This window comes from Paenibacillus helianthi, from assembly GCF_001909055.1.
GTDB lineage: Bacteria > Bacillota > Bacilli > Paenibacillales > Paenibacillaceae > Paenibacillus_AQ > Paenibacillus_AQ helianthi.
The window spans coordinates 346029-403699 of sequence record NZ_LVWI01000001.1 but is presented as its reverse complement, the minus strand read 5'-3'; the positions used below and the strand labels follow the sequence as shown (position 1 = coordinate 403699).

Here is a 57671-nt window from a genome sequence, read left to right as displayed (position 1 = left end):
TGAGTCATATTTTAACCATAACTCCTTTCCTCTTTCAATCTGTTTTGCAGTTTACTCCATTAAGAATATTCTGGGCGGGACACGAAGCTGTTATAGTTTTCTTTCTACTAAGTGGTTTTGTTCTTTCTTTACCTTTTTACAAAAAAAAGCCGTTTAGTTATAGGCAGTTTTTGATAAAAAGGGTTTTCCGAATTTATCTTCCCTATGTGGTAGCCCTTGGTTTTGTCCTTTTAATGAAGAAAGCTTTCTATAGTGGAGGTGTAGAGGGGTTTGAGGCTATAAATCGTTTATGGGCGATAAAGTTAGATAAAGAACTGATAATTAACCATTTCCTATTAATTACTAATTTCAATACGGATGCATTGAATCCGGTCTTTTGGTCTTTAGTTCATGAGATGAGGATATCTCTCATTTTCCCTATATTGATGGTTTTTATCTTGAGGTTTAACTGGAAGACTAATATTTTTATCGCTCTCGCACTGTCTTTAGTTAGTGGGACGAGTCTTGTTGATAGGTTTGATATATCGGAAGGATTTTTTACGAGTTACATTGACTCACTTCATTATGTATCAATATTTATGGTAGGTGCATTGCTAGCTAAAAATCGCCAGATTTTAATAAATTACTTTAAGCAGTTAAATCGATTACTTAAATATACAATATTGCTAATAGCATTATGCTTTTATACTCTGTCGTACGGAATACAGCATTTTATTTCGGGTGATTTTCAGTACATCGTTTCCGATTGGCTGATTCTAATTGCTGGAGTGATTTTCATCATTCTTTCTCTGAGTTCTAGTAAGGTTTCTTTTTTCCTTTCGCTTAAGCCAATAGCATATTCAGGGAAAATTTCTTATAGTTTATACCTATACCATCTTCCTATTTTGATGGCTACTCTTTATTTATTCATAGGTACTTTACCTATTTGGGGAATCTATTGTATTTCTCTACTTAGTATTTTTGTTGTATCTACCGCCTCTTGGTATTTAGTGGAGAATACGTCTATTGCCATTGGACAAAGTTTATCTTTGAGATATTCTAAAAAGTCCAATACAAGCTCGAAGGAGATATACCCGACGAATAATTTATAATCCTATTCACGTACAGAACTGAAAAATGCACAAAAACTCCAGATTATTCCGGTGTAGTTGTTCATCGTTTCTGAAAACTTGCTTGAATGAGTTTTAGAGTAGTCCCCATTTCTTTGGAAATAGTAAATAGGCGCGGTAAAAAAATCCAGATTTTTTTGTATTATACCCATGAAATGTTTTGACTTAATGCAAGCTTCAGATTAGGACCATACTGCGCAATAAATTTTTATTGAAATGAGACCAGTGTCCCTATACCGCCGTATTATTTTATTAGGATAAAATAATACAAAGGCGGGGGACATATGGACTTATTCGGACTTGGCAAAGTAACAGACAACGGACTTGAAGTAATGAAGATGGTATACCCAGATGTAGCACAACCAGGTTTACAAAAGGTCGGACAAGCTTTAGGAACAGTACTTGATTTAGGAAATACTATTCTACTACCATTAAAGCTGGCAAATGCCAATGCCTCAGTATTCTTCCAACATCATATGGACAAGTACCGGAAAAAGATGGAGGCTATTCCTGAAGAGCATATCGGTATTGTTCAACCTACTATTGGCTTGAAGATTCTCGATGAGCTGTTTACTGTTACAAACGAAGAAATTGCCGAACTATTCATAAATCTCTTAACAAATGCATCGATGATCGAAAGAGCTAAATATGCTCATCCTGGCTTTATTGATGTCATTAAGAACATAAGTGAAGATGAAGCGAAAATAATAAATATCTATTTTAACAATCATGAGATTATATTTGCTGAACTAGCTTTAGTAGATAATTCCTTTCCTATATATCTTGGTATTAAAGAAAGTGATATTTTAGAAGAAGTCGAACTTGTTTTTCCTGATAACTCAGATTTCTATTTAGATAATCTAGAGAAATGTGGAATTATTCGAAAAGAATATCATTATATCGATTATTTACTTCCAAAATATGAAGTTATTATCAACAGGTTAAATGCTGATAAAGTTAAGGCAGAACAAAGCCTAGCGTCTGGTCTTGTGATTAGAGAAAATGCATCAATAGAGATTTACAAGGGGAGATACTTAATCACTTCATACGGTAGAAAATTCATAGAAAGCATAAATTGTTGATGTCTATAATTTATTAAGTGCTACTGCTAATTCAGTAGCACTTTTTTATGAGTTTAATCGAAAGGAGTTTTCAACATGCAGAAGCACCTCAAATCCTTCGACCGCAATCTCATCCCAACCGGCCTGTTGATTCAATGTACCGACGTCCAGCGCCGCCGTCGGCTGAACAGTGACTATGAGATATCATTCACTGTTCCGATGACCAGCGACGATTACAAAGAGAAAATCATCCCCAAGGGCCACGTTCAAGACGAGCGTGGTCAATTTTATGTCATCCAGAGTCGTGCACGGGATCGAAGCAACAAGGTGATCAGCGCCCAAGTAATCTGCACGCATATTATGTTCAAGATGATCGACTTCAAGATTCCCTATGACGATTACATCGAAGAGGCCTATGGAGTCCACATCAGTGTACTTCTGAACAAGATCAGTGCAGTCACTGGCGGTGTATACACCTTCGTCACACATGACGCCTTCGACCTGCGGGACGTCAAGGACTGGGGAGCGACTACGGCTCTAGCCGCCATTCAAGAAACAGCGAACCTGTACGGATGCGAGATCGAACCAGATAACACGGTAATTCACTTGTATAAACGTATCGGAAGTGATGACGGTTTCGAATACCGGTTCCGAAAGAACATCATCAGCGATAGCTTTAAGGACGAATATTCAAACCTGACCACCCGGTTGTTCAGCCAGATGAAGGACGGCCGGACATTCATTGGCTTATCCGCCGACTACCTGACCGCCGAGGAACGCAGCCTACTGGAGTCCGTTCCCGGCGCCATCGTAGATAACAAACTGGCCGTAAATTATCTGATTTCGCCCTACGCACAGTACTGGACCAACAATGTCAATACCTTCTATGACGGGGAAATGATCGACCAGAACATCGAGGATCCTGTCGAACTGCTGATTGCCACCCGGGAGGCTCTTCATAAGAAGGAAATGCCCGAGTTCGAGATCGGAGTCAGTTCTGCGGACATTTACAAGATCGATCCTGATGAGCAGCAGCCCCGGCTGGGAGACACTGTCTATGCCTTCGATCCGGATATGGAGCTGCAACGTGTAAGCTGCAGGGTGATGGAGCTAACCGAGTATCCTTTTGCCATGGATAAGCACTCACAGGCTACTCTTTCCAATTACCAGATGCGGGATGATACGCAGGTAATGGCGGACATAGAGCGCAGCAAGCAGATACTGAATGACCTACTGTCCGGAGGCCGAGTGCGGGCAGCTGCCTTTGAGGAGTTTGCCAAGCAGGCCGTCTTAGACATCAACGCTTCCAAGAGCGAGATCATCTACGACAGCCGGGGTATCGTCCTGGAAGAAGTGGATCATCCGAATGTGCAGATGGTTATGACATCACGGGGGATCATCATAACAGAGGACGGCGGAGTCACGGCACGAACGGCCATGACGGGAAGGGGGATATCAGCTGAGGTTATTGCAGGAGTGCTCGGTAGCTTCGTTTCCATGGAAATCGGAAGCGGGAATAGCATCACCAAGATTAACACCAACGGAATCAGCGCAGGCCATGCGGATTGGGGGAGCGCGCCATTTCGTGTAAATATGCAGGGTGATGTAGTTGCGAGGTCGATTACACTGACTGGTCTGGTAGAGGAAAGTGAGATCTACGCTTCTGTGTTTCGAGCTGGTCAGATCATCACGGACACAGACATCAATGTTACGCGAGATGCTCGGATCGGTAATAACCTTTATATGGGACTGATAGGGGCGTTGAACGATCGTAAAATTGAGTTTGTTGACTCAGGAGGTTATTCAGCATATATCTCTTTCACTGATTCTACAAAAGAGTTGAAGTTGAGAGGGTCGAATGATATTAGGGTTGAAGCGGTTCTAGATCTTTTTCTAAAAGGATCCTATGTGACGTTGCAGCCCTCTTTTGGAGCATATATCGGAGCTCCAGGTGTAGCTGCAAACAAAATATTAACAGCTTCAGATCTGGATTACATTAACCTCAGACTCGATAATCTTGGGACATCGTTATTATTGCTGGCTGGAAGAGTACAGGCACTTGAAGACGCCTCTTAATCTATTCAAATAGTCGCCTTATGGATATAATTAGTAGATCATATATTCAGGAGGCTTGATATGAAAAAGAGAATTGTTGGAGCAGTTGCAGTAGTACTGTTGCTGGGGGGATCAATAGGATTTGCTGCGGGAACTTCCCTTATAGGGGCAAAAGTAACCGGAACCTATGAAATAGAACAGGGCGGCAAGAAAATTGCTGATGCAGCTATTATCAATGGAACTGCTTATGTTCCTGTCCGCATTATGTCTGAGGCGACAGGTACAACTTTGTCCGTCGATGGGAGGAAGATTACTTTGGAAAAGGGTAAGGACTTGACCACTATCATATCAGAATCGTTGCAGGATACAGTAGAAATGCAACTGGTGCAGAAAAAAAATCAGCTTGCTAAAAATGAAGATACATTGAAGATTTTAGCTAAGACACTGTCAGACGGTTATGAGGATGAGAAAAATTCAAATTACTATAAATTTGAATCTACTGAGGGATATGCAAGAACCACTGCCGAGATCAAGAGACTGACTGAAGAAAACGAGAAGCTGAAGGATGAAATCGCGGCACTTGAAGCTCAATGAAGAAGCCCGTCATCTACTTTATTGGAATCCTGCTGCTGATAGTGGCTTTCAGCCTGCTGATCTACCCTACGCCTTATAAATATCTTCAGTACATGAATGGTGGTTCAATTACACCGCTAAAAGTGAACATCATAACGGGACATACCCAACGTTATGTCCAAGATATTGGCTGGGTCGACGATAACATTTCACAGTGAGTCCTCTTTTGAGGGCTCTTTTATTTTGCCCGAAAGGAGGTGATTCCTCTGGCCAAAGTAACCAAGCTCGACGTATCCATAGATCTCGCACAGCCGGTGCAGGAAGTCATCGATGTCATATCTATTGTTACAAACGCTCATCCAGGCAGACAATACGAGCTGCTGCAGCAAATCGATATTCATATTTCCGAAGCTCTCGCATCCATACAAGAGGCCCAGCAGAAAGCAGTATACGATAAGGTCAAAGCAGATTTAAGCGAACCAGATAAATAGAGAGAGAAGGGAGCGCGGGGGAATGGAAGCTGAGCGTATATCAGACCTTGAAAGATTATTGCCGTTAGTGGAAAAATACGGACTGTCCGTAGTGCTTTTGTTCCTTTTTCTGATCTTTGCATACGTGCAGTGGCGGGCGGTGGCTACCGGTAAACTGGTTCCGCGTGAAATGCTAGATCGGGCCTTGCAGGATAATGATCACCTGCAGGAAATCCTGGACAGTGAGCGCAAGGCATTTATGCAGCCCACTCTTGAGGTGCTGCAGCGGCTGAAGATTGATCACAATGCCGTTAATCCAGAAAATACCGAGGACAGGGGAGGATAACCGTGATTATAAAGTGGATTCACCGTTTATTCCCCCGGCACGGCGAGTTAGAAAAAGAGATCAGCCAAGCATCAAGCCGGGTAGCGATATCTATCAACAGATACAAAAACATGTCACAAGAGATACAAGCTGAGATCGAGCGTAATCGATTTGCAAAGTATCTTGTGTACGATAAGGGGGATCACCATGGGGTTCATTGATGGTTTATTGTTGGTGCTGTACGTCATTGCGATTGTGACGGCGCTGTACATTTTGGTGAAGCATAGGGCATATTTTCATGAACGATTTCGAAAAGGCGTTGTCAGTGTCTTTATGCTGGCGATGCTTTTTTTCTTGGTAGCTTATACGTTCAAAATGATCATTGTGCTGCTGATCCGTGCCTCAGCCGTATTTGGTTTTGCGAGTCTGGAGTTGTCCGCGTGGCTGCTGGAGGGGTGGACCATTGCTCAGATCGGTACAACTGGCGGGTTGATTGTTCTGGCCTGGCTGACCTGGACTGGACGATATGACCAGTTTGTTAAGCTGCGTAATTTTGATAGAAAGATTGAGGAGGATGCAAAACAGGATGATCAAAAATAAATATCAAATCGAGCGGCACTATATCGATAAGCGCCAGAATGTTCGGCCCGGCACCCGGTTAGTATCCGGAACGCCGGGCTTTTTAGTTGCCCATGACACGGGTAATCCGGGAGCGACGGCGGATAATCACTTCGATTATTTTCAGACCCTTGTTAACCGTTCAGCCTCCGCGCATGTATTTGTGGACGATAAGAAGATCCTGGAGATTATCCCAACCGGCACTGGCTCTGACCCAGCAGAAAAAGCTTGGCATGTGCTGTACAACGTGACTACGGACAACAGGCTCTACGGTGACGATGCCAATGATATCGCCCTGGGTGTGGAGTTGTGCTACGGAGGCAGGATCAACACCCTTGAGGCCTACAAGCGTTTTGTATGGTATCTGGCGTATTGCTGCGACAAGTGGGGGCTTAATCCGCTGACACGCATCCCAAGCCATAAGCAGTTGGACCCCACTCGCAAAAGCGACGTTGACCAGGCGCTTAAGACGATCGGGAAGACGCTGATGGACCTGCTATATGATGTTGTGGCCGAGATGCAGGAGGAGCCGGCGGTTATTGTGGCCCCTGCTGCCGTGCAGATGCCAGCTAATGTGGCACAAGCACTCATTGATGATTATGTGTCTCCGGCGTGGTTTGCTACGCGGCAGGCCGGAGACTCGGTGGGTACGCTGCACCTACACAATCTAGCCAATAACCTGCGTCTGGCTGCTCTAATACCATTGCAACCAGGATCGACGGCACCGTTCACGCAGTTGCCGAAGAGCAATGTGCAGGAGTTGGTCTTTAGATGGTTGTCTCCCGGCTGGATGGCATCAAAGGTTAAAGGCGACAAGACGGAAATGGCTTACTACAATAACACGGCGAATCACCTGCGGCGTGCAGCAGGTATGCCTATCGAATAGGAGAGGTTTTTATGCAAACAATCATTGATCAAGCTCAACCCTACATTACGGCCATTATGTTGGCCGTTGTTGGTGTATTGGCTACGGTGATATTGCGGGCAGTAGCGCTGTTGCAGCAAAAGGCAGACTCCTGGTTTGATGCCCGGCTGTCGGTGTCTCAGCGGGAACTGCTGCATAAGATTGCTACAGAAGGCTTTGCTTACGCCCAAACGGTTTACAAGGAGCTTGGCGGGGAAGAGAAGCTGCAGCAGGCATTGGCTTATGCCTCTGATCAGTTGGAAGCGCGGGGTATCAAGGCTGCGCCAGAGGAGATCCGAGCAGCCGTCGAGAAAGCGTATCTTGCTTATAAAGCGACGGTGCTAACCAAGTAGTAATAATTGCCCACTGGCTTCGGTCGGTAGGATTTTTGTCGTTTACAAAATGATTCCAAATATAATATAATGATGCAAATCCGAAAGAATCGGTGAAGGGGTCCTGTTTTAGGGACTCCTTTTTTAATCTGGATGGGGGTGAAGCACTTGGCTTCAGGTGTTTGCGCATTATGTAAGCAAGACAGTGAACTTATGGAGAGCCATATTATCCCGAAATTTATAGGTAAGTGGCTTAAGGAAACGTCTGCCACAGGATATCTTAGAAGTGCTGTGAATGTAAATAGGCGTGCGCAGGATTTGAAAAAGACACCATTGTTATGCAATTCGTGCGAACAAATCTTCTCTGCTAACGAAAAACTGTTCGCAGAAAATATATTTAAACCATTTCAGGATGGGCATACAAAGTTTGACTACGATGAATGGCTCATACAATTTATTATTTCCTTAAGTTGGCGTGTCGGTACCATGGAGAGGATAGACCCCAAAAATGATATGTCTGATCAGTTGCGTCATGAACTCGACATAGCATTAGATACCTGGGGAGAATACTTGTTAGGTAGAAGTCGTGAATTTGGAAATTATAAGCATCATATGTTCTTTCTTGATAGACTTGAATCCGTGCCGGCAGGTGAACCAATACCTGACCACACAAATGCCTATTTTTTACGAACTGTAGATGCTACAGTGGTTAACAATGAGAATACGGTTTTCGTTTATTCTAAAATACCGGGGATATTTTTTGTTTCGCATATAATCCCTAATAACATGACCGGATGGAAAAGTACAAGAATACATCGTGGAGGAAGGGTCAAGATTCCCCAAAGTTGTGCGGCTCCAGGAGTAGGAGATTTTTTAAAGCATAGAGTAGAGTTTGTAAATAGTTTCGTTTCACATATGTCTGATGATCAACGACAGAAAATTGTAGATGCTGTTTCGAAAGATCCCGATAGGCTTGAGAGATCCAGATCATTAGACGTTCTTAAAGCTGATCAGCAATTAAGAGATCACAACAAAAATAATAAAGATAATTAATCCCCCTCTTAGGAGGGTTTTTTTGTGTGTTGAAATAAGAACTCATGTTTGGTTATAATACAAACAAATGTTCTTATTTTTGGAGGCGATCAATGATGCAAATGGCTATTGGTCAAACCGTCGAAATTATATATCAGGATAAAGCCGGGAAGATTACGCAGCGCAAAATTGAGGTTAATGGAATCCGCGAAGGCCGCATCCGGGCCACGTGCCTGACTACTGGAGCACCGCGTGTGTTTCTTGTATCCAGCATCCTCGCCTGGCAGCCGGCAGAGGTTAAACGCTATGCTTAGCGACACAGCGCGCAAGCTGCTGATGGTCATGAGGCACTCTTCTGTGCATCACAGGTACATGCCGACTCTCGCGCAGTTGGAGACAAAAAGCGGGCGGACGGCTGATAAAATAAAAGCTGGGCTGCAAGAGCTGGCAAACGAGGATTATATTCAATGGGAGCCTGGGAACCCGCCAGAAAGCGCAGTAGTCATAGAGGGCTGGGAGCGGACCAAAGATCAACCTGCAGCGATATCCTGGGGCATGGATGGAAGCCATATAGACTACTGGACAAATTACTAAGGAGGGCAGACAACATGGCGGATAAACTGGGCAGTATATTTGATTGCAGCAGAATGATGCTGCCGGAGCACAAGCGATGGATTATCAAAGATGAGCAGGAACAGCAGTTACGGGATCGAAAAAAACCGGCTCTGGACGCACAGGAGTGGGAGTTGATTGACCAGGTACTTGCCTATTCAAAGAGGTACGGCGAGCAGATAACGATTACTCAATTTGATCCAGTTCAGGATAAAAAGATCCGGGGAGTTGTGCTGGCTGTAGACAGGCAGCTGCGGCGGATTAAGCTGCAAATGGAGTATGATTGGATCAAGATAGACAATATAGTGGGTGTCTATACATAAATTAAAGTCCTGGTTTTCCAGGACTTATTTGAAAGAGGGGATTTTGTTTTCATTCGTTAATTAATTTACTTTCCAAATGATCAATATTTTCAATTTTAAGTTTTCGTAACTCTTCTACGATACTATGTAGATCAAAATGTAAAGTTCCTCCAATCGAAGGCATTCCTTCAGCAAATATGGTATAAGTGAAATTGAATATTTTTTCACTCATATTTAAACCGTACCAGAGAGAAGGATCAATTAAATTGGCGCTTGGTAAAAACATGCATACTTCAATTGAACTATTTGGATGGATTACATCGTTAATTCCCCCAGAAAGTAAGTATCCTCTTTCCTTAGTAATACTTGGATTCTGATAAATCAATTTGAGATTAAAATTGTTCCACCCATCAACACCATGTTCTGAGATTGTTAAGTTGTCGCTTGATTTTATTTGGAGTGCAGGATAAGTTGCGAGATATCTACCATTGTTTTTAATAAAAAAATGGATACGAAAAAATAACGAACGACTTAGAACATTTCCTGAAGCTGAGATTTGATAATCGAGTTGAAGATTTGGTCTTTGTCTCTTACCAAACATATCAGCAATATGTGTATGAGACATTTTTTTAAAGCTAGATTCAATGCGTGTATAATATTCGTTGTCAACCTGAGAACGATGAGGACCTAGGTCACTTTCAGGTACAAAAGTCACAACAAACCCTGAATCTTCCGTTTCATTGATGAATAGCGGTATATTTTGAACTTTATTGTTTATTGGATCAGTTGCTTGATGCGTGAAATTTTTTAGATCGGTGAGAAACTTTCGGAGATTTTTAATTGGTTTCATATCATTAAAGACATCAGGTAATTCTTTACCAAGTGAGCGGCAATCTATTCCCCAAACAATTATCCCTCCAGAACTGTTAGAGTAACCAGATATTGCTTGCGCGTACTTTTCTCTTTCTGTTTTACCTGCACCTGGTATATGAGGTGCACTTAGATTTTTAAAGTCTAAAAAAAGTCCTTCCTCCTGTTTGTCTTCCTTCATTTTATTTAATAAGCGTAAACCAAGTTCATTGAATTGATCAAACAGATAATCTGCGGAATTCAAATGAAATTCTCCCCTCGTTTTCTTCTTCTCGATATTTTGCGATTGCGATATTATAGAGTAGCCCGCTCTTAATCCTCTATGTATTCAAGCAAATCCCCGGCATTAACCTTCAAACACTTGCAAAGCCTGTCCAGTGTCTCCATGTCCACGCGCCTTGATGTATTATGATACAGCCCCGACACCGTATTAATGGCAAGCCCTGTTTCTCTGGCGACTCCTCGAATGGTCTTCCCTTGCTGATTTATTATCTCCTTGACATGATTAACGATCATGGACAGTCCTCCTTTACCAAAAGTATACAGTAGGAAAATAAATGTATCAACTACCTCATACATGTATCAACTTACTGATACGAGTTGCATTTAATGTATTAGGAAGTTAATACAGGTGAGTGATTCAGATGTTGCCCATACATTTAAGATTGGCGGAGATATACCATATTAACAAGAAAGGACCTATCACGCTAGAAGAAGCAAAGGACCTGGAGTACTGCTTGCGAGAGAATGCCAGGTATTGTTGGGACAGTCTGATGATTCAGAACCTGTCGGTGCTGGCCGGATCGACTCATGATCATGAATGGCAGCTGGATCTGCAGCGGAAGCTGGAGGTGCTGCGATTGACGGGGAGAGTACCGAAGATTTAACAAGCGATTTTCGAGAATCACAAATCACAATAAAATCACAAAATCACAAAAGCCCGGGGTGGAACTGGGAGGGATAATTGTTGGGATACGTCCATGAGGCAGAAAAAAAGGACTTAACGGAACTGAGGGAAGTCCCGAAAAGTCCATGAGCGTATGAGGGGGATACTCTGGCGGTGCTCTAGAAATCGGATGTTGCAATTTCAATGGTGCCAAAGACAGCGCCGGCAGCCGTGCTGAGAAGTGCGGCAACCAGAAGTGCTTTGACAGAAAGGGTAAGGCTGTTCAGTGCAGGGATGGTATAAGTGACAACTGGCGCATTGACCCGGTAAATGACAAGATCCACAGGGAATGCAGAACCGTTGTTTACCGTTACAGCTGCATCAATGCCACCTGCCAGATTCTCGTAATAGGATTTACCTACAGAGGGTGCCAGGTTGAAGAATTGAATGGGTAACAAGATAGCCATGGTAACGACCTCCTTTTCATTTGATAGAATATTCTATTCTGTTACTCTATTATTGTTTTGACGAATGACATGGGAGGTTAGCACAAATTAATAGCAAGCCTATAGTTGGATTAATATTCCATCCAGGATGGAACATGGCTGCCCTTGCACTGGTATTGAAGTTTGCGGCTAACTAACGTTAGAGATTCAGCAGGTTGTAATATGTTACACTGGGAGTAATTCTGTTAATAGTAAGGAGAATTAAGATGATCAAGCTGGTATCCTGGAATGTGAATGGGTTAAGAGCCTGCGTTAGCAAAGGCTTCATGGAATACTTCAAAGAAACGGCTGCAGATATCTTTTGTGTACAGGAGACCAAGCTTCAAGCCGGACAAATTCTTCTGGAACTGGGAGAAGAGTATGAACAGTACTGGAATTACGCAGTGAAGAAGGGGTATTCGGGAACGGCGGTATTCACGAAAATCAAGCCGCTCTCTATAAGATACGGCATGGAAGAAGATTCAGAGCCCGAGGGCCGGTTGATTACACTGGAATTCGCTGACTTTTACTTGGTGAATGTCTATACTCCGAATGCAAAACGGGATTTGACGAGACTGGATTACCGGATGGAATGGGAGGATCGCTTCCGCAGTTATCTTCAGGAGCTGGACAAGCGTAAGCCAGTGCTGGTGTGCGGAGACCTGAATGTTGCCCATCAGGACATCGATTTGAAGAATGCCAAAGCCAACCGCGGAAATTCAGGCTTTACCGATGAAGAGCGGGGGAAGATGACGGTACTCTTGGATTCGGGTTTTATTGATACATTCAGACACCTTCATCCCGATCAGGAAGGGGCCTACACCTGGTGGTCTTATATGCCGAAGATCAGAGAACGGAATGTAGGCTGGCGCATTGATTACTTTTTGGCGTCTTCACGTCTTGCACCGCAGCTGGAGCTGGCGGGGATGGAGTGCAGTGTAATGGGTAGCGATCATTGTCCAGTGTTTTTGCAGCTTGAGGGTATACAGGAATCCTAACTTTAAATGGATAATAATAAGGGCCGTACATCCCCAATCAGGATGCCCGGCCCTTTGCAATTCTGTAGTTAATGATGTCCTATGCCAGATAGCCAACGAATTCTGCTTCACGATCCTCAGGGGACATGGAAAGATTAAATTGTTGATGAAGTACCATGGAAGTATCCTTAACCGACACTTCCATAGTAAGAAGGAAAGGAGTTTCTACAAACAGCAGTGTCATCTTAAGCTTGCCCTCCGCAGTTCAGGTGAAGCTGGAAGAAATCAGGTTTTTGGTAGAGTCCAAGATTTGCGCCAAGCTTTCTACCCATTTGCCTCGCCCAAGCTTGATAATCTGTTTACCGTACATACCCTGCAACATTAATAACGCCTCTGTAGTGTTAAATGAAACCGAAACGGCTTCCAGTTGCTGCGGATTATCATCCATTCTGAATACTTTGCCGTTCAAGAACGCCTCAAGGACTGAAGCTTCCTTCTGCCGCTCGGGCTGAAAGCTTAAACGGTCAAGAAGCAGAGCAAGTTCCGCATTCGCAGCAGAACTGGTTGGGGCAACGGATGATTCTGTACTCATGGCAGGCAGCAGATGCTCCCATACCCCGTTCATAATACGCTGCATATCACTGCTTCCGCTTGTTATGGCAACCACAGCATCCTGCTCTGGCATCACAATGCAGAGTTGGCCGAAAGCGCCGTCTCCACGAAATCCGCCATGCTGGCATTGCCAGAACTGATAGCCATAACCCTGCGACCAGTCGCTGGAGGCTGCTCCCGGACTACCATCATCGTTGCTGATTTGCTTGGAGGTTGCGGCGGAAATCCATTCCGGGGTCAGCAGTTGACGGTTATTCCACACTCCTTGTTGTAAATACAGTTGTCCAAATGCTGCAATATCCTCGGTAGTGATGCTTAACCCAAATCCACCTAGATTGATCCCCCGGGGACAAGAGCCCCAAGTCGGATGTTGAATACCCAGCGGTACAAACAAGCGGGGTTCCAGGTATTCCAGTAAGGTGAGACCGCTTACTTTTTGCAAAATGGCAGAGAGCATATACGAAGCGCCGGTGTTGTAGAGGAAATGGGTGCCGGGTGTCTTATCAACCGGAAGCTTCAGGAAAGCTCGGACCCAGTTGCTGTCTTCTCTGCTCATCATTGGTGGCATGGTATCCTCTGTATGGCCGGTGCCCATCATCAGCAGGTGGCTGATGTTCATTTGTGCCAGATTGGGGCTAATGTCTGCTGGGGCATCATCAGGGAAGAAAGCCACCGCCTTATCCTCCAGTGACAATAACCCCTCTGCCACCGCCAGGCCAATTGCTGTCGAGGTGAAGCTTTTACTGAGTGAGAACAATCATATCTCCCTTGATAGACGTGGATAAGAGCTACACCTACTATATTATACCAATCCTGGACAAGGAAAAAGGAGTCCTGCATGGGACTCCTACCTGTTCATATTATGGAATCTCACAAGTCTTCCCGGTATCGGCGTGCTGCTGATCAGGCCAGGTGATCCTGTTGCAGGTCCGGCTCAGTTGTTCATATACCAGCACCGGGTTTCGCTTGAATATACGGATTACAAGATGAATAAAGAATATGAAATTCATGATCATTACTCCACCATACATGATTCCCATCCATGGACCGGATATACTGGAGAGCCAGGAGGGAGTAAGCAGATAGACATTCACCCCAATTATAATTCCGTATAGGAGCAGATATCTTAGGATCAATCCCCATAACCGGTTGTGTCCGTCTTCGCTGCTTATGCGGATGCGGACAACCCATTTGCCAAAGGTCCGCCCGCCGGTACAGAAAGGAAGCACTACAAAATAAACCCCTGTCGTGATCCAGTAAGCGCCTGGGGCCTGGAAGGAATGGAGCAGCAGGAACAGCATGATCCAGATAGGCGCGTCTAACCCCGCAGCGATGCCTCTGCGGGTATAAGTGACTCTTTTGGCGGATAAATCTACCCGGGTGTCCAGCTGTTCGATTCGTGGCAGCAGAGCGGATATCCAGAGCGCAATCCGGTATCCGGTGATTCCACCCAGTGTATTGGTAAGCAGGTCGTCGACATCGAAGATCCGGTATGGATGATCAAAAAAACCGTAAATTCCCGTGATCTGAGTGATCTCAAAAAGCAGTGAAAGCGTAAAGGAGAGCAGAATGCAGACGACCCAGCGTGTGCGGAAATAATAACCCAGGAACATACCAAACGGTACCGTCAGAAATACATTGAATACGGCCTGAAGGAAATCCGGTTGCCGGAGGATCCGGAGGTAAGATAAAGGTTCATCTGCGCTTACGTTGGAATTGCGGACAATATCCTGGATGAACTGAAGCGGTATATGCTGAATCATATTTCCCGTAGGCATAGCATTATGCCTGGACGACGGCATCGGGAGCATAATCAGATAGAATGCGTTCAGCAAATAGAGCAGCAACAAATAAAGGACGAGTGCCCTAATCTTGTTGATATAGCCGTATCGCCTGTATTGAACCACGAGGAAGGGGAGTGTGAACAGTAGCGCTGCCACAGGAAAAGACATGAACGCATAAGAGATTGGAGATAGATAGGATTGAAACATGAGCCACCTGCCGTAAATAGGATAGTGATAATTCAGAGAACACCTCTATACGTTAGACGCTGCTGCCTGCAGGTATCACTGCAATTCGGAGTGACACTTATTTATTTTGCCCATCCGGCATAGATATGTCAGGAGAGGAGCGTGAAGCAATATGGAGAAGAAGGTGCAGCAATATTACAAACTGAAGGCTAAACAGAAAGAGCTGGAGAAGGAGCTGGGTGAGCTTCGGCAGGACATCTTGGCATTTTGTGCAGAACAGGGGGTTGCGGATAGTGAAATCGGGGGTTACAGAGTGAAGCTGGTCACGCAGAACCGTAAGGAATACGATGACGACAAGCTGTATCAGACGTTATCCGATCCTGAGGTGTGGAGGCTGCTCTCCAAAGCAGATCCGGCAAAAATCGCCAGTCTGGTCAAGCTGAATATCATCGGAGAAGACAAGATCACCCACACTTATGCGGTTAAGACAGTTACACTGTTGCAGGTGGATAAGAAATAGGGCGGATCACAGCTGAGTAGTGGACAATCATATACTTTTTTCATATTTATCTCACAGAATTCCCGTATCCAATTGTTATTCTAAAGTCACTTCAAAGGAAGAGGTGGTTCAAGATGAATAACAAATGGACAAGAAAAGCAATTGCATTACTGGCAGTGATTAGCGTGGTAGGAGGCTCGACAAGTGCATTTGCGGCAGCAGCACCTGTCAAGGCAGCAGTTACGACAAAGGCATCAGCACCGATTGTCAAAACAGTTACAACCGCAAAAGTAGCTACACCTGCTGTAAAACACGTTGCACTGCCTAAAACCGCTGCAACACCAGCAAAGGCAGTAGCAGCAACAAAATCGACAACAAAATCAACAACAAAATCAACAACAAAATCAACAACAGTAAAAGCACCAGCAAAAACTACAGTGAAAAAAGCATCCACTAAAAAAGCATCAGCAAAAACTGCAGTGAAAAAAACATCAACTAAAAAAGTATCAGCTAAAACTGCAGTGAAAAAAGCATCCACTAAAAAAGTATCAGCTAAAACTGCAGTGAAAAAAGCATCAACAGTAAAAGCACCAGCCAAAACTACAGTAGCAAAGACATCAACAGTAAAAGCACCGGCCAAAACTACAGTAGCAAAAACATCAACAGTAAAAGCACCGGCAAAAACCGCGGTAAAGGCACCGGCAAAAACAACTAAGAAATAAGGAATCTAATACATCCTTCTGATCTTGTAAGTCAGCTTCATATTCTATCTTCAACCAAGACGGGGCCATACACAGGTTTCCCGTCTTTTATCTATTGTGTTACGCTGTATATATAAAAGGCTGATATAGAAAGGCAGAGTGACTTTACGGTGAGCAAAATAGTAGTGGTAGACGATGACCTTTTCATCTTACAACTGCTCTCTGAGTATTTGCGGAAGGAAGCCTATGAGGTGACTTCATTTGCCAGCGGGGCTAATCTGGTGGAATATGTGCGCTTGGATGAACCTGAATGTCTGATCCTGGATATCATGATGCCGGGAATTGACGGACTTTCTCTACTAACTGAAATACGTTCGTTTACCGAGATTCCAATTATTATGATTTCTGCTCGGGGGGAAGAAAGTGACCGTATATACGGGCTGGAGCTGGGCTGCAGCGATTTTTTGAGCAAGCCGTTCAATCCTCGTGAACTGGTAGGCAGGGTTAAGGCAATGCTGCGTCTGTATAAATTAGGGAATGGTTCGTCTGTAGACCCTGCGACTGCATCCAAAATGGAGAATGTTTGCCATGCCGGAAATCTGGAGATCTATGCTGATTTTCGCAGGGTCTCTGTGAATAACACGGAAATAAGCCTGACCTCGCGTGAATTTGAATTGCTTCTTTTTCTGGCATCGCATTTAGAGCGTCCGTTTGACCGAGAACAACTGATCCAGCATGTATGGAATTATGATTTCTTCGGAGATGTCCGGGTTGTGGATGATCTTGTCAAAAGAATCCGTAAAAAGCTTACTGAGCACGGTTCTTCACTACTGATTAATACGGTCTGGGGCTTCGGCTACAAAGCGACCGTGAACAAAATATAGATGCATACTATTAGAGGCAAGATGCTGTTGTCCTTTTTTTTGGCGCTTGTGGTTACGGTTGGAATTACGGTAGCTCTGTTCGTCAGTCTAATTGATGATATTCTGGTGAATCAGGTCAAGGCTCAGCTGCATGGACAGGCAGAAAAAGCGGAGAAAATATTGCGTAATGGCGATATCTCCGGACTAAACAACACGGAATTCAAATATGTAGTAAAGGGTCTGATGCTGGATGCGGACTATCTTATTCTCGATCCAAATAATAAAATCATCGATGCTAACGACGACAGGGAAGTAGGAAACACCCTGAATTATGCACTTTCCGGGCGGAAGGGTATAGCGGTATTGCACGGCAGAAAGATTCTCTTCACCAAAGAACGTTTGGCCGGCCGGCCTTATTCTATCTTTATCTATGCTCCACTCTCCTCACTTAGAGCGCTCTACGGTTCCTTGATGCGGACAACACTTCTGGCGATTGGATTCAGTCTCTTAATGATCCTGGTCATAGGCCTATTGACCGTTTCGAGGGTAGTGCGTCCATTGAATCAGCTGAAGGAAGCAGTAGGCCGCTATGAGCCTTACCGTTCGCAGGATGAAGCCTTTCCGGTGGGAGATACCACAGAAATCGGCGAATTGATTACTACTTTTCAGTCGATGTCTGACCGCATACAACAGCATCAGCGCAATCAGGTTGAGTTCCTGCAGAACGTTTCCCACGAGCTCAGAACACCGCTAATGTCGATACACGGTTTTGTGTTTGCCATCCAAGATCAGGTGGTTACACAAGAGACGGGACTTGAAGTCATTTTAACGCAGTCTGTGCGGTTGATGGATATGGTGGACAAGCTGCTTCAGCTTTCCAGGTTGGAGGCGGTCGATGAATATTGGCCTGCATCAGCAATTGATCTTCGTACAATGGCAGAAGAAGCGGCGCTCTTACTCATGCCGGCAGCTAATGAACGGGCAATTAAGCTCCAGGTGGAAGGGGCGAGCCTTCAAGTTGTTGTCGCTGGAGAGCAGCTGTTCCAGGTTCTGGTGAATCTGCTGCAAAATGCTGTAAGACATACTTCGAGCCAAATTTGTGTGCGAATCGATGCGGAATATCCCGGAGCTGTCTGGGCGATACATATTGACGATGACGGCAATGGATTAAGTGAAACAGAGCGGGATGCTGTTTTTCAGCGGTTTTATACCGGATCTAACGGGGTTACCGGACTCGGGTTGGCGATTTGCCGACAGATTGCCACGAATTTAGACGGAGAGTTAGTGTACTCCACATCCCCGCTTGGTGGAGCGCGGTTCAGTTTTATTAAACATATCGGGCGGTTAACCGGAACGGGTGCATAAATGGAATTCGGATTGGACTCGCAACCTCTTGTATTTTACGTTAAAATTGACAGTGAATACGAACCTCCGGCTGCTACAAGCAGCGGAGATGTTTCGCAAGGCACAGTAATTTAAGATACGGAGGAAATGAAGCGATGAAGGATTTTGATGGGATGCTGGAGAAATATGCGGACCTGGTGGTCAAGGTCGGAGTGAATATTCAGCCTGGACAAGTGCTGATGATTCATTCGCCGCTGGAAACGGCAGAGCTCACCCGCCTGATTGTAGGCAAGGCCTATGAAGCAGGAGCCAAATATGTGCTTGTGGATTGGGATGACGAGAAGGTAACTCGGATTCGCTACGAGAAGGCCGCAGAGGATTCTTTTGGATATTATCCGCAGTGGCATGCTGATATGCTGGAAGGGTTTGCGGAAGAGGGCGGAGCTATTTTACATATTAAGGTGCCTGATCCGGAATTGTTCCGCGGCATCGATTCCTCCAAAGTATCCACTGCTGTGAAAGCCGCAGCCATAGCGCGCAAGAAATATCAGAACTATACCCGTAATAACCGAATCAGCTGGTCGCTGATCAAAGCGCCGACGCAGGCATGGGCAGACAAGGTGTTTGCGGATTTACCGGAGGAGCAGCGTGTGGAAGCGATGTGGGAGGCCGTATTCCAGATGAACCGTGTGGGCAGTGAAGACCCGGTAGCCGCCTGGCGCGGGCATATTGCCGACCTCAAGGAATCCCAGGAACGGATGAATGCCAAACGTTACAAAAGCCTCCATTACCGTGCTCCGGGAACGGATCTGCATGTAGAGCTTCCTGAGGGACATCTCTGGCGCGGCGGTGGCGGTGAAAATGCGGGCGGAGTCTATTTTGTAGCCAATATGCCGACTGAAGAAGTATATACCATGCCGCACCGTAAGGGAGTCAACGGGACAGTAAGCAGCACACTCCCGCTGAATTTGAACGGACGGCTTGTAGATGGGATTAAGATTACCTTTACAGACGGAAAAGTAACGGCTTATGATGCAGAATCCGGACGGGAGCATCTGACCTCTTTGTTAGAAACGGATGAAGGAGCTTCTTATCTGGGAGAAGTGGCGCTAGTGCCGCATGATTCTCCTATTTCACGTCTGGATCGAGTATTCTACAACACCGGAATCGACGAGAATGCTTCCTGCCACTTTGCACTCGGCAGCGCGTATCCGGTAAATATCGAAGGTGGAACCTCACTGAGCAGCGAAGAACTGCTGGAACGGGGAGCCAATGTCAGCTTGACGCATGTTGACTTCATGGTTGGCTCCGCAGAGCTTGATATCGACGGCGAATTGGCCGATGGAACCATTGAACCCGTCTTCCGCAAAGGAAACTGGGTACTATAAAAGGGAATTGGGACATTTCAATTGTGCAAATATAAGGATTTATATGTTTCACGCCATCAATCATCCTTATATTTCTCGCTGAAACGGTACCGTCCTTTAAAAAAGGACGGCAAAGCCGTTTCTACTTGCCGGAGTCGAGGCTGCAAACTCACCTGAAGGTGGGCTTTGCAGCCTTTTTTTTGGGGGGGGATATGCTAGAATCAGCATCTATATAAGCTGACTAGTACCCCATTTTAAAATCTAAGTTTCGCTAAATTTAGGTTATGCGAAAACCGTTTAGGCGAGCTCTGCGTCTTAAACCATATACAGATAAGCAAGGAGGGGAACAAATGATCAGTCGCAAGGCGGAAATGAAAAAGCTCACGGGTGCTGTGACGCGGGAGGATAGCGCCTTTTATAATTCCGTTATGGAACACAGTGACCAGCTATACCATATTGCCTAAGAGCCGCTGGCATTCAAATCATGGATGATCCGGATTCTGATCTATGTTTGCATCGATGAGCAAAGAAGAAGGAAGAAGTTTGTGCCGACACCGGAGGAAGCGATGCAGGAACCTGCCATGCAGGACAGCAGCAGCAAGCTGGAAATTCTGCGGGCCGTGGAGCAGGTGAAGCCGAAATACCGCCATGTGCTGCTCTGAAGTACTACAACGATATGACTTTGACAGAAATCGCAGAATTGCTCAGAAAACCGGAAGGAACGATCAAAACCTGGCAGCACAAAGGGCTGAAGCAGCTTAGAACCATTGAAGAATCGGGGTGAATGGAATGAATGGTAGCAGTGAAGAGCAATCCTTGCTCAATGATGCGGTCCGTATGCAGGAAGAAATGTACAGGGATGGAGCGGGGGCAGCAAAGGCTGAAGTACCGTTTTTTCTCCAGAAGCATGGGGTTGGGAATCGCCGCAGCCGTGATAGCCGCAGCTATACTGTTTGTCCTTCCATATCTTCAGTCCGTCCCGCAGCCTGCAAGCACAGTACAGTCCGTCGATTGGGGGGAGCTAGAGGTCTTTAAAGAAAACGCCATATTCAGCATAGATGAGCCTACGCTAGATTCTGTGATCCGGAGCGGGTACGTTCAGATGGTGAACCAGACGGCTGAAGCTGATGGCTATGTGATAACATTAAATGCCATTACGGCAGACGAAAATAAGATTATGTACTTGTATACGGCAACCACCGATGTGAAGCAGGAGATATACAGTATTAACAGTGCGAAGATGAAGAACCGTGCCACTGACAGTTATCTGAACACGACGTTGCTCGACCGTTCACAACCTTTTCCGCAGCAGCTGGAAGCCGAATTCAGGATCGCTTCCGTGAATCCCGGGAAAATGGCCGAGCCCAAAACAGGAACGATCATGGAGGATATGCACTATTCCCCGATCCTGAAGGTAAGCTTTGCGCTTGATTCGAAATTTAAGAAATATAAGACACAGATTGTGAAGCCGAATTTGCCGTTTACACTTAACGGGCATGAGGTTGTACTCAATCAGGTTGAAATGTCTCCAATGCTGATCCACGCAAGAGTAGCGCTGAAGAATCCGGAGGACAATGACTGGGAAACCAGAGTAGATATCTTCGATAATGCCCTCTTTCAGGGAGTACTGTCGAAAATTCATGGAAAATCCGTACAGCTTAGCCCGGTTTCAGGCGGTGGTACGGTGGATGGATATGAATATGCGTTTGCCAGCAACTGGCTGGATGATCCCGGGTCGCTGGTGCTGAAGATCAAAGAGCGGACGGGAAGTAAGCTGGAGGAAATTAATCTGAAAGTTTATACAAAATAATAAGCGATGCGCTTAAAGCCAATTTTATCGGAGCTAAAAAACAGACATCCGGGTGAGTTTCTGGAAGAGAGCGCTGCTGCACAGCAAGCGATTGAGCAAGCACTAATGCAGAAGATATTCCCGCTCAGAAGGAAGTAATGCCAGATAAGGAGGTCTCATTTTAGATAAACATCAAGAGAAAAGCTGTTGCGCCGCTAGAAGGCAGCCAACTTCCGAATATCTGGAGACTCGAATACTATATATGGAGACTCAGGCGCCGGGTCCCGCGGCACACATGAACCCATTTCCTGATCTGTCACAGAGTGTGCGACTTGGAGGAAGCACCTTTCTAATGGGTACGAACAGTCAGGAGGCGTTCCCTTTTGATGGAGAAGGACCAGAGCGCGAGATCTATGTCGCTCCCTTCTATATCGAGAAATATGCAGTTACAAACGCCCAATTCAAGACATTCATTGAATCCACGGGATATGTCACAGAGGCGGAGCGATTCGGCTGGTCATTTGTATTCCATGCTTTTGTATCGGATGAGTTAAAGAAGCAGCCGCTGCAATTTCCGGTCCAAACGCCGTGGTGGCTGGTCATCGAGGGCGCCTCGTGGCATTCCCCGGCTGGTCTCGGTACGAACATCCAGGACAGATTGAACCATCCTGTTGCACATGTATCATGGAATGATGCGGAGGCCTATTGCAGATGGGCGGGCAAACGGCTGCCAACAGAGGCGGAATTGGGAGCTCGCTGCACGGGGTGCTCTTTCCAGCAAGAGATACCCTTGTGGAGATCAAATTAAGCAGGGGAGCAGAAATCTCTGCAACATTTGGCACGGAGAGTTCCCGAAAGTCCACACGGCACCTGATGGTTACTTCGGCACTTGTCCCGTGGATGCTTATCCTCCCAACGGGTATGGATTGTACAATATGACCGGCAACGTATGGGAATGGTGCTCTGACTGGTTCAGTTCAAGCTATCATCAAATCAGTTCATCCATTAACCCGCAGGGGCCAGCAGTTGGCAAGGCTCGAACGATGAAAGGCGGCTCTTACCTCTGCCACCATTCCTACTGCAACCGTTACCGTGTTGCGGCGCGCAGTTCGAACACGCCGGACAGTTCTACAGGTAGTATCGGATTTCGCTGTGCCGTTGATGCTGAATGAGCATTGAACAGGAAATAGTGGTGAAGATTGGTCCCTGAACGAGTACGGTGTGATTCAGTCTACCTGTTCAGTAAACCCTGATGAGACCTTCTCCCATTCCTCTCTGGAAAATAAAATAATTTGTGATAAAGTGGAGATGTAACAACTCTGGAGGGGGATTTTGGAAAATGAGAGGGTATAAGTTGGGAATTGCAGCAGCTGTGATTGCAGTGGCGCTCCTAGGGAATTTCAGCAAGGCGGAGGCGGCGGGAGCTACGCTGGTTGATTTCGAAGACGGCAATCGTCTGATGAGTGACGGCACAGTCTGGACGCAAGATATGAATGTTGAGGAAACCTTGTTGACAGACTACAACATTGTAGATCTGGATGGGGAGTACGGCTTGACCAAGGATGGACAGCTGGTGAGATTCTCGTTATTTGATGCGAAAGTGGTGAAGGGGACATCAGGTATTGTTCAGATCTCCGGAACCTATTATCTGAAACAGGACGGCACCGTGTGGGATATGGATGGCAAGCAGTTGAAGGAATATTCTGATATCGCCATGATCAATGCCAACCGGCATACGAATATACTGGTAACCTTATCCCGTTCTGGAGAGCTGCGGTGCGCATATGGCTTCCAAGGCCCGATGGACCAGCTGGGCTCCGCTTCAGAGGTTTCGGCGGTTCTGTCCGGCGACCTTAATGAGGCGGCTGTAGTGTTGAAGTCCGGCAAGGTGCTGGTCTATTCCAAATACAAGGCAGACAAGGCCAATCCGGCCAAATATGTGCCTACAACGTTGACGGAGCAGGCGGCGGGCGCGCTGTACAATGACAGTGGAAATCTCTTTGTCCTCCTTCAAGACGGGACAATCGTAGTGAAGAGATCACAAGTGCCCGGCACCTATGAATTGGAGCAGACTGAGTCTCAGCCGGGACATGTCACTGCCTTGGTTACCGAGTGGCGCGGCTCGTTGATCATCAAGCTCCAGGACGGCACACTCCGGAGCTATAGTCCCCAGTCCGGTGAATTGCAGGAGATTTCCGTTCCGGTTATTGAAGATTTGAATCTGCGGATTGAGTCTAAAGAACTGAAGGTTGGCAGCAAAGTATCAGTACAGATTGACGAAATCTGGAGCAATGACACGACGAAGCGCATCCCGCTGTCCGAAGCTGAGCTTGAGATCGAGAAGCCTTATCTGCTGCAAAAGATGCCGGACGGTACGGTAAAAGCCCTTGCGGTGGGCCAGACCAAACTGACAGCCCGCTCCGGTTCGTTCTCCAAAACGATCAGCGTCTCCATCAGCGATACATCGCTGATGGACCAGGGAGCTTACATAGGGGGGACGATGTACCTTCCGGTACAGCCTGTGTTCCATAAGCTGGGTGCCTCCATTCAAGCGGATATGGCCGCCAAAACCTTCTCCATCCGGCTTGGCGAACTGCCGATTCAGCTACAGCTGGGCAGTGATACAGCGATCATAAATGGCGAAAAGGTTAAAATGAGCGATAAAGTGCAAACCGTGAACGGAACCGCAGTATTTCCGGCATCCCTACTCAAAACCGCACTTGGAGCCGGTCTGGCCTGGGATGGCACTTACCAGAAGATGACGGTTAGTTTCGGGAGCGCGAAACTGACGGTGCAGACCAAACAGACGGCCCAGATCGTCAAAACGAAATCACAAGGTTACCTCACCAAGCTCATTGGGAAAAGCTACTGGGTTAACTTTTTTGATGAGAATTACCGCTTTCAGAAGGTGACGATTGTGGATATTATTCCGAACAATAACGGCTACTTTGCAGCAGCCTTTAAGTTTCCTTCGGGTAAGGTTCTGAACACCCGTAAGATGAGTGGTGATGAATTAATATCTACCCTTGCGGACAGACAAGAGTTCTTCACAGCCGATCCTTACAAGACCTATAAATGGCCGGATGCCATCTGGGCGAAGATCAAGGATGGACGGGTTACAACCGGTATGACCAAGCAACAGGTGGAATTAAGCTGGGGCTCGCCCATCGATGCCTCGGCTATGGAAGGCAGCGGTGTTCGGGTAGAGACCTGGTCGTATGGCAATTTTAATTATGTAACCTTTACGAACGGCGTTGTTACGATGATCTATACCAACTAAGCGGATATAAGCAAGGCTGCAGCTTTACTCAAAGGACACTCTGGATCAGCAGAGTGTCCTTTTTTGCAACATTTTTGGATAGCCTACTTGAAATCGCTAACAGCAAGTCATATAATAGGGCTATCGAAACGATTCGAATCACGCAATCGATAAACGGGCAACATGCTGAGGGGAAGATCTCCTTTTCGAGGAAAAATGTAGAAAAAGTAGTTTTGGATCTCAAAAAATGGGTAAATATGGACTATGAGGTCTGAAATTCGTACTATGTTTCACAGAAAAACTCGAAATTTTTTTCGAAAAAAATCGAAACGTTTCGATGTATGGGCTTTATTCATAGTTTTCGAAGTTTGGCTAACACTAAATTAGGGGTGAAAGAAATGAAGAAAAAGACAGGTTTAGTAGCTACAGCAGTATTGATGAGTTTCTCTTTGGTCGCTGCAGGTTGTGGGAATTCCAATAATTCAGCATCCGGTGACAGCAAAACATTAAAGGTGTGGTTCATGGGTACTGCAGATACCGTAGAACCGATTGCCAAGATGTATGAAGAAAAAAATCCCGGTATTAAAGTAGAAGTTCAAGCGATTCCTTGGGATAATGCACATGACAAATTACTGACAGCCGTAGCTTCCAAAAACGGTCCGGACGTAGTCCAAATGGGTACAACCTGGATTCCTGAATTTGCAGCTGCCGGTGCGCTGAAGGATATGGCACCTTATATCGAAAAATACCCAAGCATGAAAGCGGAAAACTTTTTCGACGGTGCCGTTCAAACGACGAAATATGAAGACAAGACGGTAGCGATTCCTTTCTATGTTGAAACACGCGCCATGTTCTACCGTACAGATCTGCTAGGTGACGTAGGCTATCCGGAAGGTCCTAAGACTTGGGATGAACTGAAGGATGCGAGCAAGAAGCTGGTAGCCAAAGGCGGAGCCGGACATTATGCGTTGCCTATCGAGGCAAAGGATTCAATCTATACTGCAATCTTCGCCTGGCAGAACGGAAGCGAGCTGATTGACAGCAACCGTAAGCCACAGTTCAACCAACCTCCTTATGTGGAAACCATTAATTTTCTAAAGAGCTTCTATGATGAAGGTTTGTCCCCTAAGGGTACAGATCTGGATACGGTAGCTGCATTCAAAGATGGCACTATGGGGATGTTCATCAGCGGTCCGTGGATGATTAAGACCGTTAAGGAAAAAGCGCCGGAGATTGACGGCAAATGGGCTGTTACAACACTGCCTGCGAAGAAAACCAATACCTCCTCCATTGGTGGTGCAGACCTATCTATTTTCAACTACAGCAAAAATCCGGATGAAGCCGCGAAGTTCATTGCATTTATGGCTGAACAGGAAGCACAGCTGAAATTCTTTGAAACTTCGAATTCATTGCCTGCTCTTAAGTCTGCCTGGAAGAATGATGCTCTGAAGGACCCGATGATCCAAGCCTTCGGCAAACAGCTTGAGAACAGCCGTCCTGCTCCAATGGTTACTGAATATGAAGAGATTGCAAAAGCGGCTATGGCTTCGTTCGAACAGATTACGGTGGGCGGTGCAGATACGCAAACTGAACTCGACAAGTTGAACGCCAAGGCAAATGAACTTCTCGGCAACAAGTAAGTAAGTATCATACTTGCCAGACATACTGCCGGTATCTCCCGATAAGAGGTCCCGGCAGTATGTACGTTCGTTCTTAATTAGGAAGAAAGTGCAAGAAAGCGAAGGGATGTGAGCAATTGTGAGTTCATTTGTGAAGCAATGGAATAAAAATAAATACCCTTATATGTTTATCGCGCCTGCCGTAATCCTGCTGACCTTATTTTCCATAATTCCGATTATTATTGCGCTGGTCATCAGCTTTACCAATATGGATTTGGTTGGACTTGCAGATTATTCGAATATCAGCAGTGCGGGTTTCGACAATTACATTAATATTTTTAAAGACCCGATCTTCCTGAAATCGATGTATAACACACTGATCTATGTAGTTATCGGTGTACCGCTTGTAGTGCTCGCATCCATGGGAGTGGCCCTGCTGCTTAATTACGGAACAAGCTGGCTGTTCAAAAGCTTCCGTGTCATCTATTACATGCCGTCCATTACCAACATTGTAGCGGTGGCAGTGGTTTGGGGATATCTGTATAACGGCAGTTATGGTCTGTTCAACTACATTCTGTCCATCTTCGGCCTTCCGGCACAGGAATGGCTTCAGGACCCGACTCTTGCGAAACTGTCCCTGATCTTGTTGGCGTTCTGGAAATCCATCGGGCTTAATATGATTATTTTCCTGGCGGCCCTGCAGGGTATTCCCCGTTCCTATTATGAAGCGGCTGAAATTGACGGAGCAACAGGCTGGAAGAAGCTGCGCTTCATTACAGTTCCTCTGCTGGGATTCGCTACTTTCTTTGTGACCATTACGACCTTGATTGGCTGGATTCAATTCTTCGAAGAACCGCTGGTTATGACCAAGGGCGGACCGCTCAATGCAACGATGTCGATGGCACTCTTCATTTACAACAACGGTTTCCAGCTCAGTAAGTTTGGCTATGCGGCTGCTGGCTCGTTTGTGCTGTTTATCATTATCATTGTGGTGACGCTCATTCAATTCGCGGTCAAAAAGAAAGAAGTGGAATATTAAGTTTCAGCTTCTGCGCTGCAGCTTAAAGAGGAGGATACTTTCATGGCATTGAAAATGAAACATATGGAAAAAGGCTTGATGATCGCACTGCTCATTATCGGAGGACTGCTGATGATGGTGCCGTTCATCTGGATGATCGGCTCTTCCTTTAAACCTGAGAATGAATTTACTGTGATTCCGCCAACACTCATTCCGAACCACCCGACGTTCTCCAACTACCGGGATTTGTTCGTGAAGATGGACTTTTTAATTTATTTGAAAAATACACTGATCATCGTGCTGTGCTCTTTTGTGGGACTGTTTCTAAACGCGATGGCCGGTTATGCTTTTGCTAAATTTGATTTTCCGGGTAAAAACAAGTTTTTCTATATTATTTTGGCAACGATGATGATCCCCTCACAGGTGACGATGATTCCAACCTATCTGATTATTAACCAGATGCATTTGGTGAATACGATGGCGGGTATTGTGTTGCCTGGTTTGGTCGGCGCTTTTGCGATCTTCCTGTTCCGCCAGTTCATGACGACGATTCCAATGGATTTGCTAGAGGCAGCAAGACTGGACGGGGCCGGGGAACTGCGGATCTTTTTCCAACTGATGGTTCCGATCGTCAAGCCGGTTTTTGCGGTACAAGGTATTCTGACCTTTATTGGGGCTTGGAACAGCTTCCTCTGGCCGCTCATTATTGCCAATGACGAGAGACTGTACACCTTATCGGTAGGTTTGTCACTGCTAAAAGGACAATATGGTACTGAGTTCGGACTGCAAATGGCAGGGGCTGCCTTCATGGTTGTGCCAATCATCATTATATTTATCTTCTTCCAGAAGCATATCATAGAAGGATATACCATCTCCGGCATAAAATAATATAGAGAAGCATATTGCATGTCTCGGGAAGGATTGAACAAACATGGCAACAATCAAAGATGTGGCAAAGCTGGCAGGGGTGGCCTTATCAACAGCATCCTATGCCATGAGCGGCGACAGCAAGGTGAGCGCCAAAACCAGGGAAAAGGTGCTTGAAGCCGCCAGACAGCTGAATTATCAGAAAAATGGCTTTGCCATGGATTTGAAAAGAAGCCGCACGAATACTATTGCTCTAATCTTGACGGATTTGTCCGGTCCCTATTATTCGGAGCTGATCCGGAGCATTCAGGATGTGGCCTTGTCCAATTCCTATGATCTAATCGCATGCAGTTCAATGGGCGGGAAGGATTCCACGGCAGTAAGATTTCTATTGGAAAAAAGAGTGGATGGAGCCATTGTGCTGGCACATAACATTACCGATGAAATTTTGCAGGCTGCCGGAAGCGATAGGTTTCCCATCATTGTTATGGACCGGCTGATTACCGGTAGTGGCCTCATTAACGTTGTGGTTGATGGAGAGCAGGGAGGCTACAGTGCTACCCGTTATTTGATCGATAAAGGCCATGAGCATATTGCATACATCAGCGGTCCGGCTAATTCCTATGACAATGCGTTGCGCTACCAAGGGTTTCAGCGGGCCATGCGGGAAGCGGGCTTGGAGGAAAAAGCCAAATGGAAGCTAAACGGGGGATTCATCCGTGAAGGCGGATATAAGTCGACCAAAATGATGCTGATGCAAGGAGAACTGCCTACCGCTGTCTTTTATGCGAACGATGAAATGGCTGTAGGAGGAATGAAGGCTCTGGAAGAAGGCGGTATCAAGGTTCCTGATGATATTTCAGTGATCGGTTTTGATGATATCCAACTGGCCGAGTACATTCAGCCCCCGATGACCACGATCCGGCAGCCCATGTACGAATCCGGATCACTGGCGGGACATCTGCTATTCCAGATGCTGAACGGTGACACCGTCAATGATTTCTATAAGCTCAAGATTGAGCTGGTTGAACGTAAATCGGTCAAACCCCGGAGCTAACCGCCCTGGGGAATGATAGCGGTAGTATATCGAAATAAAGTGAAACGTTTATGAAATTACAGTGATTTAATCATTATAAAGCCATATTATAAAAGGTATAGAACAAAAGAAACGTTTCGTTTCATTGGGGGGTAAGCAGCTATGACTGAACATCTGTATAACAAATATGTGCAACATATGACCCTTGAAGAGAAGATAGCCCAACTGCTTCAGCTGGCAGCTCCTTTTTATGATGAACCCGGTGATGATTCAGAGATTACCGGCCCTATGGAAGAGCTCGGAATTGATTCCAACACCAAACGGGCTGCCGGTTCTGTACTTGGTATTGCTGGTGCGGAGAAAATGATGGCTGTTCAGAAGGAGCACCTGGCCGGCAACAGACTGGGTATTCCACTGCTGTTCATGGCAGATATTGTCCATGGCTTCAAAACGATATTCCCCATTCCGCTGGCGATCGGCTGTTCCTGGGATCTTAAGCTTGCTGAACAAAGTGCTGAGATTGCTGCACGTGAGGCAGCCGTATCCGGTCTGCATGTGACGTTTGCCCCGATGGTCGATTTGGTTCGTGACGCCCGCTGGGGCCGTGTGATGGAATCTACCGGGGAAGATACCTATCTGAATGCTGAGTTTGGGAAGGCGTTTGTCCAAGGTTTCCAAGGAGACAATCTTAAGGACGACAAGTCCCGTGTAGCGGCATGTGTGAAGCACTTTGCAGCATACGGACTTGCCGAAGGCGGCCGTGATTATAACACTGTGGATCTCTCGGAGCGTCAGCTGCGTGAATATTATCTGCCGGCCTACAAAGCGGCCATCGATGCAGGCGCTGAGATGGTTATGACTTCTTTTAATATCGTAAATGGCATTCCGGCAACAGCTAACCAGAGATTAATGCGCGGTCTGCTGCGTGACGAATGGGGATTCGACGGGGTTGTGATCTCCGATTGGGCGGCGATTAAGGAAGTTATTGCCCATGGTGCAGCGGAAGATGACAAAGAAGCTGCATTCAAGGCGATTCACAGCGGTGTCGATATTGATATGATGACTACAAGTTATGTGAATCATTTACCGGAGCTTGTGGCTGAAGGGCTTGTCGACGAAGCAATGATTGACGAAGCCGTACTGCGGATTCTGAAGCTGAAGGAGAAGCTGGGCTTGTTCGAGAACCCTATGCGCGGAGCTGACCCTGAGCTGGAACAGCAAATTGTGTTCTGTCAGGAGCACCGTCAGGTCTCCCAGAGACTGGCCGAGAAGTCGAGTGTATTGCTCAAGAATGAGAATGTTCTGCCGCTTCAGGCTGACCAGCGGGTTGCCTTGATTGGTCCGTTCGCTGACAGCGGTGATATTCTTGGCTGGTGGTCCTGGACGGGGTCCAAGGAAACTGCGGTGAAGCTTGGTGAGTCCATGCAGAAGGTAAGCGGTGATCCCGGCAATGTGGTAATTGCGAAGGGATGCGGTATCGATACTCTCTCAGAGTCTGATCTTGCTGAAGCACTGGATGCTGCGTCGGCAGCCGAGGTTATTGTACTGGCTCTTGGCGAAGCCTCGGACATGAGCGGAGAGGGGGGCAGCCGCAGTGATATCCGGCTTCCGGAAGCTCAGCTTGAGCTGGTCCGCGAGATGAAGAAGCTTGGGAAACCGTTGGCTGTTGTTCTTTTCAACGGGCGTCCGCTTGATCTGCACGGAATCTTTGATGTGGCAGATGCGGTGCTGGAAGCCTGGTTCCCGGGCAGTGAAGGCGGGGCGGCGCTGGCGGATATTCTGTACGGCAAAGTGAACCCTTCCGGAAGATTGTCTATGTCCTTCCCTTATTCTGTTGGACAAATTCCTGTATACTACAATGCTTATAGTACCGGCCGGCCGAAACCGGAGGAAGAAACAGACAACCGTTATATTTCTCAATATATTGATATTCCTAATGAACCGCTGCTGCCGTTCGGTTTTGGCCTAAGTTATACAACTTTTGCCTACGCGGATTTCTCCCTGTCCTCGGATACCATGACAGCAACCCGTCCACTGGAAGCCAAGGTGACCGTCACGAATACCGGCAGCCAAGCTGGTACGGAGACCGTTCAGCTCTACATCCGTGATATGTCCGGTGAGACTGTGCGTCCGGTTAAAGAGCTTAAGGATTTCAGACAGGTGCAGCTGTCTCCGGGAGAGAGCAGAGAGGTTGTTTTCCACATCGAGGAATCCCAGCTTTGCTATCACCACAGTGATTTGTCCTATACCAGTGATCCCGGCCGATTCACTGTATATGTCGGCGCCAGCAGTCGTGACACTCAATCCGCAATGTTTCGATTGGTATAATATGTATATCATTAGCGCCCTCATACCTAATCAGATAAGGAAGTGAAATGAAATGACAATTGAATCTAGTACCAGGCTATCGTTACAAAAGGGTAATTTAGCCTTTACATTTCTGGAGAGTGGTGATCTTTACCAGGCTCTAGGCGGCAAAATGATGATTAATCAGCTCCTGTCGAGCAGTGTCGACGGTGCACTGGGCAATCTATATGCAAGGCTTCATACTTCGAACGGAATTCAGGCATTTCCGCTGCTTGGCGTGAAATCAGCCAGCCGTTTCCGCAAGGACGGCGACCGCTTGATATGGCAAGGCGATATTCCAGCAGAGCAGGCCGGACCAGGAGTAGAAGATGCTATACGTTATCAGGTAGTCTTTTCCATGACAGATCTGGGTGTCTGGTTCTGGGATGTCTCCATTGAAGGCAGCGGCGTTCTTCTGGACGTGATCTATACTCAGGATGTGGGTATTGCGTCTCCTGGAGCTGTTACAAGCAATGAGGCTTATCTGTCCCAATACATCGATCATGCCGTATTTGAAAGCAAAGAGAACGGGTATGTTGTATGCTCCCGCCAGAACCAGCCACAGGACGGAAAGTTCCCTTATCTTCAGCAGGGTTTGCTTGAAGGTGCTACGGGATATTCGACCGACGGCTTTCAATTCTTCGGCTTATCCTACAAGGAAACCAATCAGCCGGAGGCATTGTCCCAGGACAAGCTTGCCAATGAGATTTATCAGTATGAATTTGCCTACACGGCGCTGCAATCCGCAAAAGTTCAGATGGATGGGGAAGCGCGGTTTACGTTCTATGGACTGTTCCGGGAAGATCATCCGGCTGCAATTACGGAGCTTGAGTATGAAGAGGCAGTCCAAGAGGCCTTGCAGCAAATACAGTCTTTGGGAAGCGTCGCTGCAAATGGGGAGTGGCTGAACCAGGTATCGGTTAAACCTCAGATCGGTGAACCATTGCAGACACTTCCTTTGACAGGGGGCGAGCTCGATTTGCTGTTCCCTCATAAGTTCCAGGAGGAACGTGAGGATGGAAAACTGCTGGCTTTCTTTACTGACGGCTACGAGCATGTGGTGCTCAAGGATAAGGAGCTGCTTGTCGAGCGTCCGCATGGACAGATCCTAATGAGCGGTGATAATGCCCGGCTGAATCCTGAGGTAATGACTACAACCTCCTATATGTATGGTATTTTCAATTCCCAGGTGGTCGTCGGCAATACCAATTTTAATAAAATGATGTCCAATCCCCGCAGCGCATTAAACGTCTACAAGACCTCGGGGCAACGTATTTATGTCTTTTCCGAAGGTCAATATCATCTGCTAACGATGCCTTCGCTGTTCGAAATCGGTTTTAACTATGTACGCTGGTATTATAAAACGGCCACGGATACCCTGGTGATTACTAATTACACCACTATGGATGAACCGGAGGTTAGACTGCATGTCCGTTCTGCTGGCGGTATCGCTTACCGTTTCCTGATCACGAACCAGATTACCATGAATGTGGCTGAATATGAGGTTCCCTATGAAATGTCTCAGGATGCGGCAGATGGAACGCTGACCTTCCGGGCTGCGAAGTCAGGTACAAGCGCGAAGGTGTACCCTGAACTGGCCTACCGGATGCATCTGGACGGTGCGGCTTACGAGTTGGGCGATGAGTCCTTCCTGGTAGAAGGCCGGGTTCAAGGCAGTGCATCCCTTGTGGTGATGGAGCTGCAAGAGAGTGCTGAATGGACCTTAACTCTACAGGGACTGCTGGATGGCAAGGCGCGTCCACTTAGCTCCACTTCGGTTAAGGCCGAGGTTGACCGGTACCGCGAGTTTTTGTCAGGAGTCATGAATGGGTTCAAGCTGACAGAGAAGGGGGGTACCGAAGGTGAGTTGTTCAAGGTAAATGCACTGGCCTGGTGGTATACCCATAACATGCTGGTTCATTATTCCGTACCTCACGGTCTGGAACAATATGGCGGCGCTGCATGGGGAACCCGCGATGTCTGTCAAGGTCCGGTAGAATATTTCCTGGCTACCCATAAGTATGAACAGGTTCGAGAAATCCTGCTTACCGTGTTCGCCCATCAGTATGAGGATGACGGCAGCTGGCCGCAATGGTTCATGTTCGATAAGTATACGCATATTCAGCAGGAGGAGAGCCACGGGGATATTATTGTCTGGCCGCTGAAGGTGCTTGGCGATTATCTGCGGGCGACCCGGGATTACGAAGTTCTGGATGTGCAGCTTCCGTACACCCGCAGACACCATTTTGACTTTACAGAAGGAACGGCTTCCCTGCGGGAACATGCGGTCAAGGAACTGAATTATATCAAAACGAACTTTCTGCATGATACGTTCCTCTCCTCCTATGGTGACGGGGATTGGGATGACACCTTGCAGCCGGCCAATGCTCAGCTGAAGCAATACATGGTTAGCAGCTGGACAGTCGCATTGACGTATCAGACGGTTCTTGGACTGTCGAGCGTATTGGAGGAAGCCGATCGTGCATGGTCCGGGGAGCTGAAGGAACTGGCGGCAGGAATCAAAGGTGACTTCAACCGCTATATGCTGGGAACTGATGTGATCCCGGGCTTCCTTTACTTCGAAGATCCTGCCCATGCCAAGCTGCTGCTGCATCCCGAAGACAAGGAGACCGGTATCCAGTACCGGCTGCTGCCGATGACCAGAAGTATGATTGGCGAGCTGCTGACTCCGGAGCAGATGGAGGAGCATTACAAGCTGATTCAGGAGCAATTCTTGTGTCCTGATGGCGTGCGTCTCATGAATCATCCGGCTCAATATGCGGGTGGTGTCAGTCTGCATTTCAAACGGGCGGAGCAGGCGGCGAATTTCGGCCGCGAGATTGGTCTGCAGTATGTGCATGCGCATATCCGTTTTGTTGAGGCGATGGCGAAGATCGGCAAACGGGATCAGGTATGGAAAGGATTGGCCGTCATTAACCCGATTGGCATCCGCGATGCGGTGCCAAATGCGGAACTGCGTCAGAGCAACTCCTATTTCAGCAGCTCGGACGGAAAATTCTCCAACCGGTATGAAGCGCAGGAGCGTTTTGCAGAGCTGCGTGACGGTTCGGTTCCGGTCAAAGGCGGATGGAGAATCTACTCCAGCGGTCCTGGGATCTACATGAATCAGCTGATCTCGAACGTACTGGGCATCCGCGAAGATGGCGGCGATCTGATCATCGATCCTGTATTGCCGGATGAATTGGATGGTACCCGTTTGGACTTCGACTACGGCGGCAAACCTGCCACGTTTGTCTACCATTGCTCACAAGGTGAACTTGCCTATGTTAAGGTAAATGGACAGGAAGTTCCGGCTGAACGGCTGGCGAATCCATACCGCTTAGGCGGACTACGGATCAAGCGGGCTGATTTGGACCGGCTGCGCAGTTCAGAAGGCACGGTAGTGGACATTTATATGTAAGCTTTATTGAACAGTAGCAATTCAGTTGAAAAAGCGGTCAGTGATACGGGTATTCCAAACAGGATACCAAGTAATCACTGGCCGCTTATTTTAAATATATGGATTGATATGTTTCATACCATCAATCATCTTTCTGATTGAAGAAGGGGACTGCTTCTCAATCAATGAATGCAAGGATACGATTCAGCCGAACGATAAGAGTAGGTGCCGCTTTTGCGAGATCGAAGTATTGCTCCGCATCCTGGGTTCTAAGGATAGGAGTCTCATGGGTAATCAGCTCCGGCAAAGTCAGCATTAGAGCATCCCTCTTTCCATGGCGGAGAGGCTGAAATGATCAAGGCTCATCGCTTCACGGACTTCCTTCATCGTCGCACTGGCGATCCCCCGGGTGTACTTCGTTCCGGTCATTAGAATATCATCCACGAGGTGTGGCCGTGAGGCGTAAAAGGCCCGGCGCTCCCGCATGGGTGCAATCAACTTCTCCAATGTCAATGTGATGCGTTCTTTGCAAGCCGTGCATCCCATGGTTCCACGTTCACAGCCTTCGCGTATTTCCGTAAGCTGATCCGGCCCAAAAGCCCTATGATAAGCATAAATGGGGCAAATTTCCGGGTGCCCGGGATCATTTTTATGCACGCGGGCAGGGTCTGTGACCGCTCTTTTTATTCTGTAGGCGATATCCTCCGCAGAAGAATCAAGTTCGATGGCATTGCCCAGACTTTTACTCATCTTAGCATTTCCGTCTGTACCCACAAGTCTCGGTGTATTGCTGATCATCGCCTGAGGTTCTACAAGTATTGGCTGATACAACTCGTTGAACCGTCGCACAATCTTGCGGGCCAGCTCCAGATGCGGAAGCTGATCGTCACCAACAGGAATAATCGTTGCTTTGCAAATGGCAATATCAGCAGCCTGACTAACCGGGTACCCCAGAAATCCGTAATACAGCTCGTCTAGTCCACGTCCTTGGGATTCAGCCTTAATGGTTGGATTGTGGCGCAGTGTATTAACGGACACGAACATTGAGAAGTATACGGTGAGCTCAGCAATCTCGGGAATCATGGATTGAATGAAAATCGTAGACTTTTCAGGATCAATCCCTACGGATAAATAGTCCAGGGTCATCTCACGGATGTTGGTGCGAATCTGTTCCTGCCGTTCGAAATGGGTGGTCAGCGCCTGTACATCGGCCAGAAATACCAAGGATTCATACTGATCCTGTAAGTGCACCCGGTTCTGCAGACTGCCGGCATAATGGCCAAGGTGGAGCTTTCCGGTCACCCGGTCTCCAGTCAATACACGTTCTGTCATCAGTGAACATCCTCCTAAAATGGTTGTATACATATTTGTGAAGCTTGTGAAATTGAATTGTGAGCCGCCACCACCAGCCATCCTCCATGGCCATCACCCCCTTAAAAAACAAAATAACCCCGTCCGATAAGGACGAAGTTGTCGTTGTACCACCTTAATTGACTGCTCAGCCGCACTAAAGGTGCAGACCTTTCAGTCTTCGCAATACGGTGCGGAGATGCTGTAACCCTCATCCCGAGACCGTTCCCCTGATAACGGCGGGATTCCCGGCATTTCCCTACTGTACCCTCTAAGGATGGTTCGGAAAAGCAACTCCAAAGGCCATTCGATCATATCCTGGACACCAGTTCACAGCAACCACCGGCTCTCTGCAAGTCCACTGGGGAAATGTCTACTTACCCTTTTTCTGCGTTGTTTATTGTATATGGGGAATATTACCTTATGGTAGTTGGATTCGTCAAGCAGAGATAAAAAAGGCGCTGTCTCAAAATGATATGCTCCCCAACGTCTGGGCACTTATGCTCATGGGCAGGAATGACTCCAGGTCATGATGAGAGCGCCAGGGGAAAAACGATCAGTGAAGACGCGAAAAGGGAATAAACAAAAAGCGAAGTGCGCTGGTCGAATCGGCGCGAGCGGCAAGACGAAAAAAGAACACCTACCTATCGGCGCTATATCACCTTATCTATAACTCCGGATGACCTTGAGCTTAGTAGAAGCATATAAGGCGAACAGGAGCAGCAGCAATCCTATGGAACCCATGACTGGACCGGGAGTGAAATGATCCGAGAGGTAGGAGACAATGGTCAGACCGATCGACGGAGCTACACTCATAACGGACCCCAGTACGCCGAAGACTCTGCCCTGAAGCTCTTCCGAAATTTCCAGCCGGAGAACGGTATTGATCAGCAGTGTGCAGAACGAGAATATGAATCCAATCAACAGAATGACAGGAATAGCTATAGCTGCAGAAGGGATGAAAGATAACAGGATGTACATTGGGCCTAGACAGAGGAGACTGATCATAATCAATAAACCCCGCCGTTTGATTCGGGAACCGAGTATCATTATCAGGCCTGAGCCAATCATATAGCCGAGCGGAATACAGGCTTCCATGAGTCCGAACTGGAACGGACTGGACTTCCATACGTTGACGGCCATGACCTGGGTCAGCATCAGCGAAGGCATGAAGAATAGCGTGAGCGTCGGAAGCATGATGATGACTGCCTTGGCAAAAGGAAACTTCCAGATATACCGCATCCCATCTCCAAGATCCTGAATAAATTTCTTCTTCTCTTGGGGCTCATGATTGACGCGAGTCGGCATCGGCAGGGAACGGACAGCAAGAACGAGCAGGAAGGAGACGAGAAACGTGAATCCATCGAATAAAATGGCATCTGACGCACCAAAGGTTGCGACAAAGATTCCTCCTGCCGAAAAGCCTACCGTCCGGCAAATGTTCTCCGACAGATTAAGCATTCCAACCGCTTGCTGGACATGCTCTTTGCCAACAACGGTGATAATGGAAGACTGGTAGGCAGGAGACTGGAACAGGGCCGACACAGTGGTCAGCGCTGTAAGCACAGCCACAATAATGAAGGAAGAGGAAGGGACGGAGATGACCAAGGCAAGCACGATTACCAGCATGCAACTGATCAGATCTGTAATCAGCATAATCCTTCTACGGTTGGTCCGATCTGCGAACGTTCCTCCAATAGACCCGAGCAGTGAGCTCAGCAATAGGTTAATGATCGTCAGTACAGCCATTAATTTGGCGCTGCCGGTGGTCTGGAGCACCCAAAGACTTAGAGCAATGCTGTGAAAGGTATTACCAAACAGGGAAATGGAAAAGGAACAGAGCAGCAGTAGGAATTTTTTGTTGGCCCAAAGTCCCGGGTAAGTGGGTGCAGCCGTAACCGCCTGTCTAGCCAAAACCGGATCGGACATGGTATTCTCCCCTTTCAACTTAAGCGTTTAAGTTAATCCTCAAAAAAAATTAGTCGATAAAATAGCAGTTATTGTCTTGCTCAGAGTAGTCGGAATCGTGCAAAAGCTTAAGCATGAGTTCAAATGCGACTTCTGCCTTATCCCCTTGGAAGAGAAGCTTCTCCACACTTTCACCCAGCATTTGCGGAGAATTACAGGTACAGATTACAGTCAGGTGCTCGAAGCCGCCTGTCTTCTCGACGTGGCTGCCAATGAATTCATTGATCACGATTGCCTGCTTGAAGCGGTGGTGATCCATTGCTGAGTTCAAATCCTGTAGTTCGCGGATCTCAAAGACCGCGTCGTCAGCCAGAGGAACATTGCTGCGGATATAACGGGTTAGCAGCGAGTTGTTGAAGCTCTCCATAATCAAACAGACCTGCGACAGATCCTCCGGCAGGGCCTCTTCAAGCGCCGAGCGGTAATTGAACACCACCTGCTTGAACAGCTTATCTTCAATCATGCTGTCAATCAGAATCAGGGGAATACCCTCGACAAAGTGTCTGGAGATCGAGTAGAAGGATGCGTCCAGCACATCAATGAGAAACACGGCTTCCAGCTTGCGCTCGACAATAATGTCCAGCGAAGGGTTAGCTTCATCCAGTGAGTAGAGCAGCGTATGATAGCCGGCTGCTGTAAGCCGTTGCTCCAAGGCATGAATAAAGGCGAACTGGGCATGAAGCTTCCAATAAGGCATTTGCTCGGATTTGTAGACCAATACGCCTACCAGTCCGGTTTTTTGGTTCGCAAGTGAGCGGGCTGCCAGATTCGGAATATAGCGAAGTTCTTCGGCCAGCTGCATAATCTGGCGCCGTGTTTTCTCAGGAATAGTCTGATTATCCACACGATTCAGCACATAGCTAACGGTTGCAACGGATACGTTGGCCCTGATGGCGATGTCCTTCATAGTCGTTTTTTTCAACAATCAAATCTCCTATCAGTCAATTTTCTAAAGATTAACATTAGAGCGGGTCACGAGTCAATTCCGGATATGGAATGTCATGAAAATACTTTTATTTCTTTGTATTGATATAATATGTAAAATATTGTAGTATCAGCTTAATCGGTTAAGTCTATCGATTGTTGTCTATCATTTTCTCTATCATAGGAGGCGGTTATGCATGGACAATGTGGTGTTGTATCCCTTTAATAAGATCACGCAAGGGATGGTCAGATTCAGGGATTTGACGGATTTCCGGATAGTGGCGGTTGTCGATTTTGTCCTGCATAAGGGTAAAGATGCGGCAGAGCTGGTTGCAGGCAGAGCGGCGGGTATTCCGATTACGGACAACATCGAAGAGGTGCTTGAGGCTGCTGATACCTTGATTCTGAATGATCCGGGAACTTCATTTGGCAATAACGAAAGCGTATACGGCGAGCATAATCTCACACAGCTGTGGAGAATGTTGGTTATCCGTGCCCATGAGCGAAAGCTGCGGATCATCAGTGTGCATGAAATTATTGACGGCCCCACCCTGGAATGGCTACTTAAGAATGGAATTACCATTGAGGTAGAGCCGCAAATCCCCGCAAGTCTGGAGCGCCGGCTTCAAACCGAATATGTATTTCCTTCCCCAGGTGATGAAGTAGCCACTTATCTATCTTATTTTGATGTAGACGCGCAGATAACCGCTTATAACCACAATATTTGCAAGGTAGGGATATTCGCAACAAGAGGGTGCCTGGGAAAGTTCACTGCCCAAATGTCATTATTCAGAGAACTTAAACAGGCAGGCGAGAAGGTCAAGGCGATTATAACCGAGCCTACAGCTTCACTGTTCAACCAACCGGGCGGGGATATTATGAAATTTATTGCCCGCAGGCCGCTGAATCAATACCCGTATTACATTCATGCAGCTGTCCGGGAGGCGGAGAGTGAAGGCTGTGATTATGTACTTTTGTCAGGGCAAGGTTCCCTGCTGCCGAATGAGAACTTCGTGATTGCAGCGACCAAGGTTTCTTATTTGCGGGCCTTCCGGCCGGATCTGACGATCCTGATTGCAGGTTATGATGATGATGAGCAGATCAGAGACAGCCTCGATATTCTTCGCATATACGGCAATGCCAGCCGACCTTTCGCCATTCTGATCCCGGATAAATACGAAGTTGATTTTGGAGAATACATCTGGAAGACCCCTGAAGAAATCGAACGACGCAAGGAAGAGATCCGCAGCCGCTTTGAAGCCGAGCATGTCGAATCCGTGCTGGACATTGGCAGACTAGCCGCCAAGCTGTCCCAGTATAAGAAGACTGTCAGATTATGAACCGGACGGAGGCAGCGAATATGAAGAGAGTCGTGCTGTATCCATTCAATAAAATAACGCAGGGTCTGCTTCGCTTTCGTGACCTGCTGGACGTGGAGATTGTGTCGGTGATCGACTTCGTGCAGGAAGACGGACAAGATGCCGGAGAACAGGTAGACGGGAAACGTGCGGGGATTCTCATTCATAGATCTATGGAAGAAGGACTGAATGGTGCGGACACTCTGATCTTGAACGATCCGGGTACTACTTTTGGCGGGAATAAGGGGGTATTCGCCGAGCATGATCTGGCTGGGTTATGGCGCGAATTGGTCATGTACGCTTCAGACCGGGGCTTAAAGGTGGTTAGTGTGCATGAAATCTATGACCGGGATACGCTGAACTGGATGGCGCAGCAGCAAATAAAGATCGACGTGATTCACAGTCCACGGGAGCATCTTATTCAAGAGATGGACGAGCGTTACCCTACGTCCGAAACGGATATCGAGCGCTATCTGGAACAGTTCGAGAAGGAGACGTTGATGTTCTCCCGCCCCCGAACGATTAAGAGGGTTGGGATTTTTGCCACCCGGGGATGCATCGGCAAGTTTACCGTGCAAATGAATCTCTATCGGAAATTTCGGGCGTGGGGCATTCCGGCGACAGCCTTCATCACGGAACCCACCGGCTTCCTCTTCCGGCAGCCCGAAGGGGATATCTTCAAATTTCTGGCACACCGTCCGCTTCAGCAGTATCCGTATTATATAGATTCCGTTATTCATCAGGCTCAGCGCAGTGGGAGCGAGTGGATCATCATGGCGGGGCAAAGCTCCATCCTTCCTACTATGAATATTGCATTCAACTCTCTGAGATACGCGATGCTACGGACCTTTGACCCAGAGTTTGTACTACTGATTGCCGGTTATGATGACGACGAGCATATTCACGATGCCATTGAAATACTAAGAATCTACTCCAGGCGGCCACTTGCCCTACTGCTTCCAGATAAGATGGAGACCTCTTACGGGCAATATGAGATTTATCCCCAGGAACAACGAACCGCCCGCAAGCTTGAACTGGAACGGAAATTCCAAACTCATGTACTTTTTATCGAACAGGCGGAAGAAACCATGAACCTTATGCTAGAAGCAGCGAATGCCGTCTCGGCCGGTTCAGGGATGTAAATATGCTGAATCCGGGCGAATGCATCTATCAGATTATCACCGACCGATTCTGCGAAGGCAATCCTGGCAACCGTCCACCGGCTGAGCTATTCAGTGCCGATTCAAGCAATCCGCGGAAATATCTTGGCGGCGATTGGGAAGGAATTATCGCCAGGATTGGGGACGGGTATCTCACGGGAATGGGCATCTCTGCGATTCTGATCTCACAGCCGGCAGAGAACATTCATGTATGCATGGACGATGAAGCAGGCACGGCTTCCTATCATGGCTATTGGCCCAGAGATTTCCTCAGGCACAACCCGTATTTTGGTTCACTGGACACCTTCAGAGCTCTGGTGAACACTGCACATGAGCATGGACTGAAGGTCATCATTGATTTTACGCCCAACCATACATCACCGGCACTGGAATTGCAGCCTGCTTACATGGAGAATGGCGCATTGTACCGCGCTGGAGAACTTGTGGCTGCGTACTCGGGAGATATGGAGCGTGTGTTCCTTCATAATGGTGGCACTTCTTTCCTGAATGCAGAGGATTCGCTGTACCGCAACCTGTATGACCTTGCCGGACTGGATCAGATGAATCCGCAGGCAGATGAGTTTTTACGCGAAGGCATTGCTTACTGGCTGGATCAAGGAGTCGACGGGGTCCGAATTGACGCAGCCAAACATATTCCTCCAGGCTGGCTAACCTCATTCGCTGGATTCATTCATACCAGAAAACCGGCGTATCTCTTCGGGGAATGGTTCCTGGAAGCACATGGAAGATCGCAGGATAATGCTGCGTTTGCCAATAACAGCGGGATGAGCCTCCTGCATTTCATGTTCACTCACGCGATGCGGGAGAGCTTTCACGGCTTAAGGGGATTCGAAGCGTTCGCTGATATGCTGTGTGAATCATCTGGATGCTATAAGCATTTGTTCGACCAGCTTATTTTTCTGGATAATCATGACATGAGCCGGTTTACACAGGACTCGGACCCTTCGCTTACGGATCTGGCGCTTGTGCTGCTGTTGACTTCCGCAGGCCTGCCGGTGGTGTACTATGGAACCGAGCAGTACATGAGTGGCGGGGATGACCCGCATAACCGTGCCATGATGAGCTCCTTCAGCAGGGAGACACCCGCCTACCGGATTCTGGCGGAGCTTAATCGTCTAAGGGCCCGTAACCTTGCGATTGGTTATGGTAGTACGGAGCTGCTACATGTGAACTCCAAGGTACTGGCATTCGAGCGTAGGTACAGGGGAAATGTTGCTCTGGTCCTGCTCAATCTGGAAGAGAGAGAACATGTTCTGCCGCCACTGGTGACGTCGCTTCCGCAAGGCACGTATTCCAGCATCCTGAGGGACGTGTTCGCAGATTGTGAAGTGTCTCCAGAGGCTGAAGGGGATATACGGAATATGGTGATGGCTCCGCGGTCTGCTTACGTCTATACGTGTGAGTCTGATTCGGAGGAGCCAGCATCCTTGCACTTCTACCCTAAAGCGGCGGCGCCGGGAAGCGAGCTTATTATTCAGGGAAGATATTTGGGCGACACAGGCAGTCTGACGGTTGGCGGGTATGCAGCAACTGTTACCTCCTGGAAATCCGATAGGATCGTTGCTAAGGTTCCGGCGATACCAGCGGGCACACATCACATACAAGGGCTGAGGAACGGGGAGAAGGAGTTTCTGCTGACGGAAGAGCTGACCGTATGGACAGGAAAGCTGGTTACGGTAAGGCTGGTGGTCAAGAATATACTCACCGAATATGATTCACAGGTCTTTGTGACAGGGAATGTGTACGAGCTTGGAGCATGGGAAGTGGACAGAGCCGCAGGGCCATTCTATAACCATATCGTCTATCGGTACCCCACCTGGTACTGTGACATTAGTCTGCCAGCGGATTGCCGGATTGAATGCAAATTTCTGCTAAGAAGTGATTCCGGTATCGTGCGGTGGGAGCAGGGAGTGGCCCATAGCTGGCATACGCCTCCGGAGGGTGTATCCGAAATGATTGTGGAGTGGCAGGAGTGATGGCCGCCAAGAATTCATCCAGTTGCCCAAAAGGAGATGCTGCGTATGAATGAGAGATTGCAGTTTGATGGAGCGCGTCTGGTCTTCCAGACTACGCTGGGCGAAGACACAAGGAGCATGATTGCCTGGCATTTTAAAAGTGGATGGCATGAACTGCAGCAGGCTGTCCGCCTTACCGCCCTCTCTGCCGACAATAAATTTGCACAGTTTCTGTTCCCGGTGGATAGGCCGCTTGGACAAGCGCTGGACATGCAAATTCCCAGGCCGGGAAACCGCTACTATTACGCAGATTTGGGGATTATCAAAAAAGTGCAAACGTTTGTACCGATTTCGAGGTCGAATATTTTATATATTTCTGAAGACCTCATGACCGAGTCTGTGGATTGGCTCTCTTTTCAAAGAGATCATTCCTCGCCACCGCTGCTGGAGCAAAATACATGGTGGGAATTCTTCACAGGTTATTCACTTATTGCACACTGAGAGATTCGGAGGGGACAACCTATGCAATCAAACGTATCTGTCTTAATCCTGTCCTGGGAGTATCCGCCTTTGGTGATTGGAGGGATTGCCCCTCATGTCTATGAATTATCCAGGCATTTGCAGGCTGGGCGGACGGTAGTCCATGTAGTCACCAATACCGCGCCCGGGCGGCCCGTGCTGGAGGTGGAGAACGGCGTACACGTGCACCGTGTGAATTCTTATGAGAATTTGACTGACTTTGAGGATTGGGTGCTTCAATTCAATCTGGCGATTGTGGATTACGTTACCCCTCAGCTAAGCGGGAACATCAGGTTCGACCTAATTCACGCGCATGATTGGCTGGTCGGTTATGCGGCCCTTCTTCTGCGCCAGCGCCTTCACCTGCCGCTCGTTACGACGATCCATGCTACAGAGCATGGAAGGAATCAGGGATTATTCACGCCGCAGCAGCAAACGATCCATTCCATCGAACACGAACTGGTCTCCTCGTCGGACAAGGTTATTGTATGCAGTCTGCACATGCAAAGCGAAGTCTGCGCCGTGCATACCCTGGACAAGCAAAGGACAGAGGTGATTCCCAACGGCATTGATCTCCGTTCACTGGAGCTCATGCCTGCCCATTCTTTCAGAAGAGAACAATATGCGCAGAATGGCGGAAAGATTGTCTTGTTCATTGGAAGGCTGGTCAAGGAAAAAGGGGTGCAGGTGCTGCTGCAAAGTATGCATGAGGTGCTTCGGGAATTCCCGCACTGTACTTGCATTATCGCAGGCCGGGGCCCTATGCTGGCCGAACTTGAAGCAAGTGCGGCCGAGCTTGGTACAAGCATCCGGTTCACTGGCTTTGTGGACAGTCTGGAGAAAAGCTATCTGCTGGAGATTGCTGATGTCTGTGTATTTCCCAGTTTGTATGAGCCCTTCGGTATTGTAGCGCTTGAAGCGATGGGAAGCGGTACCCCGGTAATTGCGTCCGATATCGGTGGACTTGCTGAGATTGTGGAGCACGGGCGGACCGGGCTCATCAGCATTCCTGAAGATCCCCATATGCTTGCGGGCCGGATTCTGTATCTTCTCCGTGATCCTGAGGAGGGGGACCGGCTTGCGGAGGCAGCCCGGCGGGAAGCCCGGCTGCGGTATGACTGGCACCCTATTGCTGAGAGAACCAGAGAAGTCTATTCCGCGCTGAGCGGCGTGAGATTATGAGGAAGGCAAGGTGCTGAGATGACATCTTTTATCACCCTCAAAGAAGAGATTCTTGATCTATCGCTCTGTGCTTCCTGCGGATTATGCGCCGCAGTATGCCCTCAAGGCCTGCTGGCAATGAACGGCGACTCCGTTCCGCTTCCCGTATTCCAAGGCATGGAGAGCCAAGCAGCGGACACCTGCGGAAGCTGCAATCTCTGCTCGGAAGTGTGCCCGGGGTATGACACAGGTGTGATGGAGTCCGAGCGCCGCATTTTCGGCCGCAACCGATCCGAGCTTGAACGCTGGACCGGTATTTACCTGTCCACCTATCAATTATCGGCAGCGGACCCGGAGATCCTGGGCCGGGCGGCAGCCGGTGGGGCGGCGACGATCCTGGCGATCACGGCGCTGGAGGAGAACTTGGCCGACGCGGTGATTGTGGTAGGGAGAGATCAAGAACGCCCCTGGGTGCCGAAGGCGTACCTTGCCGATTCGGTGGACCGGATTATCGAGTGCGCACAGACCAGCTACTGCATTACGCCGAATCTGGATCTGTTAAAGGACGGCAGATATGACAAGGTAGGCATTATAGGTGTGCCGTGCCAGATTCAAGGAATCAACAAGCTGCTGAATCTCCCGGAGCATCTGCCTTCCTCTATGTTGGCAGACAAGGTAGCGTTTACAATTGAGCTGGGATGTGCTTCTAATACCTCCCTTGGCGGTACTGAACATCTGATTACAGAGATCCTCGGGATCGATTTGGCTGATGTTGTCTTTATGCGCTACCGGGAAGGGCAATATCCTGGACAATTCGTGGTCAGGACACGGCAGGGTCAGGAACATTTTCTCCCCTTTTATAGGCTGGTGGAGGAGTTCAAGAAGTTCAAGACGTTTCGCTGCCTCGTTTGCCCGGATTGGTGGTCAGGTGTTGCCGATATCTCGATTTCGGATGGGGACCCCAACATTTTTGATTCCAGCAAGGCCGGAGTATCCGCCAAAGCTTCATCCACGGTAATGGTGCGTACGAGGATGGGAGCTGATCTACTTGCGCTTGCGCTGCGCCGGAACGCGGTGGAGCTAGTCGATTATACCTTCGAGAACAACCTTGGACTGGAGCGCAAAAGGCAGCGTTACCGCAGCTACGCGGCGAAGGGCGACCGGCGGATTCCGCTGGCTCCCGGAAGAGATATGGACTATTCGCAAATACTCTCGGATGACGAGGTGATCAGAATTGGAATTGGTACAGAACAGGGTCGAGCTACCGGCCAAGTGTGACTTGCGAATCAGAGCGAAGCGGGATGTAGGCTCTTTGGTGTTCAATTCGATTCCCGGAGACAAATCCATCTCCCAGCGGGCCATTGTCCTGAACGCTATCGCCGAAGGCAGAGGCAAAGTACAGGGTGTGCTGCGTTCCCGTGACACTCAGAGCTGCATCGCTATTTTGCGCCAATTAGGTGTAACGTTTGCATGGAATGGTGATGACCTGTCTGTCTATGGGAGAGGGCTGCGGGGCTTGCGGGTACCAGAGGGCAGGCTTGAGATTGGGAATACGGCCACATCGGCCCGGCTGATCTTGTCTGTGCTGGCAGGACAGCCCTTTGCAGCGGAACTCGGCGGTAACGCACTGCTCTCGGCAAGGCCGATGGATTGGGTGGTTCAGCCGCTGATGGACATGGGGGCCTCTATTGAATATCTTGGTGTGAAGGGCTGTCTGCCTTTGCGGGTTCAGGGAGTATCGCCATTGTCTCCCATAGACATGGAAGCCACCGTATTCAGCGCACAGGAAAAGTCAGCTCTGCTATTCGCGGGATTGTACGCGGAGGGGATCACACGTTATCGGCAAAGCTGCCAAAGCCGGGATCATACCGAACGCCTGATGCAGTATTTCGGCATAGATATTCAGGCCGATGGCGATGTTACTTCCCTGAGGGGAGGTAGTTTCTTTTCCGCCAAGGATGTGATTGTTCCAGGTGACCTGTCCTCAGCGGCTTTTCTGCTGGCCGCATACGCTATTCGGGGAACGGGGCACAAAGGCAGCCTGTCGATTAAACGAGTGGGTGTCAATCCAACCCGGATGGGGTTCTTTCACCTGCTTAGAGAGATGGGACTTCACTTGATGCTGCAAAAGGAAGAGGATTTACTATCCGGGGAGCCGATTGCAGATATCTATTGCCCGCAAGCAGCCCGGTTGTCCCCTGTCCTTGCTGAAGGCAACGAGCGTATACAGAGCTTGATTGACGAGGTTCCTTTGCTGGCCGCGGTATCGGCGTTTGCCGAAGGGGATTCAGTGATTAGGAACTGCCGGGAATTACGAGACAAGGATACGAACCGGATTCAGACCACTGCGGGGGTACTAAGAGCTTTTGGCATAGAAACCTCATGTAGTGAAGACGATATGGTCATTCATGGCGGCAAGCGTCCATCACCTGCTATTGTAGACAGCTCTGGGGATCACCGGATCGCCATGACCGCCGCTGTGCTCGCCAGCAGTATGGATGAGCCTTCGATTATCCGCAACTGCGGCTGTATCGACGTATCCTACCCGGGTTTTGTTGAGGACCTTTCGCAGCTAGCTCATATTGATATTTTGCGTTCAGAATGAGTATCGGTACTTTTGGCTGAAAAAGCCCACAGCACCGCATGATGCAGTGCTGTGGGCTTCTGTGATTTTCGAGTAATATTATTTAGTGGTAACTGTATAGATTTCTGACACAGGTCCATCGGTGAGCTTCAGCTTCGTTTTACCGTCAGCGCTCATTTTATAGAGGCTCTGATTATCCTCTGCGTTATAATAGTAGATTCCTGATACATCGTTAAAGATGGAGCTATTATCCCAAGTCACGCCATTCAATTTAGTTAAGGACAGATTCGCATTTACAGCATATGCCCCGCCGCTTGCATAAAATATGATTTGTCCGTCGGCTGTACCATTCTTCAGGTTATAGACATTTGTCACCTGGCTTAGTGCAAGTGTTTTTGTACTGGTTACTTTACCGTTGGCAATGGTACTGATGTAGCCTTTTCCGTTGCTGCCGACGTATGCCAGCTTGTTTCCGCCCATATCGGCAAGGCTGACAACCGCGCTTTGATTGAGCTGAAACGATTTACCGCTTTTATCTATCGCATAGCTTTTGCTCTTGGAATACACGTAATCATCATTATCGTCTACTGTGACCCCTTTGTTATAGATGTAATAATCATTGGACCAGAAGCCTGAATAGGTTGCATTCGCATCCAGCGGGCTTTTGGCATTGGCTGCTTTGGGGTTTCCGCCATTCACCGGAAGGGTGTACAGAACCATGGAGTTCAGAGAATAATACGTTTCTGCAGGTTTGATATCTACCATTACAGAAACCGTAGAAGAACCCGGATGAATATAGGAATAGGATGGAATGGCGCCTTGCGCTATATATTGCACATTTCCACTGCCATCGCGGGACTTCGAGGCTGCCCAGGTGTTTGTTCCGTTCTTCAAAACATTGTAGTAAATGCGGCCATTCTCCACGGAGAAGCCTGGAAATTCTGTATCTGCGTTATTCGCAATTTGCTTGATCTGGGTGTCATCAGCCGCATCAGCCAACGAGCGGTAGATCACGCCATTGTCATCCATGAAATAGATGAACTCCCCTTCGATTTGGTAAAATAAAATATCCTTGTCGCCGGCAAAGTTGCTGATCAGCGCACCTGGTTCGGTCAGAGACAAACGCTGCAGCTTGCTAGTGTCCTCATTATCAAAGAAATACAAATACTTGCTGGTTGCGTTCAGATAGGATCCCTCGAAATTCTCAGAGATCATTTGAGCAGTACCCCCGGCAGTGGGTGCACGATATAATGATCCATCTTCCGAGCTATAGTACACATACCCTTTCTCCGCAGCCGCTGCGGATGCGTGTGGAGTCAGCTTTCCTGCCCCTAGAGCAGAGCTGATCAATACACCTGCAAGCAGGATGCACCCTAATCTTTTAGTTAACCTCTGAATCTTCTTCATTTGACGACTCCTCTGTAGATGAAATGGTATGAGTATAAAACTATACCTTACTAAGATATCGGATTAAACCAAGGAAAATATATGAAGCGAAAGAACCATTATTATCCTCCTGAATCATGAATTGAATGAATTTGGTAAGGGCTAAATGGCATGCATAAATATGCAAACAAGAAAAATCCCCATAAGCGAGAGTAACGGCCTATGGGGTTGTGAATGATTATCCTATGGTTTTCACAACAGTTCCTTCATTGTCGGTGATATGAGTGGGTACGATCCTCACTGCAAACTCCGGCCAGTCAGTGAGATGATACAGCCCTGCTACCGGACGGAGAATTTCTGATATAGCTTCCGAGGCAGCCTCATCCAGCTTAAGGACAACATTATCATTATGAATTTCGATGCTGCGATTGACGCCTGTCTCGAAGCTGACCGTAACCTCTGGACCGGCCAAAGTTAAGGTTCGTCCTTTTAGGAGTCTCCCATGCAGCAGCTTGCCTACGATCTCGGCCTGCTTAGCTCCCAGCTGCAGAGTCTGGATGGAATCGTCTTCCGGGTTCTCCCAAGCTAATTGATCGACGTATAGTGCACCTGTATTGGAGCCTTCACTTTCACTGCCCAGCCTTACGGCTTCGGCGATTGCAGGGAGCTTGAGGAGTGAATTCCGATGTAGATCAGTTATATATAGCGGAATGTGCTCTGACATTTCCATCAAAACGCCCAGAGTATTCCAGACCTGCATTGCCAACAGTTCATCATTGGTGATGCCCACCAGTTGGAGGAATTCTACTCGGCCATTAGGGGTGTCTATCGCCGGAAGCAGAGGGTCTGTAATAAAAGCCAATGCTGTCAGCACCGTCTCCGACTCAAGGGCAATCGGCCCATTCGCATCCATATAATCCCCGGAACGGAACACATTCCCGCTGTTAAACACATAACGGCCCAGATTCTGCAGCAGATTCAATGCCCAAGCCGGAGGCTCATCTTCTGCAGCGGATTTGGATAGCCGGAAGGTCAATTCGAAGCCATATCCGCTGTACCCGGGATCTTCCGTTTCTTTTTCATATAGCTCAGAAAATCCGTAGGTTACAAAATGCCAATGTGGCAGGGGTTCACGCGCTTCGTATACACTGATTCCATTCAGCGGATCTGGTCCACCAAGCATGTAGGGTATGGCGGTTCCGTAATGCTTCTGCTCCTGTTCTCCATAGAGCTGCTCCAGAGCTTCATCTATGGCTTCCCAGCCATCTGCGTTCAATTCTTCTTCGCTCATATGTTTTCCCTCCCAGAATGTGGTCGGGAACTAGTTTATCATGATAGATTGACAGACTCAAATCTGCTTATAGCCCGAGCGAGTTGCCCCTCTCCAGACGCTGGATCTGCTGCTCGCCATTGTCGGCCAGTTCGCGGAACTGATTGATGGTCTCGCGCATTCTCGGCAGTGCCTCCTGCTTGTAGGTACTGATGGAATCCAGGGCGGACAACACGTCGGTAAAGGCCTGCTTCAGCGTGTCCGGAGAGATGGTAGTTTCCATCGATTGTTTTTGAATCGCTGCCCCTTGCTCTTTAAGCATTTTTGAGGTGCCGCTGATCAGATGATCTGTCGTTTGATTCAGCAGCTCGATTTTTTTGAGTACGATTTTTTGATGATATAGTGCGCTTGCGACAGTGACGGAGATTTTCAGTGCAGATACGGTTACGTTTCGGGCTCTGTCAACGCCCCGGATCAGTTCTTTATTATTTCTGATCACTACTTCGATAGCCATGATGCCTTGTTGATTGACTACTTGCATCTGCTGCAGATCCATGACCCGCTGACGGAGAGGGAAAAGGACTTCTTCCGTGATGAACCTGATTTTGTCCCCGGACTCACTGCGCACCTTAGCAGCCTCAATCTGATGCTCGATTTCTCGGTCCATCAGCATGCCGAGCTGAATTTCCTTCTGCAGCTTTTTGGTGAGCTCCCGCAGGGTCTGCTGTTCGATCTCAAGGGTGGTGTTGTCGTTCTTCAAAATGGATTTGCCTTTATCCAGGGATTGGATGATATCGGAAATGACAGCGTCTGCTTTCTGGTACTTGGCGAAATACGTACGCAGGGGATTGAAGAATTTGCCCAGAATCCCGTTTTTAGCAAAATCGACAGCACTCGGATCCAGATCCTTCAACTGCAAATGGAGCTCCGTCAATCCCTTGGCGACCTGGCCGCCTTCATCGCCTGTTTTGGACAGATTGCCTACGGACACCTGAAGCAGGGAGTTTTTATCGGAAGAGGAGCGCATGGTATTCATTCCAAACATGTCGATCGATTGCAGCACAGATCTCCGTTTTTCCAGTGAGTCTATATCCAGGTCCAGAATACTTGCTACATTGCTCGCGGCCAGCTCTTTCAGCTGCGAAACCTCTGCAGGCTCCGGCTGTACCTGTTCTTCGATAACCGCTTTGAGCGTTTCTGTACTAGGGATTTCCATGGTAAATGACATCACAAACCTCCTAAAGTTTTATCGAAGCTGCACTTCTTCGACTGTGCCCGTAATATAACTAGCTTCGATAGCATATGCCCGAATGGTAGGCTGAGCTACATTTGCACGTTGAGCAGATTGCCGATTTTGTACACGACGTCATCCGTATCTGCATTGATATTTGCAGCCTCATTAATACTGGAAATGCTCTCCAGTGCCTTGATGTTCGCATTGTAGCCTATGGTGTAGACCGGGATTTTATAAGTCTCGATTAAGCCTCTTATCTCATCTAAAGAATGCCCTTCATTCGTTTCACCGTCACTGAGGACGAAAATCACTGGCTTAATATCGGGATTCAAGGCAATTTGGTCCTGAAGCATTTTCATGGCTACAATGATTCCGTCGAACGTAGCAGTGCCCCCGGTAGCCTGCAGGCTGTTAATGGCCCCTACGAACATGGACTGCTGATTGGTGTCATATTTGGCGATGGGCAGATTAATAGTCACATCACTGGAGTAGGAGACAAAGCCAATGCTGTTGTCTTTACCCAGGAATTTCTGTCCTTTGAGCAGCGATTCCTTCAGATGATTGAGAGGTTCCCCGGCCATGCTTCCTGACACATCCGCTACGAATACAGCTGCAATCGGTTTGCTGCCATCCTTTTTCTCTTTCCAGAGCTTCTGGGCTGAAGAGAGGAGGTTGCCTTCAATAGGGGCAAGTTCAGAGACGTATTCATTCATGCCGTTGAAGCCTTTGTCCGATGCCAGCTGTTGATATCGGTCCTGTTCAGTGAATTCGGCAAATTTCTTGATAATGTCCAGCTTCTCCTTGGGTAAATTTCCAAGCGCGTAGAGCGGACTGTCATGTCGTACGCCAAACGGTGTGAAGACATAGCCGCTTTTCAGATCAGGCGCATTCACATAGGTTTGATACTCCAGAACAAAAGCATCCAGTGCCCCTGTTTTAGCCGCATCCCGCATTTGCAGCGTGGTCGAGGCGATGAACGGCACATTGGCCTGGAACCGCTCAAAGCCCTGCACAGCCTTATCACTTAACAGATCGGAGCTGTCAAAAGTGCTGAGTGCGGTCACGAGGAAGTTCAGTCCGGTGGAGCTGGCGAACGGGTCGGTGTAGCCCATGGACAGCTCATTCGCTGCGATAGCATCCGTTATGGTTTTGACATTCAGCGAGCCGTACTTGCCTACCAGTTCGTCATACTTTTTCTTGTTGGTTACCACGCCCGCCACATTGCCAGTAATACGTTTCGAGATAAGCACGGTAGGGGTTCCGTTTGCCTTGACCATCTCGCCCCATAGCTCGTTGGAAGGGGTAAAAGCATCTGGTATATACTTACCGGACCGGATATAGTCTGTGGCCGTGCCTGAGGCGATATTACGGATCTTTACGGAAGCCTGTTTACCGCCGATCATGATTTTCGCATCATTGAAGGCAGTGGCTACTTCATTCAGCCAGCCGTCATTTCCTGTCCCGGATTTCTCGGTGGAAGAGAAGATTTCCACGAAGCTGTCCGTTGTATTCTCTACAGAAATAGGAAATTTGGAGATGTCGGGCAGGGATTCGCCGATATCTGCGGGGTCCAGGTCGATTTGCCCCTTTACAGTATCTGCGACTGTTACATTAACATTACTGTAGAGTTTGTTCAGCTTTTTACCGGCGTCTTCCGCAGAGATCTCCTTATCGGATTTGCCTAAATTTGCAGTCAGCGTGATTCCGAAGTAGACCAGAGCAAATACGCATGCTGCAATCACTGCGAGTATGATCCCTTTTTTGCCACTCCCGGCCATGTGCATCTTCCTTTCTAATTCTGATAGAGCTTGGTCTGCCCGATCAGGGCGTTAAGCTCTTTCATGCAAGGCATTTCATCAACTGCTCTGTAGTCCGTATTATCCAGCAGGGAAATTTCCAGCAGCAGCTGATCCAGCTTAAGCAGAATCTCCTCATTCGCCCCCAGATAGCCAGTCACATGGGCAAAATATTCGTTATACAGCTCGTTTTTTCTCTGCACCAGCGTATCGGAGAAGGGCTTCGGCCTTTGCCGGCTGGTGAACAGGTTGAATTCAGAGGCATCGAATACACTGAGCTTGTTCAGAATCCCCCGCACATTCAGATACAAGAGCTTTTCAACCTCAACAATGACGGTCTGGAACTTTCGGAAGCTTAATTCCGTGGGCTCAAACCGCTCCCCTAATATATTCATCAAGGTGGATTTCTTTTTATCGATCCGCTCCAACTGCTCAAGGGCAAGCAGAACATCTTTTTGGAGCGCCTTCACATTCCGGTAGCGGCTCAACCCTGCGATGTAATCATCACGGGTTTCCAAATTACGGACAGAGGGAGTGGCCGGAGTTTTGAAGAGGAGGGTATAGCTCCCGTACAGCACGACAAGCAAACTAGTGAATAGCAGAGTAACGCCAGAAGCGGTCTCAAGTGTACTTCCGCCAACAATTTGAAGGCCAAGTAGTCCAGGAGAAAGTACAGCTATATTCGACAGCGCAATTCCGGCAATAAGTCCTATCAGTTTGACGGGTCCAGAACGGTTCAGAATGTGCACCTCCTCTGCAGGTATTTTTTTACAAGACGACTTTGGATCCATTTTATCAGAGAAAAGAAGGTTTAGCTCCGAAATATTACCAAATCGGTCCCCAGTCATTTGAATCCTTAAATTTTAAGAATTAAGGGTTGACAGCAACTTACTTGCCATGTAACATATGAACAGTCGTTATGCATATAATTACATACTGTTCTCGTATAACCTCGCAGCCTTATGGGCATCAACAGGGCGAGGGTTTCTACAGGAAGCCTACTCTTCCTAACTACGATGGCAAGGATCATGCGCTTATGTTCCTCGTCCCCGGAGTTAGGTTTATTTGCGTATTGCGGCCGATTTAATAGATTCAGGAGGCATAAATGAAATGAAAGATTTGAAATATTTGTTATCGGTATTAATTGGGGCCATGAGCTATGGAATTCTATCTACGATCGTCGTATTGGCTTACGGAGAGGGGTACCAGCTTGGGGAAGTGGTCGGTACGCAGCTGCTGACTGGCTGCATTCTTGCCTGGCTGCTGGCATTATATACAAAGGTTAGACAGGCGCGTAAACAACGCAGCCAAGGCATTCGTCCAGCTGCAGCACAGCAGGCATCGCCTGCACTTACCTGGAAGCAGCGGCTGCTGCTGATGATGGCTGGAGCGCCTACTGTGGTGACAGGATTAGTCTATTACCAGTCACTGCGCTATATTCCAGCTTCGCTGGCTATCATCCTGCTGTTCCAGTTCACCTGGATCAGTGTACTGATCCAGGCTGTCAGCAAGCGGCAGCGGCCCGACAAGGTAACCCTGCTGACGCTGTTGCTTCTCTTCGGCGGAACGCTGCTTGCAGCAGGAATTATAGATCAGGGTGCAGCGCATTTCAATGCTCTTGGACTTACTCTGGGCCTGTTGTCAGCTGTAAGTTATTCCATGTTCATCATTTTCAGCGGCAAAGCGGTTCCCTCTGCACATCCGGCGTACCGGAGCGCATGGATGGTTACCGGAGGCTTGTTGCTATTGTTCGTTATTTTCCCGCCGTATTTCCTTTTCAACGGACTTTTGTGGGGACAGCTGCTGCTGTTTGGATTTTTATTGGGTTTGTTCGGAGCCTTTATTCCGCCGGTATTATTTGCCATTGGTGTTCCGCATATCGGGGGCGGCATGGCTGGCATTCTCGGTGCTGCCGAGCTTCCGGTTGCTGTATTGCTCTCCTCATTCGTGCTGCATGAGCAGGTAAGCGGACTGCAGTGGACCGGGGTTGTCCTGGTGCTCCTGGGGGTTGTGCTCCCTGAGCTGTACAAGCTGCGGTGGGGGATATCCGACAGGGCAGCTTCACAGGTCTAGCTGCCTGCCATCTAGAGATGATTATTTATAAGGGATTAGTAAAATAACCAGCATAAACAGCGCGTACCGGCATCAGACGGTACGCGTTGTTTTTTTGCCCTTCTATAACCGTATCCATGAAGAACATATCTTTAGGAGTATTGTTTCAATTCCCGATATCTCCGGCTGAAACTAATGGTTGATGAATGGAGCATAGAAATGAGAGGATGGAGATAACGGGAGGAAGGGGGAAGTACATATGAATGGTGAGTTACATCAGATGTTATTAATCACAGCGCTGGGAAATGGGAATTTGATTAGTGGTGCGGATGCCTCTAATACTGAATTAGAGCATACGGAATACATAGAAGTGCGATTCATAGAGGAGGGAGGAGGGAAGGCTTGGAGCTGGCCCGAGTGGCTTGCAGAGCTGAAGAATAATGGCTGCCGGCGGCTTATGTTAAACGGTATGCCTTCGGCAACTTCCTGGAGCACTGGTATTCTTCAGAGTAATGGGATGCCCAATGGAGTGACCTCCCTAGGAACAACAGGTGAATCCTTGTGGAAGGCTGATTGGCACATGGATCAGTATGGCTCGCGGACAAAGTGGAAAGTTACCTATACTGAACAAAAGCTTTACGATGGACAGAAAGGTGATCGCGAATTCCTTCCATTATCTGTTTTGTCAGAGAAGCTGGACGTGGCGCTAAGGCAGATTGGAGATCTGGCCTATACAATAGAAGAGAGTTTCTGGAGTGACCATTTCTTTGAGCCTGCTAAGAGTGTTCTGAACGGAACAGGTACAGCTGCGCAGCTGTCTTTTCACTTACCGGATATTTATAAGGACCAGGCACGAACGCTGCTGAATGCAGTCTACAAAGCCTGGGTATTCGGTGGCATGGGTTCCTGGAATGACAGTCCTCCATATTCTGCCTATCAGCATGACCGGGAGCAGGAGTTCAATACGATATCGGCCCGGTTATACGAAACCCTGGTACAATGTGCGCGGGGAGCCGTGAATTCCGTAGTGCTGCTATGAACCTAAGCGGGATATGATACTTTGAGTAATAATAAATAACGGAGAGCTATGATGAAACTGAACGATCTAATTAAGCTATGGAATCATGCGTTCTTGAACGGAGTACCAAAAAAATAGTATAAAAGTAACAGCTATCGAATTATTGGAGATTTCAAGCACTATTTGTATGTATTTATTGACCCGGAATATAGGGTGGGAATCCCATTTATAGATGAGATAGCTCTTTTATTTAAGCTTAATGTGCCAAAAGTCGTATATTCAAAGATTCAGAAGTAAAGAGCTTAATTTTGTGAAATTCAATATTCCCTTCATTTATTCCGATAAGGATAAAGGATCCTCCAGAATCTGGATGGTCTTATGTGGAAGGAGAAATGTTGGAATGATTACAACCATCGATACATCTGGCCAGCTTGAAAAAGAAGACTACTTGTTATCGAATACGCAGCAACTTACCCGAAAAGATACCTCCGATCAACTATTAATTGAAGTTTTTCAGCACTGCATATTCAATATAAAAGATCATCTTACCGGACCCTATTTATTTCTGCTTACGGATAAGGAGGGAGTTCTGCTCGCGATGGATTACAGTCGTA

The 57671-nt window shown here is 47.8% G+C and carries 55 protein-coding genes and 1 pseudogene (2 of these 56 cut by a window edge); 41 read left to right on the top strand and 15 right to left on the bottom strand.

Annotation, left to right across the window (positions count from 1 at the left end):
- The 14 genes from A3844_RS01645 to A3844_RS01575 all read left to right on the top strand — a co-directional run.
- Nucleotides 1–1091, top strand: the 3' portion of a protein-coding gene (locus A3844_RS01645; protein ID WP_074106388.1) for an acyltransferase family protein. It extends 61 nt beyond the left edge of the window; the window shows 1091 of its 1152 coding nt (coding positions 62–1152); its start codon lies off the left edge, out of view; the stop codon is at nucleotides 1089–1091.
- Between the two features lie 302 nt (nucleotides 1092–1393).
- Entirely contained in the window at nucleotides 1394–2191 is a 798-nt protein-coding gene (locus A3844_RS01640) for a DUF4393 domain-containing protein (protein ID WP_074106387.1), read from the top strand.
- Between the two features lie 75 nt (nucleotides 2192–2266).
- Nucleotides 2267–4246 carry a prophage endopeptidase tail family protein gene (locus A3844_RS01635; RefSeq protein ID WP_074106386.1) on the top strand — a complete coding sequence of 660 codons (1980 nt, stop codon included), beginning with the start codon at nucleotides 2267–2269 and terminating at the stop codon, nucleotides 4244–4246.
- Nucleotides 4247–4306: 60 nt separating this feature from the next.
- The gene (locus A3844_RS01630) at nucleotides 4307–4819 is read left to right on the top strand and encodes a hypothetical protein (RefSeq protein WP_074106385.1); all 513 of its coding nucleotides are present in this window, start codon (nucleotides 4307–4309) and stop codon (nucleotides 4817–4819) included.
- On the top strand, nucleotides 4816–5016 hold the full coding sequence (locus A3844_RS01625) for a hypothetical protein (RefSeq protein WP_074106384.1): 201 nt from the start codon (nucleotides 4816–4818) through the stop codon (nucleotides 5014–5016). The genes A3844_RS01630 and A3844_RS01625 overlap by 4 nt, the downstream gene beginning before the upstream one ends.
- A gap of 39 nt (nucleotides 5017–5055) precedes the next feature.
- Nucleotides 5056–5289: a hypothetical protein gene (locus A3844_RS01620; protein WP_074106383.1), complete on the top strand. Its 234-nt coding sequence runs from the start codon at nucleotides 5056–5058 to the stop codon at nucleotides 5287–5289.
- A 22-nt stretch (nucleotides 5290–5311) separates the two neighbouring features.
- Nucleotides 5312–5614, top strand: a complete 303-nt coding sequence (locus tag A3844_RS01615) for a hypothetical protein (protein WP_074106382.1) — start codon at nucleotides 5312–5314, stop codon at nucleotides 5612–5614.
- A 186-nt stretch (nucleotides 5615–5800) separates the two neighbouring features.
- Nucleotides 5801–6193 (top strand): hypothetical protein, encoded by a 393-nt coding sequence (locus A3844_RS01605; protein WP_074106380.1) that lies wholly within the window; start codon nucleotides 5801–5803, stop codon nucleotides 6191–6193.
- Nucleotides 6180–7097: a peptidoglycan recognition protein family protein gene (locus tag A3844_RS01600; protein ID WP_074106379.1), complete on the top strand. Its 918-nt coding sequence runs from the start codon at nucleotides 6180–6182 to the stop codon at nucleotides 7095–7097. The genes A3844_RS01605 and A3844_RS01600 overlap by 14 nt, the downstream gene beginning before the upstream one ends.
- An 11-nt stretch (nucleotides 7098–7108) precedes the next feature.
- Complete coding sequence (locus tag A3844_RS01595) at nucleotides 7109–7468, top strand: phage holin, LLH family (protein WP_074106378.1); 360 nt, start codon at nucleotides 7109–7111, stop codon at nucleotides 7466–7468.
- Between the two features lie 147 nt (nucleotides 7469–7615).
- Nucleotides 7616–8500 carry a hypothetical protein gene (locus tag A3844_RS01590; RefSeq protein ID WP_074106377.1) on the top strand — a complete coding sequence of 295 codons (885 nt, stop codon included), beginning with the start codon at nucleotides 7616–7618 and terminating at the stop codon, nucleotides 8498–8500.
- 92 nt (nucleotides 8501–8592) lie between these two features.
- A complete protein-coding gene (locus tag A3844_RS01585; protein ID WP_074106376.1) occupies nucleotides 8593–8793 on the top strand; it encodes a hypothetical protein in 201 nt (66 codons plus the stop codon).
- Nucleotides 8786–9073, top strand: a complete 288-nt coding sequence (locus A3844_RS32610) for a hypothetical protein (RefSeq protein WP_074106375.1) — start codon at nucleotides 8786–8788, stop codon at nucleotides 9071–9073. The genes A3844_RS01585 and A3844_RS32610 overlap by 8 nt, the downstream gene beginning before the upstream one ends.
- A 14-nt stretch (nucleotides 9074–9087) precedes the next feature.
- Entirely contained in the window at nucleotides 9088–9414 is a 327-nt protein-coding gene (locus tag A3844_RS01575; RefSeq protein WP_074106374.1) for a YolD-like family protein, read from the top strand.
- A gap of 49 nt (nucleotides 9415–9463) precedes the next feature.
- Here A3844_RS01575 and A3844_RS01570 read toward each other — a convergent pair whose 3' ends face one another.
- Together A3844_RS01570 and A3844_RS01565 are read right to left on the bottom strand one after the other, a co-directional pair.
- Nucleotides 9464–10507 carry an AlbA family DNA-binding domain-containing protein gene (locus A3844_RS01570; protein WP_074106373.1) on the bottom strand — a complete coding sequence of 348 codons (1044 nt, stop codon included), beginning with the start codon at nucleotides 10505–10507 and terminating at the stop codon, nucleotides 9464–9466.
- Nucleotides 10508–10575: 68 nt separating this feature from the next.
- Entirely contained in the window at nucleotides 10576–10779 is a 204-nt protein-coding gene (locus tag A3844_RS01565) for a helix-turn-helix domain-containing protein (RefSeq protein WP_074106372.1), read from the bottom strand.
- 128 nt (nucleotides 10780–10907) lie between these two features.
- Here A3844_RS01565 and A3844_RS01560 point away from each other — a divergent pair, with 128 nt between their 5' ends.
- Complete coding sequence (locus A3844_RS01560; RefSeq protein ID WP_083606634.1) at nucleotides 10908–11150, top strand: DUF7667 family protein; 243 nt, start codon at nucleotides 10908–10910, stop codon at nucleotides 11148–11150.
- 178 nt (nucleotides 11151–11328) lie between these two features.
- Here A3844_RS01560 and A3844_RS01555 read toward each other — a convergent pair whose 3' ends face one another.
- Nucleotides 11329–11616 (bottom strand): hypothetical protein, encoded by a 288-nt coding sequence (locus A3844_RS01555; RefSeq protein ID WP_074100928.1) that lies wholly within the window; start codon nucleotides 11614–11616, stop codon nucleotides 11329–11331.
- A gap of 248 nt (nucleotides 11617–11864) precedes the next feature.
- Between A3844_RS01555 and A3844_RS01550 the strand changes: the two genes are divergently transcribed.
- Entirely contained in the window at nucleotides 11865–12632 is a 768-nt protein-coding gene (locus A3844_RS01550) for an exodeoxyribonuclease III (RefSeq protein WP_074083686.1), read from the top strand.
- A gap of 79 nt (nucleotides 12633–12711) precedes the next feature.
- On the opposite strand, the gene A3844_RS32605 is transcribed toward A3844_RS01550, so the two are convergent.
- The 3 genes from A3844_RS32605 to A3844_RS01540 all read right to left on the bottom strand — a co-directional run bounded on the left by A3844_RS32605 (nucleotide 12712) and on the right by A3844_RS01540 (nucleotide 15214).
- Complete coding sequence (locus A3844_RS32605) at nucleotides 12712–12855, bottom strand: hypothetical protein (RefSeq protein WP_167374613.1); 144 nt, start codon at nucleotides 12853–12855, stop codon at nucleotides 12712–12714.
- 21 nt (nucleotides 12856–12876) lie between these two features.
- Complete coding sequence (locus tag A3844_RS01545; protein ID WP_074106371.1) at nucleotides 12877–13980, bottom strand: serine hydrolase domain-containing protein; 1104 nt, start codon at nucleotides 13978–13980, stop codon at nucleotides 12877–12879.
- A 103-nt stretch (nucleotides 13981–14083) separates the two neighbouring features.
- The gene (locus A3844_RS01540; RefSeq protein WP_074106370.1) at nucleotides 14084–15214 is read right to left on the bottom strand and encodes a VanZ family protein; all 1131 of its coding nucleotides are present in this window, start codon (nucleotides 15212–15214) and stop codon (nucleotides 14084–14086) included.
- Nucleotides 15215–15365: 151 nt separating this feature from the next.
- On the opposite strand from A3844_RS01540, the gene A3844_RS01535 reads away from it, so the two are divergent.
- From A3844_RS01535 to A3844_RS01460, 15 genes and pseudogenes are all read left to right on the top strand, one after another.
- Nucleotides 15366–15713 (top strand): hypothetical protein, encoded by a 348-nt coding sequence (locus A3844_RS01535; protein ID WP_074083630.1) that lies wholly within the window; start codon nucleotides 15366–15368, stop codon nucleotides 15711–15713.
- Between the two features lie 113 nt (nucleotides 15714–15826).
- Nucleotides 15827–16414, top strand: coding sequence for a hypothetical protein (locus tag A3844_RS31700; RefSeq protein WP_083606633.1), 588 nt, complete (start codon nucleotides 15827–15829; stop codon nucleotides 16412–16414).
- 149 nt (nucleotides 16415–16563) lie between these two features.
- A complete protein-coding gene (locus tag A3844_RS01525) occupies nucleotides 16564–17277 on the top strand; it encodes a response regulator transcription factor (RefSeq protein WP_074106369.1) in 714 nt (237 codons plus the stop codon).
- A complete protein-coding gene (locus A3844_RS01520; protein ID WP_074106368.1) occupies nucleotides 17278–18621 on the top strand; it encodes a sensor histidine kinase in 1344 nt (447 codons plus the stop codon). It begins immediately after the preceding gene.
- A gap of 134 nt (nucleotides 18622–18755) precedes the next feature.
- Nucleotides 18756–19988, top strand: a complete 1233-nt coding sequence (locus A3844_RS01515) for an aminopeptidase (RefSeq protein WP_074106367.1) — start codon at nucleotides 18756–18758, stop codon at nucleotides 19986–19988.
- Nucleotides 19989–20643: 655 nt separating this feature from the next.
- Nucleotides 20644–20751 (top strand): sigma factor-like helix-turn-helix DNA-binding protein, encoded by a 108-nt coding sequence (locus A3844_RS33285; RefSeq protein WP_244169660.1) that lies wholly within the window; start codon nucleotides 20644–20646, stop codon nucleotides 20749–20751.
- A gap of 9 nt (nucleotides 20752–20760) precedes the next feature.
- Nucleotides 20761–21777: a DUF4179 domain-containing protein gene (locus tag A3844_RS01505; protein ID WP_083606632.1), complete on the top strand. Its 1017-nt coding sequence runs from the start codon at nucleotides 20761–20763 to the stop codon at nucleotides 21775–21777.
- 157 nt (nucleotides 21778–21934) lie between these two features.
- Nucleotides 21935–22928: pseudogene (locus A3844_RS33940) on the top strand (formylglycine-generating enzyme family protein).
- 167 nt (nucleotides 22929–23095) lie between these two features.
- A complete protein-coding gene (locus A3844_RS01495) occupies nucleotides 23096–25036 on the top strand; it encodes a stalk domain-containing protein (RefSeq protein ID WP_074106365.1) in 1941 nt (646 codons plus the stop codon).
- A 377-nt stretch (nucleotides 25037–25413) separates the two neighbouring features.
- The gene (locus A3844_RS01485) at nucleotides 25414–26655 is read left to right on the top strand and encodes a sugar ABC transporter substrate-binding protein (RefSeq protein ID WP_074083621.1); all 1242 of its coding nucleotides are present in this window, start codon (nucleotides 25414–25416) and stop codon (nucleotides 26653–26655) included.
- Nucleotides 26656–26818: 163 nt separating this feature from the next.
- Nucleotides 26819–27673 (top strand): carbohydrate ABC transporter permease, encoded by an 855-nt coding sequence (locus tag A3844_RS01480; protein ID WP_178381902.1) that lies wholly within the window; start codon nucleotides 26819–26821, stop codon nucleotides 27671–27673.
- Between the two features lie 42 nt (nucleotides 27674–27715).
- Nucleotides 27716–28540, top strand: coding sequence for a carbohydrate ABC transporter permease (locus A3844_RS01475; RefSeq protein WP_074083620.1), 825 nt, complete (start codon nucleotides 27716–27718; stop codon nucleotides 28538–28540).
- Nucleotides 28541–28583: 43 nt separating this feature from the next.
- The gene (locus A3844_RS01470; protein ID WP_074083619.1) at nucleotides 28584–29576 is read left to right on the top strand and encodes a LacI family DNA-binding transcriptional regulator; all 993 of its coding nucleotides are present in this window, start codon (nucleotides 28584–28586) and stop codon (nucleotides 29574–29576) included.
- A gap of 141 nt (nucleotides 29577–29717) precedes the next feature.
- Nucleotides 29718–31883 (top strand): glycoside hydrolase family 3 N-terminal domain-containing protein, encoded by a 2166-nt coding sequence (locus A3844_RS01465; protein ID WP_074106364.1) that lies wholly within the window; start codon nucleotides 29718–29720, stop codon nucleotides 31881–31883.
- A gap of 52 nt (nucleotides 31884–31935) precedes the next feature.
- Nucleotides 31936–35322, top strand: coding sequence for a GH36-type glycosyl hydrolase domain-containing protein (locus A3844_RS01460; protein WP_074106363.1), 3387 nt, complete (start codon nucleotides 31936–31938; stop codon nucleotides 35320–35322).
- Nucleotides 35323–35479: 157 nt separating this feature from the next.
- Here A3844_RS01460 and A3844_RS32600 read toward each other — a convergent pair whose 3' ends face one another.
- The 4 genes from A3844_RS32600 to A3844_RS01445 all read right to left on the bottom strand — a co-directional run bounded on the left by A3844_RS32600 (nucleotide 35480) and on the right by A3844_RS01445 (nucleotide 39541).
- Nucleotides 35480–35617, bottom strand: coding sequence for a hypothetical protein (locus tag A3844_RS32600; RefSeq protein WP_167374612.1), 138 nt, complete (start codon nucleotides 35615–35617; stop codon nucleotides 35480–35482).
- Nucleotides 35617–36633: a tryptophan--tRNA ligase gene (gene trpS, locus A3844_RS01455; RefSeq protein ID WP_074100916.1), complete on the bottom strand. Its 1017-nt coding sequence runs from the start codon at nucleotides 36631–36633 to the stop codon at nucleotides 35617–35619. Before trpS ends, A3844_RS32600 begins: the two co-directional genes overlap by 1 nt.
- Nucleotides 36634–37314: 681 nt before the next feature.
- Nucleotides 37315–38580 carry an MFS transporter gene (locus tag A3844_RS01450; RefSeq protein WP_074100915.1) on the bottom strand — a complete coding sequence of 422 codons (1266 nt, stop codon included), beginning with the start codon at nucleotides 38578–38580 and terminating at the stop codon, nucleotides 37315–37317.
- A 49-nt stretch (nucleotides 38581–38629) separates the two neighbouring features.
- The gene (locus tag A3844_RS01445; protein WP_074083614.1) at nucleotides 38630–39541 is read right to left on the bottom strand and encodes a LacI family DNA-binding transcriptional regulator; all 912 of its coding nucleotides are present in this window, start codon (nucleotides 39539–39541) and stop codon (nucleotides 38630–38632) included.
- Nucleotides 39542–39740: 199 nt separating this feature from the next.
- On the opposite strand from A3844_RS01445, the gene A3844_RS01440 reads away from it, so the two are divergent.
- Genes A3844_RS01440 through aroA form a run of 7 tightly spaced genes read left to right on the top strand, consistent with a single transcriptional unit; the run spans nucleotide 39741 to nucleotide 48322 of the window.
- The gene (locus A3844_RS01440) at nucleotides 39741–40883 is read left to right on the top strand and encodes a DUF1611 domain-containing protein (protein ID WP_074106362.1); all 1143 of its coding nucleotides are present in this window, start codon (nucleotides 39741–39743) and stop codon (nucleotides 40881–40883) included.
- A 20-nt stretch (nucleotides 40884–40903) separates the two neighbouring features.
- Nucleotides 40904–42043 carry a DUF1611 domain-containing protein gene (locus A3844_RS01435; RefSeq protein ID WP_074106553.1) on the top strand — a complete coding sequence of 380 codons (1140 nt, stop codon included), beginning with the start codon at nucleotides 40904–40906 and terminating at the stop codon, nucleotides 42041–42043.
- Between the two features lie 2 nt (nucleotides 42044–42045).
- Nucleotides 42046–44058, top strand: a complete 2013-nt coding sequence (locus A3844_RS01430; RefSeq protein ID WP_074106361.1) for an alpha-amylase family glycosyl hydrolase — start codon at nucleotides 42046–42048, stop codon at nucleotides 44056–44058.
- A 45-nt stretch (nucleotides 44059–44103) separates the two neighbouring features.
- Nucleotides 44104–44538, top strand: coding sequence for a hypothetical protein (locus A3844_RS01425; RefSeq protein ID WP_074083611.1), 435 nt, complete (start codon nucleotides 44104–44106; stop codon nucleotides 44536–44538).
- 21 nt (nucleotides 44539–44559) lie between these two features.
- On the top strand, nucleotides 44560–45738 hold the full coding sequence (locus tag A3844_RS01420) for a glycosyltransferase family 4 protein (RefSeq protein ID WP_074106360.1): 1179 nt from the start codon (nucleotides 44560–44562) through the stop codon (nucleotides 45736–45738).
- A gap of 18 nt (nucleotides 45739–45756) precedes the next feature.
- Nucleotides 45757–46995 carry a Coenzyme F420 hydrogenase/dehydrogenase, beta subunit C-terminal domain gene (locus tag A3844_RS01415; protein ID WP_074083609.1) on the top strand — a complete coding sequence of 413 codons (1239 nt, stop codon included), beginning with the start codon at nucleotides 45757–45759 and terminating at the stop codon, nucleotides 46993–46995.
- A complete protein-coding gene (gene aroA / locus A3844_RS01410; RefSeq protein ID WP_244169659.1) occupies nucleotides 46952–48322 on the top strand; it encodes a 3-phosphoshikimate 1-carboxyvinyltransferase in 1371 nt (456 codons plus the stop codon). Before A3844_RS01415 ends, aroA begins: the two co-directional genes overlap by 44 nt.
- Nucleotides 48323–48400: 78 nt before the next feature.
- On the opposite strand, the gene A3844_RS01405 is transcribed toward aroA, so the two are convergent.
- From A3844_RS01405 to A3844_RS01385, 5 genes are all read right to left on the bottom strand, one after another.
- Nucleotides 48401–49708 (bottom strand): DUF5050 domain-containing protein, encoded by a 1308-nt coding sequence (locus A3844_RS01405; protein WP_074106359.1) that lies wholly within the window; start codon nucleotides 49706–49708, stop codon nucleotides 48401–48403.
- A 217-nt stretch (nucleotides 49709–49925) separates the two neighbouring features.
- Nucleotides 49926–50978, bottom strand: a complete 1053-nt coding sequence (locus A3844_RS01400; protein ID WP_074083607.1) for a suppressor of fused domain protein — start codon at nucleotides 50976–50978, stop codon at nucleotides 49926–49928.
- 67 nt (nucleotides 50979–51045) lie between these two features.
- Nucleotides 51046–52185, bottom strand: coding sequence for a toxic anion resistance protein (locus A3844_RS01395; RefSeq protein ID WP_074106358.1), 1140 nt, complete (start codon nucleotides 52183–52185; stop codon nucleotides 51046–51048).
- 95 nt (nucleotides 52186–52280) lie between these two features.
- Nucleotides 52281–53969, bottom strand: coding sequence for a vWA domain-containing protein (locus tag A3844_RS01390; protein WP_074100908.1), 1689 nt, complete (start codon nucleotides 53967–53969; stop codon nucleotides 52281–52283).
- 14 nt (nucleotides 53970–53983) lie between these two features.
- On the bottom strand, nucleotides 53984–54736 hold the full coding sequence (locus tag A3844_RS01385; RefSeq protein WP_244169658.1) for a hypothetical protein: 753 nt from the start codon (nucleotides 54734–54736) through the stop codon (nucleotides 53984–53986).
- A 361-nt stretch (nucleotides 54737–55097) separates the two neighbouring features.
- Here A3844_RS01385 and A3844_RS01380 point away from each other — a divergent pair, with 361 nt between their 5' ends.
- The 3 genes from A3844_RS01380 to A3844_RS01370 all read left to right on the top strand — a co-directional run.
- Nucleotides 55098–56060 carry an EamA family transporter gene (locus A3844_RS01380; RefSeq protein ID WP_083606630.1) on the top strand — a complete coding sequence of 321 codons (963 nt, stop codon included), beginning with the start codon at nucleotides 55098–55100 and terminating at the stop codon, nucleotides 56058–56060.
- A gap of 238 nt (nucleotides 56061–56298) precedes the next feature.
- On the top strand, nucleotides 56299–57078 hold the full coding sequence (locus A3844_RS33000) for a hypothetical protein (RefSeq protein WP_083606629.1): 780 nt from the start codon (nucleotides 56299–56301) through the stop codon (nucleotides 57076–57078).
- A 379-nt stretch (nucleotides 57079–57457) separates the two neighbouring features.
- Nucleotides 57458–57671, top strand: the 5' end (the start) of a protein-coding gene (locus A3844_RS01370; protein ID WP_074083604.1) for a helix-turn-helix transcriptional regulator. The gene runs 521 nt beyond the window's last position; only the first 214 of its 735 coding nucleotides appear in the window; its start codon is at nucleotides 57458–57460; the stop codon falls past the right edge of the window.

What these genes read in the sequence shown, in the direction of transcription:
- A3844_RS01520 (WP_074106368.1), top strand. Translation starts at nt 17,278, where the DNA reads ATGCATACTATTAGAGGCAAGATGCTGTTGTCCTTTTTTTTGGCGCTT.
- A3844_RS33285 (WP_244169660.1), top strand. Translation starts at nt 20,644, where the DNA reads ATGACTTTGACAGAAATCGCAGAATTGCTCAGAAAACCGGAAGGAACG.
- A3844_RS01450 (WP_074100915.1), bottom strand. Translation starts at nt 38,580, where the DNA reads ATGTCCGATCCGGTTTTGGCTAGACAGGCGGTTACGGCTGCACCCACT.
- A3844_RS01605 (WP_074106380.1), top strand. Translation starts at nt 5,801, where the DNA reads ATGGGGTTCATTGATGGTTTATTGTTGGTGCTGTACGTCATTGCGATT.
- A3844_RS33000 (WP_083606629.1), top strand. Translation starts at nt 56,299, where the DNA reads ATGAATGGTGAGTTACATCAGATGTTATTAATCACAGCGCTGGGAAAT.
- A3844_RS01575 (WP_074106374.1), top strand. Translation starts at nt 9,088, where the DNA reads ATGGCGGATAAACTGGGCAGTATATTTGATTGCAGCAGAATGATGCTG.
- A3844_RS01380 (WP_083606630.1), top strand. Translation starts at nt 55,098, where the DNA reads ATGAAAGATTTGAAATATTTGTTATCGGTATTAATTGGGGCCATGAGC.
- A3844_RS01585 (WP_074106376.1), top strand. Translation starts at nt 8,593, where the DNA reads ATGATGCAAATGGCTATTGGTCAAACCGTCGAAATTATATATCAGGAT.
- trpS (WP_074100916.1), bottom strand. Translation starts at nt 36,633, where the DNA reads ATGACAGAACGTGTATTGACTGGAGACCGGGTGACCGGAAAGCTCCAC.
- A3844_RS01475 (WP_074083620.1), top strand. Translation starts at nt 27,716, where the DNA reads ATGGCATTGAAAATGAAACATATGGAAAAAGGCTTGATGATCGCACTG.
- A3844_RS01565 (WP_074106372.1), bottom strand. Translation starts at nt 10,779, where the DNA reads ATGATCGTTAATCATGTCAAGGAGATAATAAATCAGCAAGGGAAGACC.
- A3844_RS01635 (WP_074106386.1), top strand. Translation starts at nt 2,267, where the DNA reads ATGCAGAAGCACCTCAAATCCTTCGACCGCAATCTCATCCCAACCGGC.
- A3844_RS01615 (WP_074106382.1), top strand. Translation starts at nt 5,312, where the DNA reads ATGGAAGCTGAGCGTATATCAGACCTTGAAAGATTATTGCCGTTAGTG.
- A3844_RS01495 (WP_074106365.1), top strand. Translation starts at nt 23,096, where the DNA reads ATGAGAGGGTATAAGTTGGGAATTGCAGCAGCTGTGATTGCAGTGGCG.
- A3844_RS01460 (WP_074106363.1), top strand. Translation starts at nt 31,936, where the DNA reads ATGACAATTGAATCTAGTACCAGGCTATCGTTACAAAAGGGTAATTTA.
- A3844_RS01470 (WP_074083619.1), top strand. Translation starts at nt 28,584, where the DNA reads ATGGCAACAATCAAAGATGTGGCAAAGCTGGCAGGGGTGGCCTTATCA.
- A3844_RS01400 (WP_074083607.1), bottom strand. Translation starts at nt 50,978, where the DNA reads ATGAGCGAAGAAGAATTGAACGCAGATGGCTGGGAAGCCATAGATGAA.
- A3844_RS01440 (WP_074106362.1), top strand. Translation starts at nt 39,741, where the DNA reads ATGGACAATGTGGTGTTGTATCCCTTTAATAAGATCACGCAAGGGATG.
- A3844_RS01405 (WP_074106359.1), bottom strand. Translation starts at nt 49,708, where the DNA reads ATGAAGAAGATTCAGAGGTTAACTAAAAGATTAGGGTGCATCCTGCTT.
- A3844_RS01465 (WP_074106364.1), top strand. Translation starts at nt 29,718, where the DNA reads ATGACTGAACATCTGTATAACAAATATGTGCAACATATGACCCTTGAA.
- A3844_RS01600 (WP_074106379.1), top strand. Translation starts at nt 6,180, where the DNA reads ATGATCAAAAATAAATATCAAATCGAGCGGCACTATATCGATAAGCGC.
- A3844_RS01560 (WP_083606634.1), top strand. Translation starts at nt 10,908, where the DNA reads ATGTTGCCCATACATTTAAGATTGGCGGAGATATACCATATTAACAAG.
- A3844_RS01515 (WP_074106367.1), top strand. Translation starts at nt 18,756, where the DNA reads ATGAAGGATTTTGATGGGATGCTGGAGAAATATGCGGACCTGGTGGTC.
- A3844_RS32600 (WP_167374612.1), bottom strand. Translation starts at nt 35,617, where the DNA reads ATGCTGACTTTGCCGGAGCTGATTACCCATGAGACTCCTATCCTTAGA.
- A3844_RS32605 (WP_167374613.1), bottom strand. Translation starts at nt 12,855, where the DNA reads ATGACACTGCTGTTTGTAGAAACTCCTTTCCTTCTTACTATGGAAGTG.
- A3844_RS01425 (WP_074083611.1), top strand. Translation starts at nt 44,104, where the DNA reads ATGAATGAGAGATTGCAGTTTGATGGAGCGCGTCTGGTCTTCCAGACT.
- A3844_RS01540 (WP_074106370.1), bottom strand. Translation starts at nt 15,214, where the DNA reads ATGTTTCAATCCTATCTATCTCCAATCTCTTATGCGTTCATGTCTTTT.
- A3844_RS31700 (WP_083606633.1), top strand. Translation starts at nt 15,827, where the DNA reads ATGAATAACAAATGGACAAGAAAAGCAATTGCATTACTGGCAGTGATT.
- A3844_RS01435 (WP_074106553.1), top strand. Translation starts at nt 40,904, where the DNA reads ATGAAGAGAGTCGTGCTGTATCCATTCAATAAAATAACGCAGGGTCTG.
- A3844_RS01630 (WP_074106385.1), top strand. Translation starts at nt 4,307, where the DNA reads ATGAAAAAGAGAATTGTTGGAGCAGTTGCAGTAGTACTGTTGCTGGGG.
- A3844_RS01415 (WP_074083609.1), top strand. Translation starts at nt 45,757, where the DNA reads ATGACATCTTTTATCACCCTCAAAGAAGAGATTCTTGATCTATCGCTC.
- A3844_RS01505 (WP_083606632.1), top strand. Translation starts at nt 20,761, where the DNA reads ATGGTAGCAGTGAAGAGCAATCCTTGCTCAATGATGCGGTCCGTATGC.
- A3844_RS01625 (WP_074106384.1), top strand. Translation starts at nt 4,816, where the DNA reads ATGAAGAAGCCCGTCATCTACTTTATTGGAATCCTGCTGCTGATAGTG.
- A3844_RS32610 (WP_074106375.1), top strand. Translation starts at nt 8,786, where the DNA reads ATGCTTAGCGACACAGCGCGCAAGCTGCTGATGGTCATGAGGCACTCT.
- A3844_RS01420 (WP_074106360.1), top strand. Translation starts at nt 44,560, where the DNA reads ATGCAATCAAACGTATCTGTCTTAATCCTGTCCTGGGAGTATCCGCCT.
- A3844_RS01395 (WP_074106358.1), bottom strand. Translation starts at nt 52,185, where the DNA reads ATGTCATTTACCATGGAAATCCCTAGTACAGAAACGCTCAAAGCGGTT.
- A3844_RS01640 (WP_074106387.1), top strand. Translation starts at nt 1,394, where the DNA reads ATGGACTTATTCGGACTTGGCAAAGTAACAGACAACGGACTTGAAGTA.
- A3844_RS01390 (WP_074100908.1), bottom strand. Translation starts at nt 53,969, where the DNA reads ATGGCCGGGAGTGGCAAAAAAGGGATCATACTCGCAGTGATTGCAGCA.
- A3844_RS01595 (WP_074106378.1), top strand. Translation starts at nt 7,109, where the DNA reads ATGCAAACAATCATTGATCAAGCTCAACCCTACATTACGGCCATTATG.
- A3844_RS01485 (WP_074083621.1), top strand. Translation starts at nt 25,414, where the DNA reads ATGAAGAAAAAGACAGGTTTAGTAGCTACAGCAGTATTGATGAGTTTC.
- A3844_RS01430 (WP_074106361.1), top strand. Translation starts at nt 42,046, where the DNA reads ATGCTGAATCCGGGCGAATGCATCTATCAGATTATCACCGACCGATTC.
- A3844_RS01480 (WP_178381902.1), top strand. Translation starts at nt 26,819, where the DNA reads ATGTTTATCGCGCCTGCCGTAATCCTGCTGACCTTATTTTCCATAATT.
- A3844_RS01535 (WP_074083630.1), top strand. Translation starts at nt 15,366, where the DNA reads ATGGAGAAGAAGGTGCAGCAATATTACAAACTGAAGGCTAAACAGAAA.
- A3844_RS01555 (WP_074100928.1), bottom strand. Translation starts at nt 11,616, where the DNA reads ATGGCTATCTTGTTACCCATTCAATTCTTCAACCTGGCACCCTCTGTA.